The organism is Streptomyces sp. SM1, assembly GCF_002910825.1.
Classification (GTDB): Bacteria; Actinomycetota; Actinomycetes; order Streptomycetales; family Streptomycetaceae; genus Streptomyces; species Streptomyces okerensis.
Genome location: NZ_NEUB01000361.1, coordinates 1 through 41,189, shown reverse-complemented (window position 1 = coordinate 41,189; position 41,189 = coordinate 1). Strand labels below are relative to the sequence as shown.

Sequence of the window (41,189 nt, the reverse complement as noted above, 5' to 3'; positions counted from 1 at the left end):
GGCGGTGAGCGGGAAGCCGGTGCGGTTGCGGTAGCCGTCCATGTTGTCCGCCTCCGTGACGGGCTTGCGGACGACGACCGGCGGAATGGGCCGCGATCCTGGGATGTTGATCCGGATCCGGGTCGTCAGCGTGGTCTCGGTCTTGCGTTCCTCCGGCCGCGCGGCCGAACGGCCCGCGTCCGCGGCCTCTTCCGGAATCGCCGGGATCCCGTAGGGCGGGGTGCCCGACGGGTAGGCGGCTCCGCCGCGCCCGTCGGGCCCGGAGGACGGAGTGTCAGTTTCACGACTCAAGGCAGGTTCTCCCGGTTGACTCCGCCGCCCGTCACGACCTCACGGTGGGGGTCCCCCCTGCTCGGGCGAAGCCGAGGGTTCGAGGGAGGCTCGGCGGCGCGCACCACCTTACTGGCCGCATCCGGCCGGTATCCCAGTACCGTCGGCGAAACCCACACCGGACCCGCACCCCCAAGACACGGCGAAGTGGTACGTCACTTGCCAAGTCGGGCAGGACCGCCGTCCGGTTGCCTCCCGGCGCCAAGGGTGGCGCAGATCACAGCGACGCCGATACCGCCGAGGAGGAAGAGATACGATCCGGCTCCCGCGGCGAACAGGAAGTCACCTTCCGGACGGCTGGCCGTGAGCAGCACGACGACGGCCATCCACCCGGCGGCGACCGCCACTCCACCGGCCCGGCCGCCCATCACCCGCGCCGCCCCCAGGACGAGTGCGGCCTCGCCGGCGAGCGCCAGCAGCAGCCCGCCCGGAAACCACGCGGGCTGCACGAGCGCCCCGGCCACCCCGGTCACCGCGCCGAGCACCAGCAGCCCCAGGTAGGCACCGGCCCGCCCGGCGGAGGGCGCCCGCAGCGGCTGCGCCAGCGCGGGCGCCCTTTCCCCGCTCACGACGCCTCCCCCGCCCCGGCTCCGGCTCCGGCTCCGGCTCCGGCTCCGGCGAACAGGTCGCTTTCCCGGCTTTCGGGACGTTCCCCGCGTACCAACTCGTAGTACTCGGTGGTGAAGAGCGGCTGCGCGAGATCGTTCGACAGCACGAACCAGGGCTCGGCGACGGTGATCTGGGTGGCGTGCGCGCGCATCGCGGCGGCCTTGGCGGCGGCGTACGCGGTGCCGTCGACCGCGGCGGTGATCCGCTCGTCGTCGACCACACCCGGTACGTCGCCCAGGGAGCCCGCCTTGTCGAAGGGCAGCCCGTCCAGCTCGTCGTTCAGTCTGGCGAACGACTCCTCGGCCACGGACCGGGGCACCCGGTTCCAGTACACCCGGGGGACGTCCCACCCCGCTTCGGCGGCGATCTCCACGGCGCGCATGGCGACGCGGTGGCTCTGGATGTGGTCGGGGTGCCCGTACCCCCCGTTCTCGTCGTACGTGACGAGGACCTGCGGCCGCACCTCCAGGATCACCTCGGCGAGCAGCCCCGCCGCCTGATCCACCTCCGCCTGCCAGAAGCAGCCGGGGTCGTCGTTGTCGGGCAGCCCCATCATCCCGGAGTCGCAGTACCGCCCGGCCCCGCCGAGCAGCCGGAAGTCCGTCACCCCGAGCGCCCGCATCGCTTCCTTCAGCTCCCCGAGCCGGTGCCCGCCGAGTGCGGCCCCGCTCAGATGCCGCAGCGCGGGCGGAATGACCTCCCCCCGCTCACCGAGGGTGCAGGTGACCAGCGTCACCTGGGCGCCCTCCGCGGCATACCGGGCCATGGTCGCGCCGTTGTTGATCGACTCGTCGTCCGGGTGGGCGTGCACCAGCATCAGACGCCGGGAGCGCAGTTCCGTCATGGGATCACCTTATGAGGTCCCCGGCCGCCGCTCGGCCTCGTCGATCGGGCGGCGCTGCCCGAGGTCGCCGTCGATCAGGTCGGCGTCATCCGGATCACGCCCCTGACGACTCGGCCCCTTCCGCTCCGTCGCCCTGGTAGAGCGGCAGGCCGTTCGTGGAGATGGTCCACTCCCCGATGGTGACGTCCTCGCCGTACACGAAGTCCTTGCGGACCGCGTAGCGGGGCCCCCTGGGGTGGCGTGGATCTCGGTGAGAACGGCGCCGGTGCCGGTACGGGGATCGAAGATCACGTAGATCGGGATGCCGAGCAGTGGGTAGTCGCGCATCTTGCCCACCCAGTCGTTCTCCGGGTTGGACCGGGAGACGATCTCGATGGCAGCGACGACCGTACCGGGGTCGATGGAGCCTTCGACGTCGAGGTCGTCCCAGGCGATCACCATCACGTCCGGGTGTCGCATGATGCCCTCGGGCACGTCCTCCACGTCGGGCGTGCCGTTGTGGGCCAGCAGCTCGTCCGGCATGACCCTTTCCAGACGGCGGCTGACGTGCGCGGCCGTGACCTCGTGCGGGCCTCCCGGCGACATCATGTCGTGCACGATCCCTTCCTTGGTGACTTCGAACTTCCCGGGCAGGGTGTCGTCCATCGACCGCACGACATCCCTCATGGCCCGGTACAGATGGGAGCTGTCCCGCCGCGCGTCGTCGGGTGCGATGGTCATGGCGCTCGCTCCTCGTCGTCTGTGCCCAGGGGCAAGGATCGTCACGTTCATGCTAGGCGGCCTTCTTGCGGTCGGAGCGGCAGTCGCGGCAGAGGCCGGGCTCCGGGGCGTGGAAGCCACGCTCACAGCCGTCGCAGTTCTGCATAGGGAGCCTCGGCCGTACGGGCGGCAGTGCGGCGGCCGGCTCGCGGTACGGGGCCGGGGGCGGTAGCTGGGCGGCGAGGCGGTGGGCCAGGAAGGCGGCGGGACGGCGTACGCCCTCGGGCGGCAGGTCGGCGGTCAGGGCCCCGCGTACGGCGGCGGGGGTGACGTCGCGCTCCAGCCAGGCGGCGACACCGGGGGTCAGGTGAGCCGTGTCGGAGGCGGAGAGGAGCATCCGGGGGTTATGGCGGCGGAGGTCCGCGAGGAGGTCGGCGGCGGCCCGGAACAGCGCGGGGACGTGGCACTCGGGGCGCGGCACGGCGGGGAGGGGTCCCCGGGCGGGCGGTTGTTTGCAGGTGCCCTGGTCCTGGGGCGCGGGCTCGTCGCAGGGCTCGTGGGGGCGCGGTCGGGGCCGGGGTTCCGGACGGTCGGCGGGCCGGGAAGAGGGCTCGGGGTACGTGCGGGCCGCCGTCGGCTGGTTGCAGGAGACCGTACGGCTGACGATGCGGCCGGTGGGGGTGCGGTGGCGTTCGCGGCGAAGGTAGCCGTGGCACTCCAGCTCGCGCAGAGCGGCGGCGATACGCGTGGCCCCCTCGGGGAACCGGGCGGTGAGGCTCTTGATGTCGGCCGGGGCGCCCTGTGGCAGCGACTGGAGGTGCGTACCGAGTCCGATGGCGAGGAGCGAGAGCTGTCGGTGCTGGGCGAGGTGGTTGCCGATCACCGTGAAGCGGGTGGTGTGGCGGGAGTTGTCGTGCTGGAGCCCACCGGTGGTGGTGCGGTGGGCCCGGTTCGGGTGGTTGTTGCCCGTCAGGCGGGCCTGGGCGCGCGGGGGCGCGCTAGGGTTCTGGGTACCCATCTGGAAGCCTCTATCTTCCTCGGTGGTCAGGCCCTCGCCTTGGGATTGCAGGTCCCGGCGGGGGCCGACTCATGCCTGCTGTCGTGTGGTGGCGCGTTGCGCTGAGCGTCGGGCCTGCGCGGCCCGGAAATCCAGCCGAACCGGAGATGTTCACCCGCCCGAGTGAGTACGGCCACAGGCGGGAGGGTCGGGTTTGGTGGGGGTGTTTTCCCCCGGAGTTCTTTGTCTTTCAGTCGTCGACGGCACCGGAGCGCGAGGGCGCGGGTTCCGGTGGCGAAAAGCCCAGTTCGGCCCAGACTGTCTTGCGCGGGAACCGCCCCTCGGTCACTCCCCAGCGGTCGGCCAGCGTCTCGACGAGCAGCAGGCCCCTGCCCGACTCGGCGGTCGTGTCCGGCACTTGCGGTACGGGCATCCGGTCACCCCGCGTGTCGCTGACCTCGATGCGCAGCGTGGCACCGACCACGTAGAGCGTGAGCCGGAAGCTGCGGCCGGGGAGACGGCCGTGGGTGGCCGCGTTGGCCGCGAGTTCCGCGATGACGTGGCTGGCCCGCTCGTGCGGAAGCCCCCAGTTCCGGAGCGTGTCCACGGCGAGCAGGCGGGCCAGGCGGGCGCCTCGCGGGGTGGACGACAGCAACATGCTGAAGTTCCGGACGCTTTTGTGTGGTTCGGATCGTGACCCGTGCTCGGCGATTCCCTGAGTTTGCTGATTCACATCACCGAGCGTGGCCGACCGGACATACCGAGATGAGTAATTGAACTGTTACGTAGAGCTACGGTCCAAGGTTCAACGGGCTCTGCCCGTGCTGTCGAAGTAGCTCCTGTGAACAGGTCGGAACAGCACGTCGCGGCACAACGGAGGGGCACACATGACGGTGAGCGATGAGGCGGTGCGGGCCGGGACCGAGACGGACCGGACGGAGGAGCCGGGGTGGGAGGTCGACCCGGACGACGACTGGGCACTGGCCGTGGTGGCCACGGTGGGACGTCAGTTGAGGCTGCGCCGGGAAGCGGCGGGGATGCGGGTCAACGACTTCGCGACGGCGGCCGGGTACGGCGCGGATCTCGTGTACAAGATCGAGACGGGGAAGCGGATTCCTCGGCCCGAGTACTTGGACACGGCGGACGAGGTACTCAACGCCGGTGGGCTCATCGCGGCGATGCACGAAGACGTGAAGAAGGTCCGGTATCCGAAGAAGGTTCGGGATCTCGCACAGTTGGAGGCGCGGGCGGTTGAGATCGGGGTGTACGAGTGCAGCAGCATCGCTGGCCTGTTGCAGACACCCGACTACGCACGCGCCCTCTTCGAAGTGCGCCAACCTCCTTATTCTCCGGAGGAAGTGGAGCGTCTGGTGTCCGCTCGGATGGCACGGCTGTCCGTTCTCGATCGCTCGCCGTCGCCTTCTCTCAGTTTCGTGCTGGAAGAGGCAACCCTTCGTCGCCGCGTTGGGGGCACAATGGTGAGGACGCAGCAATTCGAACGCCTGCTGGAAGTAGGGCGATTCAACAACGTGTCACTGCAAGTCATGCCGATGGACAGCGTCGCCCACCCAGGCATGAGCGGCAGGATCGAGCTGTTGAAGTTCGAGGACGGCACAGCGGTCGGGCGTTCCGACGGCGCCTTCAACGGTCGCCCAACCCCTGACCCAAGGCAACTGCGCATCCTTGAGCTGCGATATGGCACGATCCGGGCGCAGGCTCTTCCACCCGGGGAGACGCTGGCCCTCATCGAGCGAATGCTGGGAGAAACATGATCCGTAAGGCTTCCGCCAAGGACACCTCGGACCTGGCGTGGTTCAAGAGCAGCTACAGCAGCGGCCCGGAAGGCGACTCCTGCGTCGAGATCGCCACCGCCCCCGCCACCGTCCACGTCCGTGACTCGAAGAACCTCGACGGCCCCCGACTCGCCTTCGCCCCGACCGCGTGGGCAGGTTTCCTGCCGTACGCGGTCGAGGACTGATCCGGCAGGAGGCCGCTACCCGACCTCGGCCTCCGGTACGTCCACGTCACCGCCCGGGGAACGGGCGATGGCGGTGAACCCGTTCAGGGCGACCGGAGTCCGCGGACGATCTCCTCGGCGATCACCTCGGGCGGAAGCCCACCGTCGGCCACATCGCACTCCGTTTGACTTGATGACACAATCAAAGTGTCATTACTGCATGCTGTACGCGATTCCCCGCCTGGACACCGACGACCACCGGGCTCTCGACGAGATCGAGGCCATGCGCCGCGCCCTGCGCCACATGCTCCGGGCCACTCCTCGCTGGACCCGCCAGTTGCGCCGCAACCTGACCGCTCGCGCGATCGCCGGATCGAACACCATCGAGGGATACGCCGCGACGGTCGACGACGTGGAAGCCCTCATGTCCGGCGAGGAACCCCTGGAGACCGGGCAGAAGACACGCGCCGAGCTGGAGGGCTATCAGCGCGGCATGACCTACATCCAGGCCCTCGCCGACGGCGGAGACGACTTCCGCTACGACGCCGGCCTGCTCAACGGCCTGCACTTCATGCTCCAGGGCCACCACCTCGACAAGCGCCCAGGCCGCTGGCGCGACGGGCCCGTCTACGTCACCAGCCCCGACGACCCCCTGGTCCCCGCCTACACCGCACCGGACCGGGCAGAGGTCCCCGCTCTGATGTCGGAGTTCATCGACTGGCTCAACGAGGGCGACCTCGACGCCCCCGTCCACATCCGCGCCTCGATGGCGCACCTCAACCTCGTCAAGATCCACCCCTGGAAGGACGGCAACGGACGCATGTCCCGCGCCCTGTCCACCCTTGTGTTCTCCCGGGAAGCCCTGATGCCGCCCGAGTTCTCGTCCATCGAGGAGTGGCTGGGCCGCGGCCAGAACACCTACGCGTACTACCAGGTCCTGGAGGATGTCGGCGGCCCGCAATGGAGTCCGGAGCGGGACACCCGGCCCTGGATCCGCTTCTGCCTGACCGCCCACCACCGCCAGGCCCAGCAGGCCCAGCGACGCTTCGATGTGATGTCGCGGGCCTGGACCCGCCTGGTCGAGACCGTCGAGGCAGCCGGCCTGGACGAGCGGGTCGTCTACGCCCTGTTGCCCGCATTCTCGGACGCGAAGGTCCGCCGTACCGTCTACCAGCAGGACGCCGACCTCAGCAACCAGCAGGCCATCCGGGACATCAGGGAGCTGGTCGCCCGCGGCTGGCTCGTCCCCCACGGCAAGGCCCGGGCCCGCTACTACGCCCCGGGCCCCCTCATGGACCCGGTCCGGGAAGAGGTCCGCCAGTCCATGGAGCCGTACACGGATCCCTACCGGCCCCGGCTCTGAGCCGCCCGGCAGAGCACGTCGCCCGCGGCTCGAACGAAGTCGCGCTGAGCACCGTCGTTTCGACGAGGCGGGGCTGGCGGACCGGGCCGGAAACGCACGTGGTCATAATGCGCGGGTGTCCAGACATCCCGTGCCGTTGCCCGCCGAGCACATACCGCCCGGCACCGCCGAGTGGCGGACTCCCGACGCCCGGCGATGGCTCGCCGCCGTGCCCGCCCGGTGGGCTCATCCTCTGTGGGCAGTCCTCGCGTTGGTCGTCTCGATGGTGTGGGAGCTGGAGGCGGCTCCCGTCCCCGTCTGCACGTCCGCGGAGCCCTGCGGCACCGACTGGCTGGGCCTCGGCACAGCCGTCGTGCCGCTGCTGACCCCGTACTGGTGTGGCGGCAGCCGCGATCCGCGCTCGTGGGGCTCGCGGCCGGGCTGACGGCTCTCGTCGTGGAGGAGGGCTTCACCGCGTTCGAACGGCCGTCCGCGCTCGCGTACCTCGCGGCCGTCGCGTTCAGCGCCGCCGGGCTCGTTCACCGGCTGGCCGCCGCCGGACGGCAGCGGTCGCTGGCCCTGGAGGCGGCCGGGCCGGTCTCACAGCCGTTGCCCGACGCCGCTCGGACGTTTCGCCGGGGCCGGTTCTCCTTCGTCCTGGCCGCGCTGCTGCTGGCCGTCGCCGGGTTCGGCTACTGGCAGGCCCAGCAGGTCGTCGACGCGTACGAGGAGCGGGCCGCGGGCGCCACGGCACTCTCCGGACGGGTCACGGCCGTAGACGACGATGTCCTCACGGTGAAGGCCGACGGACGTACCCACCGCTTCGAGACGGCCTTCCCCGAGGACTTCCCCGTCGGCACCCGCGTCGACATCGTCGTGGACGGCGACTGGAAGGCACTGGTCGCGGAGCCGTACGACGTCTTCGGCTGGGAGCTGCTGGTGCTGGGCGGCTCCGTCGTGGGGCTCGCGTTCCTCGTGAACGGCGCGGCCGGGCGGGCGCGGTCGCGGCGGCTTCGGCGCGGGCCGCTTCCGGTGCTGCACGTACTGGTACGCGAGGACGACGAGGACGGCCGCACCTGGGTGTTCGCGGCCGACGACCGGGAGGGCTCTCGGCCGATCCTGCGCTTCCACTCGCTGTACGCCTTCGAGGACGAGGACGACTCGGAGGGGTTCGACGCGGAGGAGGACGACCCCGACGCAGACGACGCCGCGGCCGCCGTCGAACTCGGCAAGCTCACGGAGATCCTCCGGGGCGGGGGCCCCACCCCGCCGCTGCGGGAGGCCGTCCTGTACGGCGTCCCCTACGCCGGCGCCGAAGTCGCCTTCGTCGCGCGCGACGACACGGACGACCCCGAGGTGGCGGTGGAGTGCAGCGTCAGCGCGGTGAAACCGACCGTGCCGGGGTTGCTGGAGCCCGGACCTCGACGCCGTAAGCGGAAGGGCACGCGGCGGTCCGTCGACGAGGTCGCGGCCGGCATGACGGTCACGGCGGGTCGGCGGACCTGGCGGGCGCAGGGCTTCTCGCGAGCGATCGGCCTCGGGCTGCTGCTGGTGCAGGGCGGCGGCATCTGGGCCATGCTCGACGACGGGCCGTCGTGGAGCTGGCTGTTCCTGGTCGTGGGTCTGCCGTGGCTGGTGACGGTCGTGGGGACGGCACTCACTTGGCGGATCACCGCCGACCATGAAGAGCTGTGGGTGACCGGGGCGTGGCGTGTGCGGCGGGTGCCGTGGAGCGTGATCACGTCCGTGGGACAGTCCGACGACGGCATCAGCATCGGCAGGGCGAAGGACTCCGCCGTGGAGATGGCCCCCATGGGCTGGGCGTGGGTGGAGCGCCGCCTCGGGCACGAGCCGGTTGTGGAACGTGTCGTGGAGGAGGTGCGGGCGCTGCTGCTCCGCCCGGAGCTGCGGCCGTTGGAGGAGGCACCGGCGGGGCGGCAGGGCATGCCGGTCGGGCCTCCGCTGGTGGCCCTGTCGGTGCTGTGGGGCGCGGCGGTGCTGCTCCTGCTGTGACGGACGGCGGGGTGGGGCCGGGCACCCGTCAGTGGTCCTGGACCTGCCGGAACGCCTGGTCCGCCTCCAGTTCGAAGGCCAGTTCCAGGAGCTTGCGTTCCGCGCCGGGGCGGCCCGAGAACATGACGCCGATCGGGAGGCCGTCCGACGTCGTGCTCGCGGCCGGGACGGAGATCGACGGGGTGCCGACGACGTTGTTGACCGGGGTGAACGCTACGTAGTTCACAAGCCGTTCGATCAGCGTGGCGTAGGGGACGGTCGGGCTGAGGTGGCCGAGCGGCGGGGTGGTGTGGGCGAGGACCGGGGAGAGGATCAGGTCGAGGCCGCGGAACGCCGCCGCGTAGGCCAGCCGTGTGCGCTTCAGCCGGCGCAGGACGCCCGGCGTGGTCCGCCAGTCCCTCGCGTACGACTCACGCAGGCCCCTGCTCAGGCTGTCCATGCGGCGGCGGTCGAAGTCCGTGCCGAGCGTCCTGCCGGTGACGCCGATCAGGAACGACAGCATGCCCCAGTAGGTGAGGAAGTCGTCGGTGAAGTGCGGGTCGATGGAGAGGTCCACCGGTTCCACGGTGTGACCGAGGCGTTCCAGGCGCCGGGCCGTCTCCGTCACCGCCTCGCGGGTGTCGTCGTCGGCGCGGACGCCGTTCGGGGAGTCCACCAGGAGGCCGATGCGCAGACGGCGGTCCGAGGGGCCCTCGACCAGGCCGACGGGCGGCAGCTTCGGGTTCCGCCAGTGCTGCTCCGCCGCCGCGAGGAAGGCCGCGCTGTCGCGTACCGAGCGGCTCACCACGCCGTCGGTGACGAGGTCGATGGGGAGCCGGCGGCCCTGCGCGTTCGCCACCGTCCGGCCGCGCGTGGGCTTGAGGCCGACCAGGCCGCAGCAGGCGGCGGGGATGCGGATCGAACCGCCGCCGTCGTTGGCGTGCGCGATCGGGACCGCCCCGGCGGCGACGAGGGCCGCGCTGCCGCCCGATGAGCCGCCCGCCGAGTGGCCCGTGTGCCACGGGTTGCGGACGGGTTCGCCCGCCTCGTACTCCGTGGTGGGGCTGAAGCCGAACTCGGGGAGCCGGGTCTTGCCGAGGACCGTGACGCCGGTGCTCAGGAACTGGCGGGTGAACGGGGCGTGCCGCCGTGCGGCGCGGGGTGCGAAGGCGAGACTGCCGTGTCCGGTGGGCAGGCCCTGGAAGTCGGTGTTGTCCTTGACGAAGGTCGGCACGCCGGCGAGGGCACCGCCGGATCCGGAGCCGTGCACCGGGATGTCGAGATGCACCTGGACGGCGTTGAGCCGGTCCTCGACGGCACGGACCCTGGCCGACGCGTCGCGGGCGGCCTCGGCGGCGCTCACCTCGCCCCGGCGGATCGCCTGGGCGAGGCCCACCGCGTCGTGGTCACCGAGGGCGTCGTCCCGGAAGACGTGCACCCTGACCTGCGCCTCGCTGTGTCCCTCGCTCTGTTCCTCGAACGTCGTCACCGTCGGCTCCGCCCTGCGCACGTGGTTGATGGCTCCACCATCATTCCTTACCGACGGGTAACACGCGAGGGGCCGGTGGGCACGAGCCGGGACGATCGGCCGCCGCGCCCGCCGCGGGTGCCGTCGACGGCCGGCTCCCAGTCGATCTCCCACAGCCGCACGGCCCCGGCCGAGTCGCCGCAGACGACGTGACGGCCGTCGGGGGCCGGTACGGCTGCCACTGCCCCACCCTTCCGTCACGGCCCGCCCTCCGAGCCGCCGCTGTGCCGGCGTCCGGCCGCGCGGCGGAGAGCGCGACGGAGCGGGCACGCGTTCATCCCGTCCGGCGTCGCCGGTCCGGAGCCCAGGAGGCCGACGCGGGGAGCGGGAGGGGAGGACGGAGCGGGGAGGGAGGACGGGCAGGACGTGGACTCCGGCCGGGCTCCGGGACGGGCCACGGGTACCGGCCGGAAGGCGGTGCTCAGAAGTTGATGCTGCCGATCATCCCCGCGATGTTCGTCGTGAGCTCGCTGATGGTGGGCGCCATCGTCGACGATGCCATGTAGAAGCCGAGCAGCATGCACACCACGGCGTGCCCTGCCTTGAGACCCGACTTCTTGATGAGCAGGAAGACGATGATCGCCAGCAGCACCACCGCCGAAATCGAGAGTGCCACGGCGGTTCACCTCCAAGGATCCCAGGGCGCGGGGGTAGGAATATGGGGGCAGATAGATCCACACAGCAGCCAGCAGGTTCATACCCACTATGCGCTAACGATCATAACTATCCGTACGTGCGCATCGGTCGGCGCACGGCCGCACAAGGGGGCGCATGGCCAATATGGTCATGGCATGACGACCGAGGCTGACTCCTTCCCCCGACGGCACGCCCGCACCCTGCGCTTCACGCTCGGCGCGCCGCGTTCGTTCACCGTGGCTCCCGACGGCTCGCGTGTCGTGTTCCTGCGCTCGGGTTCCGGTACGGACCGGGCCAATTCACTCTGGGTCCTCGACACCGGGGAGGGCGGGGAGCGCGTGGCGGCCGACCCGCGCGCCCTCCTGGGCGGGGCCTCGGAGAACCTCTCCGCCGCGGAACGCGCGCGGCGCGAGCGGAGCCGGGAGGGCGGTGCCGGCATCGTCGGCTACGCCACCGACGCGGCCGTCGAGTTGGCGGCTTTCACCTTGTCAGGGCGGCTCTTCACGGCCGAGCTGCGGGCCGGGACGGCGCGTGAACTGCCCGTCCGGGGACCGGTGATCGATCCGCGGCCGTCACCCGACGGGCGGCACGTCGCCTACGTCGCCCGGGGGGCGCTGCGGGTGACCGGAGCCGAGGGGGCGGACGACCGCGCGCTCGCGACCCCCGAGTCCGAGGAGGTCGGTTACGGTCTGGCGGAGTTCGTCGCGGCCGAGGAGATGGGGCGTTCACGGGGCTTCTGGTGGGCACCGGAGTCGGACCGGCTGCTGGTGGCGCGGGTGGACGACACGCCGGTACAGCGGTGGTGGATCTCCGACCCCGCCCACCCGGGACGGGAGCCGCACCCCGTCCGCTACCCGGCGGCGGGCACCCCGAACGCGGACGTCCGGCTGTTCGTGTTCGACCTGGAAGGGACCCGCACGGAGGTCTCCTGGGACCGTGCGCGGTACCCCTATCTGGCGCATGTGCACTGGTCAGCCGCCGGTGCACCGCTGCTTCTCGTACAGGCGCGCGACCAGCAGGCCCAGCTGATCCTGGCCGTGGACCCGGACTCCGGCGCGACCCGGATGGTGCACGCCGACGAAGATCCAACTTGGCTTGAACTTTTCCCCGGGGTACCCCGCTGGAGCCCTTCCGGACAGCTGGTGCGGATCGCCGACGAGGGGGGCGCGCGACGCCTCGCCGTCGGTGAACGACCGCTCACCGGGGCACAGTTGCACATCCGGGCGGTACTGGACGTCTCCGACGACGATGTGCTGGTCTCGGCGTCGGCGGGCGAGGAGGCCACCGGTCCCGAGATCGGCGAGGTGCACGTCTACCGGGTGAACGAACTCGGCATGGAGCGCCTCTCGCAGGGGCCGGGTGTGCACTCCGCGGTACGGGCCGGGGGTGTCACCGTGCTCGTCTCCGCCACCCCGGACCGGCCAGGTTCCCGGGCGGTGGTGCTGCGTGACGGGAAACCGACGGCGACTGTCCCCTCGCACGCCGAAGACCCCGGTATGTCCCTCCGCGTGACCCTGACCCAGGGGGGCGCACGCCGCATCCCGTGCGCCGTGCTTATGCCTCGGGACTACGCCGGTGACACCCTTCTGCCGGTGCTCATGGACCCCTATGGTGGTCCGCACGGTCAGCGGGTGGTCGCCGCCCACAACCCGTATCTGACCTCGCAGTGGTTCGCCGACCAGGGCTTCGCGGTGATCGTCGCGGACGGGCGCGGCACACCGGGCCGCTCGCCCGCCTGGGAGAAGGCCGTCAAGGACGACATCGCGGCCGTCGTCGTCCAGGACCAGGTCGACGCCCTCCAGGCGCTCGCCGGCGACTTCCCGCTCGACCTGGACCGCGTCGCCGTCCGCGGCTGGTCCTTCGGCGGCTACCTGGCGGCCCTCGCCGCCCTGCGCCGCCCCGACGTCTTCCACGCGGCGGTGGTGGGCGCCCCGGTCACCGACCTCCGCCTCTACGACACCCACTACCAGGAACGCTACGTCGGCCACCCGGACGAGCAGCCCGACGTCTACCGCCGCAACTCGGTGATCGACGACGCCGGTCTGGTCGACGCGGCCGGACCGCACCGCCCGATGATGGTCATCCACGGGCTGGCGGACGACAACGTGGTGGTCGCGCACTCCCTGCGGCTCTCCTCCGCGCTGCTCGCGGCCGGCCGGCCGCACGAGGTGCTGCCGCTGTCCGGCGTGACGCACATGACCCCCCAGGAGGAGGTCGCCGAGAACCTGCTCCGCCTCCAGCTCGACTTCCTCAGGCGCTCGCTGTCCCTGCCGAACGGGGACGGACCGCGTTAACGCGGAGGCAACTCCACGGAAGCGGTACCGATATACGGACACGGAACGCTGAACATCGTGCGGCCGTGCGGGTGCCGTAGCCGGGCCGGGGTGAGCCATGTCACCCCGGCCCGTCCCCTTGCTTCTACGGGTTGGAGAGGCCGGAGAGGTCCAACCCGGCGAGCTGCTGCAGGAGCGCGAGTTGTACGGGGTCGATGGGCGTGTCCGCGAACGACGTGGTCGGCGTGAGCCGTTCGACCTTCACCAGTCTGTTCGCGGAGGACTCGGTCGCCGCCGAGGCCTGTGCGCTGCCCAGCATCACCGCTGCCATCGCGGCGGTCGCACCGACTGCCACCACGGCGCCAGGACGAAGCCTTCTCATGAGTGTTCTCCCTACGGAAGGGGCAGTGCCCGCAGACCTCGCGGCTCGTCACGCGAGACGCGAGGGGACACCCTTGTGCCGCCCCGGCAACGCGGCCGGGCACGTGGCCGGTTCAGCCAAGGCGCTCAGACGGTGCCCCCGGGACGCTCCTCCGGTGGCACCACCTGCCCCGGCGCGGAGCGCCTGATCGGCACGGTCGCCGCGAAGTGGCAGGCCGAGTCGTGGGCCGCGGGGCCCCCGGCCGCCTCGAACCAGGCCGGCACCGCGAGCGCCGGCACCTCCAGCGCGCAGCGCTCCTGCGCCTTCCAGCAGCGGGTGCGGAAACGGCATCCGGAGGGGATGTTCGTCGGGGACGGGACGTCACCGCTGAGGATGATCCGCTCCCGGTGTTCCCGGGCCTCCGGGTCGGGGACGGGGACGGCGGAGAGCAGCGCCTGGGTGTAGGGGTGCGTGGGATGGTCGTAGATCTCGGCGTCCCTGCCCGTCTCCACGATCCGGCCGAGGTACATCACCGCGACCCGGTCCGAGATGTGCCGGACGATCGACAGGTCGTGCGCGATGAAGATGTACGCGAGGTCGAACTCGCTCTGCAGCCGGTCCATCAGGTTGATGACCTGCGCCTGCACCGAGACGTCCAGCGCGGAGACCGGTTCGTCGGCGACGATGATCTCCGGGCGGAGCGCCAGCCCGCGCGCGATGCCGATGCGCTGGCGCTGGCCGCCGGAGAACTGGTGCGGATAGCGGTTGATGTACTCCGGGTTGAGGCCGACCACGTCCAGCAGGTCCTGCACCTTCCGGCGCCGGTCGCCCTTGGGAGCCACCTCGGGATGGATGTCGTACGGCTCCCCGATGATGTCCCCCACCGTCATACGGGGGTTGAGGGAGGTGTACGGGTCCTGGAACACCATCTGGATGTTGCGGCGTACGGACTTGAGGGCCTTGCCCGACAGCCGGGTGATGTCCTCGCCCTTGTACCGGATCGAACCGGCCGTCGGACGCTCCAGATTGACCAGCGTCTTCGCGACCGTCGACTTGCCGCAGCCGGACTCGCCGACGATGCCCAGGGTTTCGCCCCGGCCCAGGTGGAAGTCCACACCGTCGACCGCGCGCACGGCGCCGACCTGCTTGCGGAAGACGACGCCGCGCGTCAGCGGGTAGTGCTTGACCAGGCCCTCGACCTCCAGGATGGGCTCACTCATCCAGGCACTCCCTCCAGAAGTGGCAGGCGCTCCCCCGCGTCGGCGAGACCTCGTACAGCGGGGGCTCGTCGCTGCGGCAGACGTCCCGGGCCAGGGGACAGCGGGGGTGGAAGGCGCAGCCCGGCGGGATGTTCATGAGGTTGGGCGGCAGTCCCCTGATGGCGTAGAGCTCCTGGCCCTTCTGGTCCAGTCGCGGGATGGAGTCCAGCAGACCGCGGGTGTACGGGTGCGCCGGGGCCTTGTAGATGTCGTGGACCGGTGCCGACTCGACGATCCGGCCCGCGTACATCACGGCGATGCGGTCGGCGACGTCGGCGACCACCCCCAGGTCGTGGGTGATGAGGATGAGGCCCATGTGGTACTCGCGCTGGAGTTCCGCGAGCAGTTCCATGACCTGGGCCTGGACGGTCACGTCGAGGGCGGTGGTCGGTTCGTCCGCGATGATCAGGGCGGGTTCCAGGGCCAGCGCCATCGCGATCATGATGCGCTGGCGCATACCGCCGGAGAACTGGTGCGGGTACTGCCTGACCCGCTCCCGGGCGGCGGGGATGCGCACCCGGTCCATCAGCTCGATCGCCCTGGCCCGCGCCTCCTTGCGCGACATGCCCCGGTGCACGGTGAACATCTCTCCGAGCTGGTCGCCGACGGTGAGCACGGGGTTGAGGGACGACAGCGCGTCCTGGAAGATCATCGCCATCTCGGCGCCCCGGATCCGCCGGCGTTCGTCCTCCCTGAGCTTCAGCAGGTCGCGTCCCTGGAAGACGACCTCGCCGCCGGTGATCCGGCCGGGCGGGATGTCGAGGATGCCCATGATGGCCTGGGCGGTCACGGACTTGCCGGAGCCGGACTCGCCGAGCACGGCCAGGGTCTCGCCCGCGTCCACGCCGTAGCTGACGCCGTTGACGGCCCTGGCGACCCCGTCCCGGGTGTGGAACTCCACGTGCAGGTCACGCACTTCGAGCAGCACGGCGGCTCACCTCAGCTTCGGGTCGAGGGCGTCGCGCACCGCGTCGCCGAGCATGATGAACGCCAGGACGGTGAGCGCGAGGGCCCCGGAGGGCCACAGCAGCGCGTGCGGGGCGTTGCGGATGTACGGGGAGGCCGCGGAGATGTCGATGCCCCAGGAGACGCTGGGCGGCTTCAGGCCGACGCCGAGGTAGGACAGGGTGGCCTCCAGCGAGATGTAGGTGCCCAGCGCGATGGTCGCGACGACGATGACCGGGGCGACGGCGTTGGGCGCGATGTGCCGGAGCACCAGGCGGGAGTGGGAGGCGCCGAGCGCCCGCGCGGCCTGCACGTAGTCGTTCTGCTTGGCGGTGATGACGGAGCCGCGGGCGATGCGGGAGAGCTGCGGCCAGCCCAGCAGCACGATGAACCCGATGACCGGCCAGATGGTGTTGCTGGTGATGACGGAGAGCAGCACCAGTCCGCCGAGCACGACGGGGATGGCGAAGAAGACGTCGGTGATCCGGGACAGGACCGAGTCCCAGACGCCGCCGAAGTACCCGGCGAGGGCGCCGAGGACGCTGCCGAGGACGGAGACGCCGAGGGTGGCGAGGACGCCGACCGCGACGGACGTACGGGCGCCGTAGACGGTGCGGGTGTAGACGTCGCAGCCCTGGCCGTCGAAGCCGAAGGGATGGCCGGACTGGGAGCCCTGCTGGGCCTTGGACAGGTCGCACGTGAGAGGGCTGCCGGAGGTGATCGCCGAGGGCCACAGGGAGATGAGGACCAGGAAGAGGATGACCAGGGCGGAGACGATGAAGACGGGGTCGCGGCGCAGGTCGCGCCAGGCGTCGGACCACAGGGAGCGCGGACGGTCCCCCGGTCCGGTGCCGTCCGGGCCCGGCCGCTTCTCCAGCGTCTCGGCCTCGTCGACGCCCAGGTCCATGGTGCCGCCCATCCCGGTCCCCGCGATGGCCTGTTCGGGTTCGTGACGGCCGTCAGGCATAACGGATCCTCGGGTCGAGTACGGCGTACAGGAGGTCGACGATCAGGTTGGCGACCAGGAACACCAGCACCAGCACGGTGACGAAGCCGACGACGGTCTGCGTGTTCTGCCGGAGGATGCCCTGGTAGAGCTGGTAGCCGACGCCGTGGATGTTGAAGATCCGCTCGGTGACGATGGCGCCGCCCATGAGGAAGCCGATGTCGGCCCCGATGAAGGTGATCACGGGGATCAGAGAGTTGCGCAGCAGGTGCCGGACGACCACCCGGTGCCGGGGCAGACCCTTGGCGATGGCGGTGCGGACGTAGTCGGAGCGGCGGTTCTCGGCGATGGAGGTGCGGGTCAGCCGGGTGACGTAGGCGAGGGACACGGAGGCCAGGACGAGTCCGGGCAGGATCAGTTCGTCGAAGGGCGCCTCGGAGGAGACCGAGGGGCGGATCCAGCCCCACTTCACGCCGAGCAGCAGCTGGAGCAGCAGGCCGGTGACGAAGGTGGGCACGGAGATGACGACGAGGGTGAGCAGCAGGACGCCGGTGTCGACGGGGCGTCCCCGGCGCAGTCCGGTGACCACGCCGAGGGTGACGCCGATGACGATCTCGAAGAGGATCGCGATGAGGGTGAGCCGGATGGTGACGGGGAACGCCGTCGACATCAGCTCGGTGACCTCCTGGCCGTTGAAGGCCGTGCCGAAGTCGCCGGTGAAGACGTTCCCCATGTAGGTCGCGTACTGCTGCCAGACGGGCTTGTCGAGGCCGAACTCCTGCTCGAGGCGGGCGGCGGTCGCCGGGTCGCACTGGCGTTCACCGCAGAGTCCGGCGATGGGGTCGCCCATCACGTTGACCATGAGGAAGATCAGCAGCGTGGCCCCGATGAACACCGGGATCATCTGGAGCAGACGCCGGACGACATAGCGTCCCACGGCGGATCAGCTCACCTTGATCTGGTCGTACACGGGGACGCTGAACGGGTTGAGCTTGACGTCGGACAGCCGCTCCGACCAGCCGGCGCTGCCGTTCTGGTACCAGAGCGGGATGGCGGCCATGTTGTCCCGGACGACCCCCTCGGCCTGCTGGAACAGGTCGACGGCCTTGGCGGTGTCGGTCTCCTGGTTGGCCTGGTCGACGAGGCCGTCGAACTCCTGGTTGGACCACTTGCCGTCGTTGGAGGAGGCGTCGGTGTAGTAGAGCGGCTGGAGGAAGTTCTGGATGAGCGGGTAGTCCATCTGCCAGCCGGCGCGGAACGGCCCCGTCATCTTCCGGTCGGTGATCTCGTTGCGGAAGTCGGCGAAGGTGCCGACCGGGTTGGCGGTGCAGGCGCGCTCGTTGCCCAGCGCGTTGTTGATGGAGTTGCAGACGGCGTTGACCCATTCGCGGTGCGAGCCGGTGTCCGCGTTGAAGGTGATCGTCACCTTGCCGCCGGGCAGACCGCCGCCCTCCTCGATGAGCTTCTTCGCCTCGTCGGGCTTGTACTCGCAGCCCTCCCCGCACAGGCCGGCCTGGAAGCCGCCGTCCTCGCCGAGGACGGGGGATGTCCAGTCGGTGGCGGGGGTGCGGGTCTGCTGGAAGATCGTGTCGGTGATCTGCCCCCGGTCGATCGCCATCGACAGGCCCTTGCGGACCTTCTCCGAGCCGGGCCTGTTCCAGTTCTCGTCGTAGAACGGGAAGGCGAGGGTCTGGATGATGCCGGCCGGGGTGTTGAGGTAGCGGTCGCCGAGGTCGTTCTTCACGTTCTTCAGCTGGGCGGCGGGGACGTCGTCGACCAGGTCGAGGTTGCCGGCCAGCAGGTCGGTGTAGGCGGTGTTGTTGTCGGTGTAGACCTTGAGGTCGACGCCGCCGTTCTGCGCCTTGTCGTCGCCCGGGTAGTCGTCCCACGTGCGCAGGGACATCTGCGAGCCGCGCGTGTACGCGTCGACCAGGTACGGGCCGTTGCCGACCGGCTTCTTCACCCAGGCGTCGTGGTCGTCGAAGAACGCGCGGGGCAGCGGGGCGAAGGCGTTGTAGCCGAGGGTGTCGGGGAAGGTGGAGAACTTCTGGGTGAGCTTGACGGTGAAGGTGCGGTCGCCGGTGACCTCCAGGCCGGACATGGTGTCGGCGGTCTGCTCGCCCTCCTCGGGGTGGACCTGGTCGTATCCCTCGATGTAGGCGAAGAAGTACGAGTTGCGCTGGTTGTTCCTCAGGCCGGCGCCGTAGTTCCAGGCGTCGACGAAGGACTGGGCGGTGACCTCCTCGCCGTTGCTGAAGGTCCAGCCGTCCTTGACGGTGACGTCGAAGGTCTGCGAGTCGGAGGTCTCGATCTTCTCGGCGAGCATGTCCTTGGCCTCGCCGGTCTCCGGGTCGTACCGCTTCAGCCCCCGGAAGATCATGTCGAGGACCTTGCCGCCCTGCACCTCGTTGGTGTTCGACGGCTCCAGCGGGTTCTGCGGATCGCCCCAGGAGGCGCTGAGCACGGCCCCGGAGTCGCCGCTCCCGCCGTCCCCGCCTCCGCCGCAGGCGGTCGCGGCGAGGGCGACCGCCACCGCGCAGGCGGCCCATTTGGCGTGCATGGCTCCGCGCATGGGGTGCCTCCTCGTACGTGCGCCGATCGTTGACGCCAATATCGGCGCAAAGAGCGCATGCCGCACTCGCACGGCACCTGTACGGGGAGGGCTCCAGCCATATGTACGTAAGAGACCCCCTGAACGAGCGACGGCTGCCGTCCGCCCCGAGGGGCGGACGGCAGCCGTGGCGTCCGACGAGGGGTCAGTCCTTCTCGGCGGACTTCTCCAGGGCCTTCAGCGCCGGGTCGAGGACGACGTCCTCGCCACGGGACTCCGTGGTCGGGCCCTCCGGGAAGTGGCAGGCCGTCAGGTGGCCGTCGCGGTTGCCGGAGATCTGCACCAGCGGCGGCTCCTCCGTCGCGCACTTGTCCTGCGCCTTCCAGCAGCGGGTGCGGAAGCGGCAGCCGGACGGCGGCATGATCGGCGAGGGCACGTCACCGTAGAGGCGGATGCGCTCCCGGCCCTCGCCCTCGCCCTCGCCCTCGTCCGCCACCTTCACCTCGGGCACCGCCGACAGCAGCGCGTGGGTGTAGGGGTGCCGGGGACCGTTGTAGATGGACTCCCGGTCGCCGACCTCGACCACCTTGCCGAGGTACATCACGGCCACGCGGTGCGAGAAGTGCCGGACCACCGCCAGGTCGTGCGCGATGAAGAGGAAGGCGATGCCCAGTTCGTCCTGGACCTTCTTCAGCAGGTTGACGACCTGCGCCTGGATCGACACGTCCAGCGCGGAGACCGGCTCGTCCGCCACGATCAGCTTCGGGTTCAGCGCGAGGGCACGGGCGACGCCGATGCGCTGGCGCTGGCCGCCGGAGAACTCGTGCGGGAAGCGGTTGTAGTGCTCCGGGTTGAGGCCGACGAGCTCGAGCAGCTCGCGCACCTTCTTCTCCCGGCCGCCCGCGGGGTCGATCCCGTTGACCTCCATCGGCGACTTGATGATGCTGCCGACGGTCTGCCGCGGGTTCAGCGAGGAGTACGGATCCTGGAAGATCATCTGGATCTCGGACCGGACCGGCGCCAGCTGCCTGCGCCTGGCGTGCGTGATGTCCTGGCCCTTGTACGTGATCCGGCCGCCGGTCGGTTCCAGCAGGCGGGTGATGAGCCGGCCCGTGGTCGACTTCCCGCAGCCGGACTCCCCGACCAGGCCGAGGCTCTCGCCGACGCCCACGGTCAGGTCGACGCCGTCGACCGCCTGGACCGCTCCGACCTTCCGCTTGATCGGGAACCCGCCGTAGATCGGGAAGTGCTTGGTCAGGCCCTCGACGCTGAGCAGCGTCTCCGCGGAGGAGGGGTTGCCCGTGGAGCCCTGCTGTGCGGGGAGGGTGAGGTTCTCACTCATGATCTCGGTTCTCCCTAGCGCAGCCGGGGCTGGATCTTGTCGATGAAGATGGTCTGCTTCTGCTCCGCCGTCAGGTGGCACGCGGCGGCGCGGCCCGGGGCGAGCGTCGGCCGGCTGTCGGCGCAGAGGTTACCCGCCACCTGGTCCGTGTAGGCACAGCGCGGGTGGAAGGGGCAGCCCGAGGGCGGGTTGAGCAGCGACGGCGGGGAACCGGGGATCGGCATCAGCTCCTCGTTGATGTCACCGTCCAGCCGCGGCATCGAGCTGAGCAGGCCCCAGGTGTACGGGTGCGTCGGCCGGCCCAGCACCTCCTTGGTGGTGCCCCGTTCCACCGCCCGGCCCGCGTACATCACCAGCAGGTCGTCCGCCATGTTGGCGATGACGCCGAGGTCGTGGGTGATGAAGATGATCGCGGAGCCGAACTCCTGCTGGAGGTCCCTGAGCAGGTCCAGGATCTGCGCCTGCACGGTCACGTCGAGCGCCGTGGTCGGCTCGTCGGCGATCAGCAGCTCGGGGTCGCACATCAGCGCCATGGCGATCACCGCGCGCTGGCGCATACCGCCGGAGAACTGGTGCGGGTAGTCGTCGAAGCGCGTCCTGGGCTGCGGGATGCCGACCTTCTCCAGCATCTGGACCGCCCGGTCCTTGGCCTCCTTCTTGGAGGCCCCGGTGTGCTTCATGTACGGCTCGGAGAGCTGGCGGCCCACCGTGTAGTACGGCGAGAGGGCCGTCAGCGGGTCCTGGAAGATCATCGCCATCTTGTTGCCGCGGAGCCGCTCCATGTCCTTCTCGGCGGCGGTGACGAGGTCCTGGCCGTCGAGCAGGATCTCGCCCTCGACCGTGGAGGACAGCGGGTTGTGCAGGCCGAGAACCGTCAGGTTGGTCACGGACTTGCCGGAGCCGGACTCGCCCACGATGCCCAGGGTCTTGCCGCGCTCGACATCGAAGGAGAGGCCGTCGACAGCCTTGACGATGCCGTCCTCGGTGGAGAACCGCACCTTCAGGTCACGGACCGAGAGAAAGCTCTCGGGCCCGGTCGGGGCCGGGGAGTCCTCAGTTTTGGTCAGTGTGGTCACGGTGGTTCGTTCTTCCTAGGAGAGCCGGACGCGCGGATCGATCCAGGCGTACGCGATGTCGACGAGGATGTTCATGAGCAGGATGAAGAAGGCTCCCACGAGCATGACACCCATCGTCAGCGGAAGGTCCTTCTGGACCGCGCCGTCGACCGCGAGACGGCCGATTCCCTGGAGCGAGAAGGTGAGTTCGGTGACGACGCCGCCGCCGAGCAGGGCGCTGATGTCGATGCCGAGAATCGTGACGATCGGAATCATCGCGCCGCGCCAGGCGTAGCGGAAGAAGACGTATCTGCGCGGCATGCCCTTGGCCCGGGCGGTGCGCACGTGCTCCTCCTGGAGCTGCTCGATGATCGAGGAGCGAGCCATACGGGTGTACTGCGCGGTGAAGATCGTGGACATCACGAGGATCGGAATGGACAGCCCGACGAGCCAGCCGACCGGATCCTGGGTGAACGGCACGTACTTCGGGTCCTCCATCCAACCGGTGCTGTAGACGAAGATCAGCAGCACGATCGGGCCGAGGAAGTAGATCTGGAACGAGCTGAGAACCATGGACGCGCCGGTGGCGACCTTGTCCACGAGGGTGCCGCGGCGGTAGGCGGCGAGCATGCCCGTGCCGAGACCGACGAACAGGAAGCAGACGATGCCGCCGACCGTGAGCGAGAGCGTCAGCGGAAGCCGGTCGACGATCAGGTCCCAGACGTTCTCGCTGTAGTAGAAGGACTGTCCGAGACACGGGGCGGGGCAGTCGCCGTCGGGGAAGTCACGGCCGGCCACGATGCCGGACATGAAGTCCCAGAACTGTGTGGCGAGGGGCAGGTCGAGTCCCAGTGCGTGCCGGATGTCCTCCAGTCTCTCGGGCGAGCAGTCCTTGCCACAGGCCAGGGAGGCGTAGTCGGACGGCGCGGCGACGAAGAGGAAGAAGGTTGCGGCGCCGATCAGAAACAGGGTGACGACAGCGCCGACGGAGCGCCGGAGTATGAACTGAAGCATGGCGGTGGGAGCTGCTCTCTGCGGAGACGGTGGACGGATTCACGGAACCGCGGGGGCACGCTCCGCCTGGTGCGTGCCCCCGCGGTCAGCCGCAACGGGTTACGACTTCAGGAACAGCCGGGTGATGTCCATGTAGCTGGACTCGGTGCTGTAGCGGGCACCGCCGATGTTCGAACCGTAGAGCTGGAACTGCTTCGTGTACCACAGCGGAGCGGCCGGGTTGACCTCTTCGAGGATGTACTCGTGAGCCGCCTTCCAGGTCTTCGCCGCCTCCTCGGGCTGCTCGGTCAGGGCCTTGTTGATCAGCTCCTGGACCTTCGGGTCCTTGATGTGCGAGTAGTTCGACTTGCCGTCGCTGACCTGGTCACCGTCGTAGATGGGCGTGACGACCGTGGCCGGGGACGGCCAGTCCTGGCCCCAGCCGGTGATGTACATGTCGTACGCGTTGTTGATCTTGCCGATCTGCTCGTAGAAGCTGGCGGAGTCGACCTCCTTGGAGACGACGTCGATGCCGATCTTGCCGAGCGCGTCCTCGATGGCGACCTTGCGCTTCTGGCCCGGCTCGGAGTTCGGGTAGGCGAAGACCAGCTTCTTCTCCGCGGCCGGAACGTCCTTCAGGAGCTCCTTGGCCTTCTCGATGTTGCCGCTGGGCATCTTCAGACGACCGTAGGGGTCGTACGTCGCGTCGTAGCCCGGCAGCGTCGGGGCGAACAGGTTCGGCGCGACGTCCCCGCCGTACGCGCCACCCTCACCAGCGATGAGCGACTTCGAGTTGACGCCGTAGGTGATGGCGTCACGGACCGCCTTGTTCTTGACCCGGTCCAGGTTGAACGTGAGCTGCATCACGTAGGGCTGGTAGCCCTTGATGGTGCGCTTGTTCACGGCCGGGTCGCCGATGACGTTCTGGATCTGGGTGGAGTCGACGCCGCCGGTGAACTGGATGGCGTTCTTGGAGACACCCTGGTCGGCGATCAGACGCTTGGTCTGGGTCGACTCGGTGACACCGAACTGGAAGTTGAAGGCGTCCACGTACTGGTGGCGCACCGCGTCGGTCTTCGGGTCCCAGTTCTCGTTCTTGATGAGCTTGAGGGACTTGCCGGCCTTGATCTCACCGATCTTGTAGGGGCCGAGGGCGACCGGCTTCTTGTCGTACTTCTCCTTCGTGTCGGTCTCCTCCGGCACGATGGAGTAGCCCGGCATGGCCAGCGTCATCGGCAGGTCGGGACGCGGCTGGTCGAAGTGGAAGACGATGGTCTTGTCGTCCGGGGTGTCCAGCACGGTGGCCGGCAGGTGCTTCGAGCCGAAGCCGCCGTCCGGCAGGGCCTTGCGGTAGTCGGCACCGCTCAGCCAGGTCTGCAGGAACGTCGGGCCGTCGAAGATGAACTCCGCGTACAGGCGCTCGACGGTGTGGCGGACGTCGGCGGAGGTGATCTCCTTGCCGTTCTCGTCCTTGACGCCGTCCTTGAGCGTGAACGTCCAGGTCTTGTTGTCGTTGGACGCCTTGCCCGCGTCGGTGGCGAGGTCACCCACGACGGCGACGTTGCCCTTGCCGTCCTCCTGGAAGTTCGTCAGACCACGGAAGAGCAGGTTGGACAGCTGGCCGGCGTCGGAGACGTAGATCTGGCCCGGGTCCATGTGCGTGATGCCGGACTCCTGGTAGACGGTGATCGTACCGCCCGGCTTGGCGCCCGGAACTTCCTCGGCCGGACCGGTCGAGGCCGCGGCGTCAAGGTACTCGACGCCCTTCGACTGCTCCTTTGCCTCCTCCTGGTCCTTCTTGGAGTCCTTGCCGGAGTCACCGCCCGTGTTCTCCGAGCAGCCCGTGAGCGCGAGGGAGCCGGCCGCGATCGCGACCAGAATGGCGCGAGTTCTGCGCGAGTTGAGCTTCATGAGGTGAGTGCACCTACCTGTCTCTGTGATCCATAGTTACTGCCTGACGCGGCTGGAGGGCCGACGCGGGGGCGGCAGCCACCCCCCACCAATGGACGGTTCAGCGCCCGGACTTGGGGTCGAAGGCATCCCGTACCGAGTCTCCGAGGAGGTTGAAGCACAGGATGAAGATGACCAGCGCGATACCCGGGAAGAAGATGAACGCCGGGTCCTGCTGGGTGTACTGCGCGCCGGCGGCGAACAGGCGCCCCCAGTCCGGCGTGGGCTCGACGAATCCGACGCCCGCGAAGGAGAGGAAGGCGATGGTCAGGATGGTGCTGGGCAGCTGATACGTGTACTGCACCAGCACCGGGGTGACGATGTTCGGCAGGATCTCCTTGCGGATGATCCTCGCCGGCGAGGCACCGGACACCTTGGCGGCCTCGATGAACTCACGCTCACGCAGGGCCAGCACCACGGACCGGACGAGTCGCGCCATGCCCATCCACCCGAGGACCCACAGCACGATCAGAATGGCCAGCGCCCTGAAGTAGGTGGGCGTCTCCTCCCGGGGGTCCACGAAGAAGGCGGTCACCACGGGCATGAAGGCGATGAAGAACAGCTGCGAGGGGAAGGACAGGAAGAAGTCCGTGACCCGGCCGAGCCAGTAGTCGGTACGGCCGCCGAAGTAGCCGCCGACCACACCGATGAGGACGCCGGTCAGGGTCAGCAGGGTGGACACACCCAGCGCCATGTACAGGGACGTCCGCATGCCGTAGATCATCATGGCGAAGAGGTCGCGGCCGTACTGCGGCTCGACACCGAACCAGTGCTCCGCGGAGACGCCGCCGAAGTAGCCCAGCGGAAGACCGAAGTCGTCGAGCACCGGACTGTCCGCGTAGGTGGGGTCCTGTCCGTACAGGGTGTACGGGTTCGTCCCGCTGATCGCGGTGAGCAGGGGTGCCAGCAGGGAGATGGCGAAGAAGAAAATAACTACCGCGGCACAGATCATACCGGTACGGTCACGCCGGAAGCGCTGCCACATGAGTCGGCCAGGCGATCGGCCCTCGAGGCCCGTCTTGTTCTTGGCGGTCTCGCTGGTCGACGCCAGTTCGGGTTCCAAGGCGACCGCGGACCCCGAGTCCTCGGCCTTGGTTGGACTGGTCATGTTGTGTTCGTCCCCCGGGGGGTTGGAGAGTTGAGCGCAGCACAGATACCGGCAGGTTCTGTGGTTTGGGGGAACTTTCGCCAAGACGGTCAACGCGCGTCAAGGGCGGAAGGCATAGGGATCTCCCTACCGTCCATATTTTGAGCAAAAATTGCAACGATTGACACCTACGCGCGCTTGACACCGACAATTGAATATCGACATTACGGACATTTAGGCGCACCATTTTGTTTACATGTCCGAAACGTGTTTCCGTGCACTCCGATATCCGAACGACTCTTCCCGGACCCCGGGAGCCGCAGGGGGCTCTCCGGCGCGCGACGGCGGACCTCGCGGCGGCGCCGTACCATGGAGTGCGGCCGTGGCGTGTGTCAGCCCGGCAGGGCCCGCACACCACACATGCTCGTGCAGGGCATTCCACAGCACTCCGGGAGTACGCCTTTTATGGCCACGCGCCACGACATCCGCAACGTCGCCATCGTCGCCCACGTCGACCACGGCAAGACCACCATCGTCGACGGCATGCTCAAGCAGGCCGGCGCCTTCGCCGCGCACCAGCTCGACTCGGTCGACGACCGCATGATGGACTCGAACGACCTGGAGCGTGAGAAGGGCATCACGATCCTCGCCAAGAACACGGCGGTGAAGTACCACCCCAAGGACGGCGGGGAGCCCATCACGATCAACATCATCGACACCCCCGGCCACGCCGACTTCGGCGGTGAGGTCGAGCGCGGCCTGTCGATGGTCGACGGTGTGGTGCTGCTGGTGGACGCCTCCGAGGGCCCGCTGCCGCAGACCCGCTTCGTGCTGCGCAAGGCGCTGCAGCAGAAGCTGCCGATCATTCTCTGCATCAACAAGACGGACCGTCCGGACGCCCGGATCGACGAGGTCGTCAACGAGACCTACGACCTCTTCCTCGACCTGGACGCCGACGAGGAGCAGATCGAGTTCCCGATCGTCTACGCCTGCGGCCGCGACGGTGTCGCCTCCCTGACCAAGCCGGACGACGGCACGGTCCCCGCCGACTCCACCAGTCTGCAGCCGTTCTTCTCGACGATCCTGGACTACATCCCGGCGCCGACCTACGACGAGGGCGCCCCGCTCCAGGCCCACGTCACCAACCTCGACGCCGACAACTTCCTCGGCCGTATCGCCCTGCTCCGCGTCCACCAGGGCGAGCTGAAGAAGGGGCAGACGGTCGCCTGGATGAAGCGCGACGGCTCGGTGAGCAACGTGCGCATCTCCGAGCTGATGATGACGGAGGCGCTCACCCGCAAGCCCGCCGAGAAGGCCGGCCCCGGTGACATCTGCGCCGTCGCCGGTATCCCGGACATCATGATCGGCGAGACCCTGGCCGACCCGGAGAACCCCGTCCCGCTGCCGCTGATCACGGTGGACGAGCCGGCGATCTCCATGACCATCGGCACCAACACCTCCCCGCTGGTCGGCCGCGGCGGCACCGGCAAGGGCGCCGGCAACAAGGCGGCGGTCAAGGACCGCAAGGTCACCGCCCGCCAGGTCAAGGACCGCCTGGACCGCGAGCTGATCGGCAACGTCTCGCTCCGCGTCCTGGACACCGAGCGCCCCGACACCTGGGAGGTGCAGGGCCGCGGCGAGCTGGCGCTGGCCATCCTGGTCGAGCAGATGCGCCGGGAGGGCTTCGAGCTGACCATCGGCAAGCCGCAGGTCGTCACCAAGGAGGTCGACGGCAAGACGTACGAGCCCGTCGAGCGCATGACGGTCGACGTGCCCGAGGAGCACATGGGCGCGGTCACACAGCTCATGGGCGTCCGCAAGGGCCGGATGGACAACATGTCCAACCACGGCTCCGGCTGGGTGCGCATGGAGTTCGTGGTGCCCTCCCGCGGTCTGATCGGCTTCCGTACGGAGTTCCTGACCCAGACCCGCGGCACGGGCATCGGCCACTCCATCCACGAGGGCCACGAGCCCTGGTTCGGGACGCTGACCACCCGGAACAACGGCTCGCTGGTCGCCGACCGCGCCGGCGCGGTCACCGCGTTCGCGATGACCAACCTGCAGGAGCGCGGTGTGCTGTTCACCGAGCCCGGCACCGAGGTGTACGAGGGCATGATCGTCGGCGAGAACTCCCGCTCCGACGACATGGACGTCAACATCACCAAGGAGAAGAAGCTCACCAACATGCGGTCGTCCTCGGCCGACTCGTTCGAGGCGATCGTCCCGCCGCGCAAGCTGTCGCTGGAGCAGTCCCTGGAGTTCTGCCGTGACGACGAGTGCGTGGAGGTCACCCCGGAGGCCGTGCGCATCCGCAAGGTGAACCTGGACGCCCGCGAGCGCGCCCGCGCCACCAGCCGCGCCAAGCACGGCTGACCGGGTAAGGCTCCGGATCACAGGGAAAGCGGCCCACCCCGCGCGGGGTGGGCCGCTTTCGCTTGTTCCCGGGCCGGTCAGTCCCCGGACGGCTCCTCCGGACGCTTCGCCTCCGGCGAGCCCCCCGAGCCGGATCCGGCCGGCGAGCCGGACGGGCCCTGGGCGGACTTCTTGAGGAAGCCCATGTCCTCGAAGACCGGGGTGCGGAAGCCGAAGGCGCCCGCGTTGGCCAGGTTCTTGCGGGCCGCGACGAGCTGCGGGCGCTGGAAGAGGGGGATCGAGCCGGCCGCCGCCCAGATACGGGAGTCCGCCTTGCGGATCAGTGAGCGGCGCTCCTTGTCGTCCAGGGTGCCGATGGCCTGGTCGAAGAGCTGGTCGACCTGGTCGGTGCCGACGCGGGTCCAGTTCTGCTCCACGTTCAGCGAGCCGTCGGCGGCCGGGACCGGCTTGGAGTAGACGGGGCGGGCGTCGGTGGCGGGGAAGGCGGTCGCGGGCCACGAGTACAGGGCGAGGTCGTACTCGCCCGAGGCGATGTGGTCCTTGAAGTAGCTGTCGTTGTCGACCTTGGAGATGTCGGTGCGGATGCCGATCTTCTCCAGCATCTTCGAGATCCGTCCGGCCACGGTGGCCGACGTCTCCGAGCCGGGCCCGGAGGGCAGGACGAAGCGGAGGGTGAGCGCCTTGCCGTCCTTGGCGACGGGGGCGTTCTCCGCGCGGGCCGGGGCGGCGGTGCCCTTGGGGGCGTAGGCGCCGGGGGCGCTGCCCTGGTTCAGCTGCTTGGTACCGGTGCCGGAGTCGCGCGGGGCCTTGTCGTCCCCGCCGGATCCGCCGGACCCGTCACCCTTGTCTTCCTTGTCTTCCTTGTCTTCCTTGTCTTCCTTGTCTTCCTTGTCGTTGTCCTCGCCGACGATGTACGTCCCGTCGTCGGCGTCCTCGCCGTCCCCGGACTCGCTTCCGGAGGTGCCGTCCTTCTCCGACTCCGCGCCGGCCGCTTCCTCCTCGTCGTCCTGCTTCTTCTCGACCGGCCCTCCCCGCACCCAGCCGGCGTCCGCGAGCAGCGCCCGCGCCTCCTTGGCGTCCTGCTCGCCGAGGGCGCCGCTGCCGTCGGCGTAGGCGGTCTGGCCGGCCAGCGCGAGATGACTGCCGACGGGCTCGGCGGGCAGGCCCAGTGGCTTCAGGACGGCCTCGGCGATGTCCGCGCGGTCCAGGGCGCGGGCCACGGCGCGGCGGACCCGCTCGTCGGCGAGGGGTCCCTCGGCACCGTTGAGGGCGAGCTGGGTGTAGGCGGGCTCCAGGGACTTGCGGACCTCGAAGCCGCCGAGCGCCTTCTGCCGGCGGGCGTACTTCTCGGCCTTCTTGCGGAGCTTCTTGCGGGCGGTGATCTCCTCGTCGGCGGCGTCCTCGTCGGAGCCGTTGGCAACCGCCCAGGAGCGCAGCGCGTCGGCGGCGGAGCGGTCCGCGCCGGGGCCCGCGAGGGGGGTGCCTCCGCTCTTCGCCGGCGGAAGCGCGGCGGCGGTGATCCGGCCGGCGGCACCGGGGTCGATCTCGGCCAGGTCGATGGTGCCCTTGCTGAGCGCGGAGATCCGCTTGTCGTGGGCGACGGAGCGCAGCACGATCTTGGAGAGTCTCGCCGGGTCGCCCCACCAGCGCGCGTTGCGGGTGAGGGTGACCTCCTTCCCGTCGGTGTCGACCTTCTCCACCGTGAAGGGTCCCGCGGTGACTTTCAGCTTCTCGCGCGCCCCGTCGTTGAAGGAGTCGGGGGTGCCCATGACCTCCTTGGGGTACAGCGGGGTGAACAGCGACTTCCAGTCGGCGTAGGGGCGGCTGAAGGTGACTTTGACCTCGAGGTCGTTCCTGCCCCGTTCGATCTTGCCGATGCGGTCGTAGCCGGCGTTGCGGGCGGTCCAGTAGGCGGTGTCCTTGCCGGACAGGGCGCGCCACTGTGCGGCGAAGTCGGCGGCGCCGATCTCGCGGCCGTCACTCCAGACGGCCTGCTGGTCGAGCTTGTAGAGGACCACCTGTTTGGGCTCGGTGTCGACGACCTCGGCGGACTCCAGATAGTCCGGGTTGCGCACCGCCCGGCCCTGGCCGTCCATCCGGTACAGGGAGGGCAGCACGGCCTGGGCGATCCGGGAGGTGGTGCTGTCGGCGTCCGCCTGGAAGGTGTTCAGGGTGTCCGGGACGGTGTCCACGGCCCAGCGCAGGGTGCCCCCGTCGGCGACCTTCGCCCGGTCGGCCTCCGCGATGTCCGCTCCGGCGAGCGGCTTGCCCGCGGGATCGTCGGAACCGCATCCGGCCAGTGCGGGCACCGCGAGCATGCCGGCGGTGAGGAGGGCGACCGAGCGCAGAGCCGCGCGCGGTCCGGCGCCGTCGTGGGACATCTCTGGGTACCTCCGGGAAGCCGCGGGCGTTACGATCACTTTTGGTGGTATTTGGAGTTCATCCGATGTATGCGGCCCACTGAAGAGGAAAGGGTTCGGCAACTCAGGGCGACACGGCGGCCACGGGTGTCAACCCCACCCGTGCGGCGCAACGCACCGTCCGGTGCACCCGTACGCCTCGGCCAATCGATGCACATCCCTTCACAGCACAAGGTGTGACGCGCAACACTCGCAGGCGCATGAACGTTGCCGCCTTGGGCCCGAAGACCCGTGGAAGTGAGGGCAAGTCATGTCCGTGCACGACGAACTGACATCCGTCCAGCGCTGTCTCGACGACCTGATCCGGTCGGTGGGGCGGCTGGAGAAGACGCTGGGCTCCGGCGGCCTGGAGATGCGCCGCGTCCGGTCCGACACCCATCACCTGCGCGAGAGCATCGCGCTGCTGCGGGAGACGGCGGCCACCACGGCGGCCCCCCAGAAGCGGCCCGACCTCGTGACCATCTCCGACACGCCCTACGACCCCTCGCTGTGGGTGGACACGGACGACGAGGGACTCGGCGCCCGCGGCCGTCACGCCCCCTGACCCCCGCCGATCGCGGCGTCCCCCTGACCCCTACCGGAGTGGACAAGTGGCCACTGGCACGGAACCTCCTGCCACAGAACCCCAACCCCGAAGCGGCGGCGTGAGAACCGGTACACGCGCCGCGATCGCCGCCCCGCACCTGCGGACCGACCGCTGGTGGCTGGCCCCGGCCGCCACCGCGGCCGGGCTGCTCGCCTTCGTCGTCTACTCGACCTGGCGGGCCCTCGCGAACGCCGACTACTACGCGGCGCCGTACGTCTCACCGTTCTACTCGCCCTGCCTGGCGGAGAACTGCGAGCCGATGAAGGCCGGACCCAACTGGGAGCTGTTCGGAAGCTGGTGGGGCCTCTCACCGGCGATCATCATCCTGATCTTCCCGCTCGGCTTCCGGCTGACCTGCTACTACTACCGAAAGGCCTACTACCGGGGCTTCTGGGCGTCCCCGCCGGCCTGCGCGGTCGCCGAACCGCACGCCGGGTACACCGGGGAGACCCGCTTCCCGCTGATCCTGCAGAACATCCACCGGTACTTCTTCTACGCGGCGCTGCTGGTCGCCGGCATCCTGACCTACGACACCGTGCTCGCCTTCCGCGACCAGGACTACAACTGGGGCCACATGGGGCTCGGCACCCTGGTGTTCCTGGTCAACATCGCGCTGATCTGGGCGTACACGATCTCCTGTCACTCCTGCCGGCACATCGTCGGCGGGAAGCTCAAGCACTTCTCCAGACATCCCGTGCGCTACCGGATGTGGCAGTGGGTGGGCCGGCTCAACGCCCGGCACATGCAGCTCGCCTGGGCGTCGCTGCTGAGTGTGGCGCTCGCCGACCTCTACGTGTACCTCGTCGCGTCCGGTGTCTTCGACGATCCGCGCTTCTTCTAGCTGGGGGCTTTGACTGATGTCCGTGGTCGACCGACAGGAGTGGGACGTCGTCGTGGTCGGGGCCGGCGGTGCCGGGCTGCGCGCCGCCATCGAGGCCCGCGAGCGGGGCGCCCGTACCGCCGTGATCTGCAAGTCGCTGTTCGGCAAGGCGCACACCGTGATGGCCGAGGGCGGCATCGCCGCGGCGATGGGCAACGTCAACTCCGGCGACAACTGGCAGACGCACTTCCGCGACACCCTGCGCGGCGGGAAGTTCCTCAACCAGTGGCGGATGGCCGAGCTGCACGCCCGGGAGGCGCCGCAGCGGGTGTGGGAGCTGGAGACCTGGGGCGCGCTGTTCGACCGGACGAAGGACGGCCGGATCTCGCAGCGCAACTTCGGCGGCCACGAGTACCCGCGCCTCGCCCACGTCGGCGACCGTACGGGCCTCGAGCTGATCCGCACCCTCCAGCAGAAGATCGTCGCGCTCCAGCAGGAGGACTTCCGGGAGACCGGGGACCACGAGTCCCGGCTGAAGGTCTTCCAGGAGTGCACGGTCACCCGGGTGCTGAAGGAGGACGAGAAGGTCAGCGGGGTCTTCGGCTACGAACGGGAGTCCGGGCGCTTCTTCGTGCTGGAGGCGCCCGCCGTGGTGATCGCGACCGGCGGGATCGGCAAGTCGTTCAAGGTGACGTCGAACTCGTGGGAGTACACCGGCGACGGGCACGCGCTGGCGCTGCTGGCCGGGGCGCCGCTGCTGAACATGGAGTTCGTGCAGTTCCACCCGACCGGCATGGTCTGGCCGCCGTCGGTGAAGGGGATCCTCGTCACCGAGTCGGTCCGCGGGGACGGCGGGGTGCTGCGCAACTCCGAGGGCAAGCGGTTCATGTTCGACTACGTCCCGGACGTCTTCAAGGAGAAGTACGCCGAGTCCGAGGAGGAGGGCGACCGCTGGTACGAGGACCCGGACCACAACCGGCGCCCGCCCGAACTGCTCCCCCGCGACGAGGTGGCCCGCGCGATCAACGCCGAGGTGAAGGCGGGCCGCGGCTCGCCGCACGGCGGGGTCTTCCTGGACGTGTCCACCCGGATGCCCGCCGAGGTGATCAAACGGCGGCTGCCGTCGATGTACCACCAGTTCAAGGAGCTGGCGGACGTCGACATCACGGCGGAGGCGATGGAGGTCGGGCCGACCTGCCACTACGTGATGGGCGGCATCGCCGTCGACTCCGACTCGGCGGCGGCGCGCGGGGTGCCGGGGCTGTTCGCCGCCGGTGAGGTGGCCGGCGGCATGCACGGCTCCAACCGGCTCGGCGGCAACTCCCTGTCCGACCTGCTGGTGTTCGGGCGCCGGGCGGGACGGCACGCGGCCGAGTACGCGGGCCGGGCGGGCACCTCGCGCCCCCGGGCGGACGACGTACAGGTCGACACGGCCGCCGCGGAGGCCCTGCGCCCGTTCTCGGCGGAGAGCGGGGAACCGGACGAGGGCCCCCCGGAGAACCCGTACACGCTGCACCAGGAGCTCCAGCAGGCCATGAACGACCTGGTCGGCATCATCCGCCGCGCACCCGAGATGGAGCAGGCCCTGGCCAAACTCGCCGAGCTGCGGGTACGGGCCCGCCGCGCCGGGGTCGAGGGGCACCGGCAGTTCAACCCGGGCTGGCACCTGGCGCTCGACCTGCGGAACATGCTGCTGGTCAGCGAGTGCGTGGCCCGGGCGGCACTGGAGCGCACCGAGTCGCGCGGCGGGCACACGCGTGAGGACCACTCCGGGATGGACCGGTCCTGGCGCAACGTCAACCTGCTCTGCGAGCTCGCCGACCACACGGACGGTCTCCCGGTCACCGAAGCGGTGCGCGGCCGGATCGCCCTCACCCGCGAGACCACCGAACCCATCCGCACCGACCTGCTCGCCCTCTTCGAGAAGGAGGAGCTGGTCAAGTACCTCGCCGAAGAGGAGCTGTACGAGTGAGCAGCTATGAGGCCCGCTTCAAGGTGTGGCGGGGGGACGTGCAGGGCGGCGGCCTGGAGGACTTCCGGGTCGAGGTGAACGACGGCGAGGTGGTGCTCGACATCATCCACCGCCTCCAGGCCACCCAGACCCCGGATCTCGCCGTGCGCTGGAACTGCAAGGCCGGCAAGTGCGGTTCGTGCTCCGCGGAGATCAACGGGCGTCCGCGGCTGCTGTGCATGACCCGCATGTCGGTCTTCGAGCCGGACGAGACGATCACCGTGACGCCGCTGCGGGCCTTCCCGGTCATCCGCGACCTGGTGACGGACGTCGGCTTCAACTACACCAAGGCCCGGCAGGTCCCGGCCTTCGTACCACCGGAGGGGGTCGGTCCGGGCGAGTACCGGATGATGCAGGAGGACGTGGACCGCTCGCAGGAGTTCCGCAAGTGCATCGAGTGCTTCCTGTGCCAGGACGTCTGCCACGTGGTCCGTGACCACGAGGAGAACAAACCGGTGTTCGCCGGGCCGCGCTTCCTGATGCGGATCGCGGAGCTGGACATGCACCCGCTGGACGCGGCCGGGGAGTCCGGCCTGGACCGGGCACGCACGGCACAGGACGAACACGGCCTCGGCTACTGCAACATCACCAAGTGCTGCACGGAGGTCTGCCCCGAGGGCATCAAGATCACGGACAACGCGCTGATCCCTATGAAGGAGCGGGCGGCGGACCGCAAGTACGACCCGCTGGTGTGGCTGGGATCGAAGATCAGGAGGCGGTCCTCGGACAGGCCTTAGCGGACCCAGCCCTGCCGGTACTCCTTCCAGTTCGTCTCCGTCGCCGCGAAGTCGATGTACGGGGCCACACCGAAGAGTTCGCGGTCGGCGTCCGTCCGGGAGAGACCGAGGCGGACGCCGCGTACGGCGGCGGCCACGGTCTCGGCGTGACCCCAGTGGCTGGGGTTGCTCTCGTAGTAGAACGGCAGGCCCATCAGCAGGTGGGTGGTGGGCGGGGTGACCTCCAGGGCGAGCGAGGTCTGCTGGGCCACGTAGCCGCCGTAGGTGCTCTCCAGCGGCCGCGCGGTGTCGTACGACATCACGGCGATCTGGTCGACGCGCCGGGCGGCCTGGCCGAAGAACGCCTGGGACCACCACTTGGGGTTGTCGGCGAAGAGACCGGCGACGGTGTGGAGCTCCGGGAGCGGGGCGATCTGGTGCGCGGCGACGGACAGTTGGGCGTCCTCGGCCCGGGCGACGGTGCGCAGGTCGTCCAGGAGCGAGAGGTAGTCCGGATCGTCGGAGTGCAGGGGTTCCAGGTCGAGATGGACGCCCTCATAGCCGGCGTCCAGGACCTGGCCGGCGCTGCGGACGACCTCCGCGCGGGTGGCGGCGCGGTCCAGGTGCAGTCCGTCGGGGCCCCCGTTGGCGAGGACATCGCCGAGGAACGCCTGGACCCGGACGCCCGGCAGCTCGCGGTGCACGGCGTCGATCAGCCGGCGGGCGCGCGGGTACGTGGACTTCGGCAGGGTGCCGTCGTGCTCCAGCGGACCGGAGTGGACGTAGAGGTCACGGATGCCGGTGTCCTCGAGGCGGCGGGCGAACGCGGTGACGTCGGCGTCCTGCTTCCGCCCGTCCACCCAGGCGTGCCCGAGCCACATGGCGTCCCGGTCACGGTGTACGTGCCGTCCACCGGATCACCCATGTAGTTGACGCGCAGGGCGGTCTCGACGGCCAGGATCGGCACGATCAGGAGAAGGGCGAGCACGAGGGCGGCGCGTCTGACCCGGCGGACCCAGGGTCTGCGGCGTCCGCCGGCCCGCCCGTCGGGGACCGCGGCGGAGTCGCCTTCGGTCCGCTCCCCCGGGGAGACCGCGTCACCCGCGTCACCCGCTCCTGCCGGCTCCGCACGCGACGGCCCGGGTTGCGCACGCGGCTCGCCGGGCGGTGAGCCGGCCTCGGCAGGCTCCCGCGGGGTGGCGCCGTCGCCGTCGCCGTCCGGACCGCTCGCCCCGGCCGGTTCCGGGGTCGGGGTCGGGGGGTCCGCCGGGGTCGACGGTTCCTGCGGGTCCGTACGCTCCATGCCGGCTCCCCTTCGCGTGTCGACTCCCTCGCGGCAGCCGTGTGGTTGATGTTGAGGGGAGGACGAGGGGAACGGGTGTTCCGGTTGCGATCACGCCGCGGTGGGCGCCTGCCGTATGTGCCGGTGGCCGTTCAGGGGGAAGGCGGGCGGGGCGGCGGGGAGCACGCCGGACAGGGCGAAGCCGCTCTTCTCCGCGACCCGGCAGGAGGCCGCGTTGTCCACCTGGTGCAGCAGTTCCAGACGGAGCAGGCCCTCCCGCGCGAAGGTCGCGAACGCCCAGTCGGCCAGGGCCGTCACAGCGCGCGGGGCCACTCCCCCGGCCCCGTGCGTGGGCCGCCGTCCAGTAGCCGACCTCGGCCGAGGAGGAGGGCGTGGCACGGCGTTCGAGGACCACGTTGCCCGCCGGCCGGGTGCCGGGCGACCCCGTCTCCACCACGGCGAAGGCGAGCCGTTCGCCGGTCTCCCAGCCGCGCCGCTGCTCGGCCACCCGGCGCGCCGCGTCCGTCTCGTCGTGCACGGGCGCGCTCACCCAGCGGCGCAGGGCCTCGTCCCGGTACGGCTCGGCGAGGGCGGCGGCGTCCTCCGGGGTCCAGGGGCGCAGGGTGAGGCCGCCGGTCGTCAGGCGGACCGGGGCGGCGGGATTGAGGTGCACGGCACGAGCGTACGCACTACGCCGGCGTACCGTCAGAACAGGCTCAGCAGGGCCTCCGCCGGGTCGGTGAGGGTCGTGTCGGTGCCGGGGAGGGGGAGTTCGAACCAGACCGTCTTGCCCCGCGGGGTACGGCGTGAGCCCCAGGCCGCGCTGAGCAGGCCGACGAGCTGGAGGCCGCGGCCGCCCTCGTCGGTGTCGCGGGCGCGCCGGCGGCGGGGCTGGACCAGGCCGGAGTCCCAGACCTCGCAGACCAGGGTGCGGTCGAGGAGGAGCCGGAGCCTGATCTCGCCCTCGCCGTAGCGCAGGGCGTTGGTGACCAGTTCGCTGACCAGGAGTTCCGTGGTGTCGACCAGGGGCTCCATGCCCCAGGCCAGCAGTTGTGTCCGGGCGTACTCGCGGGCGCGGCCCACGCTGCGGGGCTCGCGGGGCAGGGTCCAGTCGCCGACGGAGTCGGCGGGCAGTCCCTGGACGCGGGCCATCAGCAGGGCGATGTCGTCCTCGCCGTGGTGGGTGTCGAGGGTGTTGAGAACGTGGTCGCAGACGTCCTCCAGAGGTGCGGAGGGGTCCCTCAGGGCGCTCACGAAGGCCTGGAGGCCCTCGTCGAGGGGGTGATCGCGGCTTTCGACCAGTCCATCCGTGTAGAGCGCGAGCAGGGCGCCTTCGGGCAGTTCGACCTCCACCTCCTCGAAGGGCTCCCCGCCGACGCCGAGCGGCATGCCGGGCGGCACGTCCAGCATCAGCGCGGGCTCGCCCGGTTCGACCAGGACGGGCGGCAGATGGCCCGCGTTGGCGAACGTGCAGCGCCTCGTCACCGAGTCGTAGACGGCGTAGACACAGGTTGCCAGGTAGACCTCGGAGAGATCCGCCTCGCGGGGGCGGCGGGCGGCTCTGGTGGCCTGCTGGACGCCTCCCGCGAAGGCCTGGGAGGGCCCGCCGGGGGCGCCGAGGCCCCGGGCGATCTCGTCCAGCTGGGAGAGCACCTCGGCGGGTTCCAGGTCGAGCTGGGCCAGGGTGCGTACGGCGGTGCGCAGTTCACCCATCGCCACGGCCGCGCGCAGACCGCGCCCCATGACGTCGCCGACGACCAGCGCGGTGCGGTGACCGGGCAGTTCGATGACGTCGAACCAGTCACCGCCGACCTCGCTGGACCGGCCCGTCGCCATGCTGCCCGGCAGGTAGCGGCAGGCGATGTCGAGGCCGGACGCCTCCGGGTCGCCGGGCGGGAGCAGCGACCGCTGCAGTATCAGCGCGCGTTCGTGCTCGCGCCGGTACAGGCGGGCGTTGTCGATGCAGACGGCGGCCCGCGCAGCCAGTTCGACCGCGAGGTCGCGGTCGCGGTCGCCGAACGGCTCGCTGCCCTTGGTGCGGGCGAACTGGACGAGGCCCACCACGGTGTCGTGGGCGACCATCGGCACGGCGAGCGTGGACTGCACCAGCCCCCCGTCCTCACCGGGGACCTTCTGCGGGCGGGCGGTGCGCAGGGCGTCCGCACAGGCCGAGTTGAAGGGGTAGTGGTGGACGGCGCCCAGCTTGACGGGATCCCCGCTGCTGCTGAACGGCGCGTCGGAGACGGCGCTGGCGAAGGCGACCCTGCGTACCTCCGCGCTGCCGTCGGCGAGTCCCGGGGGCGTCTCGTCACCGGCCAGCAGGCCCTGGTACAGGTCGACGGTGGCCAGGTCGCAGAAGCCGGGGACGACGACGTCGAGGAGTTCGCGGGCGGTCGTCTCCAGGTCCAGGGAGTTGCCGATCCGGGCGCCCGCCTCGTTGAGAAGGGCGAGATTGCGCCGTGCGGCGGCGGCCTCCCGGGCGGCGGCGCGGCGGGCGGTGATGTCGGTGCCGAGCCAGGCGATGCCGATGGGCCGGCCGCTGCCGCTGTGGACGCGGTAGAGGTTGACGGACCAGTGGCGGCGCTCGTCGGAGCCGGGCACATGGCCCGTGACGTGCATGTCCGTGATGGAGTTGCCGGACTCCAGGACCCGGCGCAGGGTCGCCGCGACCCGCTCGGCCTCCCCGCGCGGCAGATAGTCGTGCACACCCTTGCCGCGGTGGTCGTCGGGGGTGCCGCCGAAGATGGACGCGAACCGGTGGTTGGCGCGCCGTACCCGCAGCTCGGCGTCGATCAGCAGGAAGCCGAACGGAGACTGGCCGAATATCGCCTGCGAGGCGGCGAGATCGGTCTCGATACGGCGCAGGGTGCGGACGTCGACGACGATGCAGACGGCGGCCCTCTCGCCCTCCTCGGTCCGCGTCGGCATGACGTAGACCTCGGCGAGACCCTCACGGTCGCGCTCGTCCGCCACCAGGGAGTCCGGCAGCCGGAAGGGCACCACTCCGGTCCACTCCCGGCCGTCGAGGATCTCGGCCATCTTGCGCTGGCCGCGCTCCCGGCGGACGGGCTCGATGAACGCCTCGATGGGGTCCATGCCGACGGCGCGGTCCGCGGGGATGCCGAAGATCTGCTCGGCGCGCAGGCTCCACTGGTCGACCAGTCCGTCCGGACCGATGGAGAACGAGGCGACCTTGATGTAGTCGTACATGGAGCCGGGCGGACTGCTCTGCCACATCCCGTCGCCGGACGGGGCATCGCCGGAGAAGGGGCCGCCTGTGGCCCCGCTCCTCGCGCCGCCCGACGAGTCCTCGGACTCCGTGGCCTTCGCTGGTATCCCGCTCACGCGAACCGTCCCCTCCAGCTCACCGCGTCCGGCACCGGTCACCGGGGGCGGCTGCCCGCAGTATCCAGCACTACGGCGCCGCACAACACGGTGTTCACGATCACAGCACGGTCCCGATGCATTTCGGTCCGCGCCGTGAGAACACTTCCAGTCTTCTAACCAGCGGACACGTCGTCGAACCCCCCTCTTCGACAACCGCCACGGACCGGAACCGGTCACTCGACGGAAGGGGCGGTCGCGTACACCGGTGAACGGCCGTGCGAGGGCTCAACGCGGGACCGTGAGTTCGAACCACACGGTCTTGCCGACGGCACCGGGCCGGGTGCCCCAGCGGCGGGAGGCGGAGGCCAGGAGCTGCAGTCCGCGCCCGCCCTCGTCCTCCGGCCGGGCGGGGCGTTCGCGCGGGGGATCGGGGAGCGGGTCGGAGACTTCCACGAGGAGGATGTCGGCGAGGCCGTCGGGGCGTACCAGGCGGACACCGATGGGGCCGGTGGCGTGCCGCAGGGCGTTGGTGACCAGTTCGCCGACCAGCAGGGCCGCGAGGTCGCCGACGCTGTCGAGGTCCCAGAGACGCAGTTGGCGGCGGACGGCGCGGCGGGCGGCGCGCACGGCTCCGGGGTCGGCGGAGAAGGTCCACGCGGCCCGGTCGCCGTCGGTGTCGGTCACACGGATCACTTCCCCGCCCGGGGGAGTGAGAGGAGGCTCACCCCATGTCCGATTTCATGGGGTTGATAGGCACATGCCCGATATTCCGGACGGAGTACCGTGTTCGGCGGCACGTCGTGGCACGAAAGGCGCGGAAAGGCGCCCACGCCCCGTCACTCCCGCGCCCGCGCGCCGGAGTCGTGCTTCGCACGCCCTCTCGCCAGGCCGAGATGGGCGAGGGCGTCCCGGACGGCGGGCACATCGTGGTCGAGCCAGTCGACGTCCCAGATCCGGTCCGGGGTGAGCCAGCGCAGGTCGTCGTGGTCCTCGAGGGGCCGGGGCGCCGCGGATCCGGGGCGCAGGCGGGCGGTCCACACCTGCATCACGTACGGCGTCCGCAGCGGCCACTGACCCGGGACGCGCTCTCCCGCCTCGGCGTCGACACCGAGTTCCTCGCGCAACTCCCGTACCACCGCCGCGTCCGGGCTCTCCCCCGGCTCGACCTTGCCGCCCGGCAGTTCCCAGCGCCCGGCCAGTTCGGCGGGCGCGCTTCTGCGGGCGGCGAGCAGCCGCTCCTCGTGCCACAGGGCCGCACCGACCACCACGATCCGCTCGCTCATGCGCCGGAGCCTACGGGAGGGGCCCGCCGCGTCCGGCGAAGGCCCGCGCGCCCACATTCCGGTGGTCCGGGCCGGCGTTCCGGTACGGGTCAGTCCGCCGGTGTTCCCGCCCGGCTGATCCGCTCGACCCAGTAGAGCTGTTTGTGTCCGCGCCCGTCGAGGCTGTCCGCGATCCTCTCCGCCTCGGCGCGGGTCGCGTACCTGCCCACCCGGTAGCGATTGCCGTTGTCGTCCTGGCGCACGACGAGCCAGGGAAGAGTCACCGTGCCGTCGTTCATCGCCCCCCTCCACTTCCCGACCGCGGCCTGCGCCGCACCCCGCCCGATAAGGAAACCCCAGTCCGCATATGCCCGACCCTACGCCTTACCTTTACTGAGCGAATACGCCTTTTCACAAAGAGGCACGCAACCAGCCAGCGCCCAGGGGGCGCACGGCGGCGGACGCGCCGTGCGCGCGGGCCGACGCATCCGGTCAGCGGCATACCGCCGGGCCCGGCCCGCTCCGTCGGCGACCTGGGAGAACGGCCAAATCACTACGGCAGCGCGGCATCCGCGCCCCGCACGGCACGCCGGAGCGGATACGGGGACGGGGCGCGTAAAGGAGCGTGAGGGAGTGATGGGGCGGAAGTGCGAGGGCCGGACCGGGCGCGGACCCGCCGCTGCGCACACCGGGGCG

31 protein-coding genes and 5 pseudogenes are annotated in these 41,189 nt (G+C 70.2%); 10 read left to right on the top strand and 26 right to left on the bottom strand.

The genetic code is table 11. From position 1 onward, the window contains the following. From B9S61_RS09255 to B9S61_RS09230, 6 genes and pseudogenes are all read right to left on the bottom strand, one after another. Positions 1–291: pseudogene (locus B9S61_RS09255) on the bottom strand (endo alpha-1,4 polygalactosaminidase); the annotation flags it as partial. 194 nt (positions 292–485) lie between these two features. Continuing rightward, complete coding sequence (locus B9S61_RS09250; RefSeq protein WP_103541823.1) at positions 486–899, bottom strand: DUF6113 family protein; 414 nt, start codon at positions 897–899, stop codon at positions 486–488. Then, positions 896–1,783 carry an N-acetyl-1-D-myo-inositol-2-amino-2-deoxy-alpha-D-glucopyranoside deacetylase gene (mshB, locus tag B9S61_RS09245; RefSeq protein ID WP_103541822.1) on the bottom strand — a complete coding sequence of 296 codons (888 nt, stop codon included), beginning with the start codon at positions 1,781–1,783 and terminating at the stop codon, positions 896–898. Before mshB ends, B9S61_RS09250 begins: the two co-directional genes overlap by 4 nt. A 94-nt stretch (positions 1,784–1,877) precedes the next feature. Then, positions 1,878–2,503, bottom strand: a pseudogene (locus tag B9S61_RS09240) (Uma2 family endonuclease). Between the two features lie 52 nt (positions 2,504–2,555). Beyond that, positions 2,556–3,500: a helix-turn-helix domain-containing protein gene (locus B9S61_RS09235; protein ID WP_103541821.1), complete on the bottom strand. Its 945-nt coding sequence runs from the start codon at positions 3,498–3,500 to the stop codon at positions 2,556–2,558. Between the two features lie 229 nt (positions 3,501–3,729). Continuing rightward, positions 3,730–4,212 carry an ATP-binding protein gene (locus B9S61_RS09230; RefSeq protein ID WP_103541820.1) on the bottom strand — a complete coding sequence of 161 codons (483 nt, stop codon included), beginning with the start codon at positions 4,210–4,212 and terminating at the stop codon, positions 3,730–3,732. A 154-nt stretch (positions 4,213–4,366) separates the two neighbouring features. On the opposite strand from B9S61_RS09230, the gene B9S61_RS09225 reads away from it, so the two are divergent. The 4 genes and pseudogenes from B9S61_RS09225 to B9S61_RS09210 all read left to right on the top strand — a co-directional run bounded on the left by B9S61_RS09225 (position 4,367) and on the right by B9S61_RS09210 (position 8,791). After that, positions 4,367–5,251: a helix-turn-helix transcriptional regulator gene (locus B9S61_RS09225; protein WP_103541819.1), complete on the top strand. Its 885-nt coding sequence runs from the start codon at positions 4,367–4,369 to the stop codon at positions 5,249–5,251. Then, complete coding sequence (locus B9S61_RS09220; protein ID WP_103541818.1) at positions 5,248–5,457, top strand: DUF397 domain-containing protein; 210 nt, start codon at positions 5,248–5,250, stop codon at positions 5,455–5,457. Before B9S61_RS09225 ends, B9S61_RS09220 begins: the two co-directional genes overlap by 4 nt. A gap of 199 nt (positions 5,458–5,656) precedes the next feature. Then, complete coding sequence (locus tag B9S61_RS09215; RefSeq protein ID WP_181007306.1) at positions 5,657–6,799, top strand: Fic family protein; 1,143 nt, start codon at positions 5,657–5,659, stop codon at positions 6,797–6,799. A gap of 136 nt (positions 6,800–6,935) precedes the next feature. Then, positions 6,936–8,791 (top strand): annotated as a pseudogene (locus tag B9S61_RS09210) (hypothetical protein). 28 nt (positions 8,792–8,819) lie between these two features. Here the strand turns inward: B9S61_RS09210 and B9S61_RS09205 are convergent. Continuing rightward, positions 8,820–10,259, bottom strand: a complete 1,440-nt coding sequence (locus B9S61_RS09205; RefSeq protein WP_103541827.1) for an amidase — start codon at positions 10,257–10,259, stop codon at positions 8,820–8,822. Positions 10,260–10,719: 460 nt separating this feature from the next. Beyond that, positions 10,720–10,914, bottom strand: a complete 195-nt coding sequence (locus tag B9S61_RS09200) for a hypothetical protein (RefSeq protein ID WP_103541817.1) — start codon at positions 10,912–10,914, stop codon at positions 10,720–10,722. A 175-nt stretch (positions 10,915–11,089) separates the two neighbouring features. Between B9S61_RS09200 and B9S61_RS09195 the strand changes: the two genes are divergently transcribed. Next, a complete protein-coding gene (locus tag B9S61_RS09195) occupies positions 11,090–13,228 on the top strand; it encodes a S9 family peptidase (RefSeq protein WP_103541816.1) in 2,139 nt (712 codons plus the stop codon). 124 nt (positions 13,229–13,352) lie between these two features. Here the strand turns inward: B9S61_RS09195 and B9S61_RS09190 are convergent, their stop codons facing one another. The 11 genes from B9S61_RS09190 to B9S61_RS09140 all read right to left on the bottom strand — a co-directional run bounded on the left by B9S61_RS09190 (position 13,353) and on the right by B9S61_RS09140 (position 25,717). Next, positions 13,353–13,589 carry a hypothetical protein gene (locus B9S61_RS09190; RefSeq protein WP_146064758.1) on the bottom strand — a complete coding sequence of 79 codons (237 nt, stop codon included), beginning with the start codon at positions 13,587–13,589 and terminating at the stop codon, positions 13,353–13,355. A 125-nt stretch (positions 13,590–13,714) separates the two neighbouring features. Then, positions 13,715–14,788: an ABC transporter ATP-binding protein gene (locus B9S61_RS09185; RefSeq protein ID WP_103541814.1), complete on the bottom strand. Its 1,074-nt coding sequence runs from the start codon at positions 14,786–14,788 to the stop codon at positions 13,715–13,717. Then, positions 14,781–15,755 (bottom strand): ABC transporter ATP-binding protein, encoded by a 975-nt coding sequence (locus B9S61_RS09180; protein ID WP_103541813.1) that lies wholly within the window; start codon positions 15,753–15,755, stop codon positions 14,781–14,783. The genes B9S61_RS09185 and B9S61_RS09180 overlap by 8 nt, the downstream gene beginning before the upstream one ends. A 6-nt stretch (positions 15,756–15,761) precedes the next feature. Beyond that, a complete protein-coding gene (locus B9S61_RS09175; RefSeq protein ID WP_103541812.1) occupies positions 15,762–16,739 on the bottom strand; it encodes an ABC transporter permease in 978 nt (325 codons plus the stop codon). Then, complete coding sequence (locus B9S61_RS09170; protein WP_103541811.1) at positions 16,732–17,655, bottom strand: ABC transporter permease; 924 nt, start codon at positions 17,653–17,655, stop codon at positions 16,732–16,734. Before B9S61_RS09170 ends, B9S61_RS09175 begins: the two co-directional genes overlap by 8 nt. 6 nt (positions 17,656–17,661) lie before the next feature. Beyond that, positions 17,662–19,290, bottom strand: a complete 1,629-nt coding sequence (locus B9S61_RS09165) for an ABC transporter substrate-binding protein (protein ID WP_103541810.1) — start codon at positions 19,288–19,290, stop codon at positions 17,662–17,664. Positions 19,291–19,474: 184 nt separating this feature from the next. Then, entirely contained in the window at positions 19,475–20,611 is a 1,137-nt protein-coding gene (locus B9S61_RS09160) for an ABC transporter ATP-binding protein (protein ID WP_103541809.1), read from the bottom strand. A gap of 14 nt (positions 20,612–20,625) precedes the next feature. Further along, the gene (locus B9S61_RS09155) at positions 20,626–21,687 is read right to left on the bottom strand and encodes an ABC transporter ATP-binding protein (protein WP_103541808.1); all 1,062 of its coding nucleotides are present in this window, start codon (positions 21,685–21,687) and stop codon (positions 20,626–20,628) included. A 15-nt stretch (positions 21,688–21,702) separates the two neighbouring features. Further along, positions 21,703–22,680: an ABC transporter permease gene (locus B9S61_RS09150; RefSeq protein ID WP_103541807.1), complete on the bottom strand. Its 978-nt coding sequence runs from the start codon at positions 22,678–22,680 to the stop codon at positions 21,703–21,705. Positions 22,681–22,779: 99 nt separating this feature from the next. Then, on the bottom strand, positions 22,780–24,570 hold the full coding sequence (locus B9S61_RS09145; RefSeq protein WP_181007305.1) for an ABC transporter substrate-binding protein: 1,791 nt from the start codon (positions 24,568–24,570) through the stop codon (positions 22,780–22,782). 100 nt (positions 24,571–24,670) lie between these two features. Continuing rightward, positions 24,671–25,717: an ABC transporter permease gene (locus B9S61_RS09140; protein WP_103541806.1), complete on the bottom strand. Its 1,047-nt coding sequence runs from the start codon at positions 25,715–25,717 to the stop codon at positions 24,671–24,673. Positions 25,718–26,161: 444 nt separating this feature from the next. On the opposite strand from B9S61_RS09140, the gene typA reads away from it, so the two are divergent. Further along, the gene (gene typA, locus B9S61_RS09135) at positions 26,162–28,069 is read left to right on the top strand and encodes a translational GTPase TypA (RefSeq protein WP_103541805.1); all 1,908 of its coding nucleotides are present in this window, start codon (positions 26,162–26,164) and stop codon (positions 28,067–28,069) included. A 77-nt stretch (positions 28,070–28,146) separates the two neighbouring features. On the opposite strand, the gene B9S61_RS09130 is transcribed toward typA, so the two are convergent. After that, complete coding sequence (locus B9S61_RS09130) at positions 28,147–30,450, bottom strand: ABC transporter family substrate-binding protein (protein ID WP_103541804.1); 2,304 nt, start codon at positions 30,448–30,450, stop codon at positions 28,147–28,149. 289 nt (positions 30,451–30,739) lie between these two features. Between B9S61_RS09130 and B9S61_RS09125 the strand changes: the two genes are divergently transcribed. Genes B9S61_RS09125 through B9S61_RS09110 form a run of 4 tightly spaced genes read left to right on the top strand, consistent with a single transcriptional unit; the run spans position 30,740 to position 34,643 of the window. Further along, entirely contained in the window at positions 30,740–31,033 is a 294-nt protein-coding gene (locus B9S61_RS09125; protein WP_103541803.1) for a hypothetical protein, read from the top strand. Positions 31,034–31,079: 46 nt separating this feature from the next. Continuing rightward, positions 31,080–31,916, top strand: a complete 837-nt coding sequence (locus tag B9S61_RS09120) for a hypothetical protein (RefSeq protein ID WP_103541802.1) — start codon at positions 31,080–31,082, stop codon at positions 31,914–31,916. Positions 31,917–31,932: 16 nt separating this feature from the next. Beyond that, a complete protein-coding gene (locus B9S61_RS09115; RefSeq protein WP_103541801.1) occupies positions 31,933–33,867 on the top strand; it encodes a fumarate reductase/succinate dehydrogenase flavoprotein subunit in 1,935 nt (644 codons plus the stop codon). Further along, positions 33,864–34,643, top strand: a complete 780-nt coding sequence (locus B9S61_RS09110) for a succinate dehydrogenase/fumarate reductase iron-sulfur subunit (RefSeq protein WP_103541800.1) — start codon at positions 33,864–33,866, stop codon at positions 34,641–34,643. The genes B9S61_RS09115 and B9S61_RS09110 overlap by 4 nt, the downstream gene beginning before the upstream one ends. Here B9S61_RS09110 and B9S61_RS40730 read toward each other — a convergent pair. From B9S61_RS40730 to B9S61_RS09080, 6 genes and pseudogenes are all read right to left on the bottom strand, one after another. Next, positions 34,640–35,925: pseudogene (locus B9S61_RS40730) on the bottom strand (hypothetical protein). The gene B9S61_RS09110 and the pseudogene B9S61_RS40730 sit on opposite strands and share 4 nt — an antisense overlap. A gap of 90 nt (positions 35,926–36,015) precedes the next feature. After that, positions 36,016–36,577 (bottom strand): annotated as a pseudogene (locus tag B9S61_RS09100) (GNAT family N-acetyltransferase). Between the two features lie 32 nt (positions 36,578–36,609). Further along, a complete protein-coding gene (locus tag B9S61_RS09095) occupies positions 36,610–39,249 on the bottom strand; it encodes a SpoIIE family protein phosphatase (RefSeq protein WP_103541824.1) in 2,640 nt (879 codons plus the stop codon). Positions 39,250–39,516: 267 nt separating this feature from the next. Beyond that, positions 39,517–39,924 carry an ATP-binding protein gene (locus B9S61_RS09090; protein ID WP_103541799.1) on the bottom strand — a complete coding sequence of 136 codons (408 nt, stop codon included), beginning with the start codon at positions 39,922–39,924 and terminating at the stop codon, positions 39,517–39,519. Between the two features lie 143 nt (positions 39,925–40,067). Further along, positions 40,068–40,514: a (deoxy)nucleoside triphosphate pyrophosphohydrolase gene (locus tag B9S61_RS09085; protein WP_103541798.1), complete on the bottom strand. Its 447-nt coding sequence runs from the start codon at positions 40,512–40,514 to the stop codon at positions 40,068–40,070. Between the two features lie 89 nt (positions 40,515–40,603). Beyond that, positions 40,604–40,840: an SPOR domain-containing protein gene (locus tag B9S61_RS09080; protein WP_258039602.1), complete on the bottom strand. Its 237-nt coding sequence runs from the start codon at positions 40,838–40,840 to the stop codon at positions 40,604–40,606. Positions 40,841–41,189 lie beyond the last annotated feature (349 nt).

Bases quoted from the DNA above. Each gene is read 5' to 3' on its own strand.
- mshB (WP_103541822.1), bottom strand. From the start codon at position 1,783: ATGACGGAACTGCGCTCCCGGCGTCTGATGCTGGTGCACGCCCACCCG.
- B9S61_RS09235 (WP_103541821.1), bottom strand. From the start codon at position 3,500: ATGGGTACCCAGAACCCTAGCGCGCCCCCGCGCGCCCAGGCCCGCCTG.
- B9S61_RS09225 (WP_103541819.1), top strand. From the start codon at position 4,367: ATGACGGTGAGCGATGAGGCGGTGCGGGCCGGGACCGAGACGGACCGG.
- B9S61_RS09220 (WP_103541818.1), top strand. From the start codon at position 5,248: ATGATCCGTAAGGCTTCCGCCAAGGACACCTCGGACCTGGCGTGGTTC.
- B9S61_RS09215 (WP_181007306.1), top strand. From the start codon at position 5,657: ATGCTGTACGCGATTCCCCGCCTGGACACCGACGACCACCGGGCTCTC.
- B9S61_RS09195 (WP_103541816.1), top strand. From the start codon at position 11,090: ATGACGACCGAGGCTGACTCCTTCCCCCGACGGCACGCCCGCACCCTG.
- B9S61_RS09190 (WP_146064758.1), bottom strand. From the start codon at position 13,589: ATGAGAAGGCTTCGTCCTGGCGCCGTGGTGGCAGTCGGTGCGACCGCC.
- B9S61_RS09185 (WP_103541814.1), bottom strand. From the start codon at position 14,788: ATGAGTGAGCCCATCCTGGAGGTCGAGGGCCTGGTCAAGCACTACCCG.
- B9S61_RS09175 (WP_103541812.1), bottom strand. From the start codon at position 16,739: ATGCCTGACGGCCGTCACGAACCCGAACAGGCCATCGCGGGGACCGGG.
- B9S61_RS09165 (WP_103541810.1), bottom strand. From the start codon at position 19,290: ATGCGCGGAGCCATGCACGCCAAATGGGCCGCCTGCGCGGTGGCGGTC.
- B9S61_RS09160 (WP_103541809.1), bottom strand. From the start codon at position 20,611: ATGAGTGAGAACCTCACCCTCCCCGCACAGCAGGGCTCCACGGGCAAC.
- B9S61_RS09150 (WP_103541807.1), bottom strand. From the start codon at position 22,680: ATGCTTCAGTTCATACTCCGGCGCTCCGTCGGCGCTGTCGTCACCCTG.
- B9S61_RS09145 (WP_181007305.1), bottom strand. From the start codon at position 24,570: ATGAAGCTCAACTCGCGCAGAACTCGCGCCATTCTGGTCGCGATCGCG.
- B9S61_RS09140 (WP_103541806.1), bottom strand. From the start codon at position 25,717: ATGACCAGTCCAACCAAGGCCGAGGACTCGGGGTCCGCGGTCGCCTTG.
- typA (WP_103541805.1), top strand. From the start codon at position 26,162: ATGGCCACGCGCCACGACATCCGCAACGTCGCCATCGTCGCCCACGTC.
- B9S61_RS09130 (WP_103541804.1), bottom strand. From the start codon at position 30,450: ATGTCCCACGACGGCGCCGGACCGCGCGCGGCTCTGCGCTCGGTCGCC.
- B9S61_RS09125 (WP_103541803.1), top strand. From the start codon at position 30,740: ATGTCCGTGCACGACGAACTGACATCCGTCCAGCGCTGTCTCGACGAC.
- B9S61_RS09115 (WP_103541801.1), top strand. From the start codon at position 31,933: ATGTCCGTGGTCGACCGACAGGAGTGGGACGTCGTCGTGGTCGGGGCC.
- B9S61_RS09085 (WP_103541798.1), bottom strand. From the start codon at position 40,514: ATGAGCGAGCGGATCGTGGTGGTCGGTGCGGCCCTGTGGCACGAGGAG.